Source organism: Lactobacillus sp. RTP31084st1_F9_RTP31084_210423, assembly GCF_040919545.1.
Taxonomy (GTDB): domain Bacteria; phylum Bacillota; class Bacilli; order Lactobacillales; family Lactobacillaceae; genus Lactobacillus; species Lactobacillus paragasseri.
In genome coordinates, this window is sequence record NZ_JBCOVH010000002.1 from 1 (window position 1) to 57,671 (window position 57,671).

At 34.9% G+C, this 57,671-nt stretch carries 54 protein-coding genes, 2 tRNA genes and 1 riboswitch (1 of these 57 running past the window's edge); of the genes, 32 read left to right on the forward strand and 24 right to left on the reverse strand.

Going from position 1 to position 57,671, the window contains the following annotated elements:
- From AB5359_RS05330 to AB5359_RS05340, 3 genes are all read left to right on the forward strand, one after another.
- Nucleotides 1-906, forward strand: a 906-nt coding sequence (locus tag AB5359_RS05330; RefSeq protein WP_368287199.1) for an aldo/keto reductase family oxidoreductase, incomplete at its 5' end; no start/stop codon positions are given.
- A 55-nt stretch (nucleotides 907-961) separates the two neighbouring features.
- Nucleotides 962-1,034: transfer RNA gene (locus AB5359_RS05335), tRNA-Thr, on the forward strand.
- 115 nt (nucleotides 1,035-1,149) lie between these two features.
- On the forward strand, nucleotides 1,150-2,313 hold the full coding sequence (locus tag AB5359_RS05340; RefSeq protein ID WP_048685837.1) for an enhanced intracellular survival protein Eis: 1,164 nt from the start codon (nucleotides 1,150-1,152) through the stop codon (nucleotides 2,311-2,313).
- 37 nt (nucleotides 2,314-2,350) lie between these two features.
- On the opposite strand, the gene AB5359_RS05345 is transcribed toward AB5359_RS05340, so the two are convergent.
- The gene (locus AB5359_RS05345) at nucleotides 2,351-3,208 is read right to left on the reverse strand and encodes a 1-acyl-sn-glycerol-3-phosphate acyltransferase (RefSeq protein ID WP_048685835.1); all 858 of its coding nucleotides are present in this window, start codon (nucleotides 3,206-3,208) and stop codon (nucleotides 2,351-2,353) included.
- A 138-nt stretch (nucleotides 3,209-3,346) separates the two neighbouring features.
- Between AB5359_RS05345 and AB5359_RS05350 the strand changes: the two genes are divergently transcribed.
- The gene (locus tag AB5359_RS05350; RefSeq protein WP_003649715.1) at nucleotides 3,347-3,994 is read left to right on the forward strand and encodes an NAD(P)-dependent oxidoreductase; all 648 of its coding nucleotides are present in this window, start codon (nucleotides 3,347-3,349) and stop codon (nucleotides 3,992-3,994) included.
- A gap of 52 nt (nucleotides 3,995-4,046) precedes the next feature.
- Here AB5359_RS05350 and AB5359_RS05355 read toward each other — a convergent pair whose 3' ends face one another.
- Entirely contained in the window at nucleotides 4,047-4,736 is a 690-nt protein-coding gene (locus AB5359_RS05355; RefSeq protein ID WP_048685833.1) for a DUF975 family protein, read from the reverse strand.
- A 139-nt stretch (nucleotides 4,737-4,875) separates the two neighbouring features.
- On the opposite strand from AB5359_RS05355, the gene AB5359_RS05360 reads away from it, so the two are divergent.
- Nucleotides 4,876-5,583 (forward strand): YjjG family noncanonical pyrimidine nucleotidase, encoded by a 708-nt coding sequence (locus tag AB5359_RS05360; protein WP_003649713.1) that lies wholly within the window; start codon nucleotides 4,876-4,878, stop codon nucleotides 5,581-5,583.
- A 34-nt stretch (nucleotides 5,584-5,617) separates the two neighbouring features.
- On the opposite strand, the gene AB5359_RS05365 is transcribed toward AB5359_RS05360, so the two are convergent.
- Nucleotides 5,618-6,457 carry a DegV family protein gene (locus AB5359_RS05365; RefSeq protein ID WP_048685831.1) on the reverse strand — a complete coding sequence of 280 codons (840 nt, stop codon included), beginning with the start codon at nucleotides 6,455-6,457 and terminating at the stop codon, nucleotides 5,618-5,620.
- Nucleotides 6,458-6,568: 111 nt separating this feature from the next.
- A complete protein-coding gene (locus tag AB5359_RS05370) occupies nucleotides 6,569-6,754 on the reverse strand; it encodes a hypothetical protein (RefSeq protein ID WP_003649711.1) in 186 nt (61 codons plus the stop codon).
- A gap of 358 nt (nucleotides 6,755-7,112) precedes the next feature.
- On the opposite strand from AB5359_RS05370, the gene AB5359_RS05375 reads away from it, so the two are divergent.
- On the forward strand, nucleotides 7,113-9,035 hold the full coding sequence (locus AB5359_RS05375; protein WP_048685829.1) for a translation factor GTPase family protein: 1,923 nt from the start codon (nucleotides 7,113-7,115) through the stop codon (nucleotides 9,033-9,035).
- A 34-nt stretch (nucleotides 9,036-9,069) separates the two neighbouring features.
- Here the strand turns inward: AB5359_RS05375 and AB5359_RS05380 are convergent, their stop codons facing one another.
- On the reverse strand, nucleotides 9,070-9,996 hold the full coding sequence (locus AB5359_RS05380) for a magnesium transporter CorA family protein (RefSeq protein WP_003656855.1): 927 nt from the start codon (nucleotides 9,994-9,996) through the stop codon (nucleotides 9,070-9,072).
- 294 nt (nucleotides 9,997-10,290) lie between these two features.
- Here AB5359_RS05380 and AB5359_RS05385 point away from each other — a divergent pair, with 294 nt between their 5' ends.
- The 5 genes from AB5359_RS05385 (at nucleotide 10,291) to AB5359_RS05405 (ending at nucleotide 15,606) form a co-directional block, all read left to right on the forward strand.
- A complete protein-coding gene (locus tag AB5359_RS05385) occupies nucleotides 10,291-10,452 on the forward strand; it encodes a CsbD family protein (RefSeq protein WP_172620139.1) in 162 nt (53 codons plus the stop codon).
- Nucleotides 10,453-10,486: 34 nt separating this feature from the next.
- Nucleotides 10,487-10,753 (forward strand): GlsB/YeaQ/YmgE family stress response membrane protein, encoded by a 267-nt coding sequence (locus tag AB5359_RS05390; protein WP_003648116.1) that lies wholly within the window; start codon nucleotides 10,487-10,489, stop codon nucleotides 10,751-10,753.
- A gap of 136 nt (nucleotides 10,754-10,889) precedes the next feature.
- Entirely contained in the window at nucleotides 10,890-11,717 is an 828-nt protein-coding gene (locus AB5359_RS05395; RefSeq protein WP_048685827.1) for an exodeoxyribonuclease III, read from the forward strand.
- Nucleotides 11,718-11,750: 33 nt separating this feature from the next.
- Nucleotides 11,751-14,624: a DUF3427 domain-containing protein gene (locus tag AB5359_RS05400; RefSeq protein ID WP_080979654.1), complete on the forward strand. Its 2,874-nt coding sequence runs from the start codon at nucleotides 11,751-11,753 to the stop codon at nucleotides 14,622-14,624.
- A 94-nt stretch (nucleotides 14,625-14,718) separates the two neighbouring features.
- Nucleotides 14,719-15,606 carry an alpha/beta hydrolase gene (locus AB5359_RS05405; protein WP_048685825.1) on the forward strand — a complete coding sequence of 296 codons (888 nt, stop codon included), beginning with the start codon at nucleotides 14,719-14,721 and terminating at the stop codon, nucleotides 15,604-15,606.
- A gap of 43 nt (nucleotides 15,607-15,649) precedes the next feature.
- Here the strand turns inward: AB5359_RS05405 and AB5359_RS05410 are convergent, their stop codons facing one another.
- Entirely contained in the window at nucleotides 15,650-15,883 is a 234-nt protein-coding gene (locus AB5359_RS05410) for a DUF3923 family protein (RefSeq protein WP_035422968.1), read from the reverse strand.
- A 133-nt stretch (nucleotides 15,884-16,016) separates the two neighbouring features.
- On the opposite strand from AB5359_RS05410, the gene AB5359_RS05415 reads away from it, so the two are divergent.
- Together AB5359_RS05415 and AB5359_RS05420 are read left to right on the forward strand one after the other, a co-directional pair.
- Complete coding sequence (locus AB5359_RS05415; protein WP_003649703.1) at nucleotides 16,017-17,066, forward strand: AI-2E family transporter; 1,050 nt, start codon at nucleotides 16,017-16,019, stop codon at nucleotides 17,064-17,066.
- Nucleotides 17,067-17,307: 241 nt separating this feature from the next.
- Nucleotides 17,308-18,639: an NAD(P)/FAD-dependent oxidoreductase gene (locus AB5359_RS05420; protein WP_368279807.1), complete on the forward strand. Its 1,332-nt coding sequence runs from the start codon at nucleotides 17,308-17,310 to the stop codon at nucleotides 18,637-18,639.
- 45 nt (nucleotides 18,640-18,684) lie between these two features.
- Here the strand turns inward: AB5359_RS05420 and AB5359_RS05425 are convergent, their stop codons facing one another.
- From AB5359_RS05425 to AB5359_RS05435, 3 genes are all read right to left on the reverse strand, one after another.
- Entirely contained in the window at nucleotides 18,685-19,839 is a 1,155-nt protein-coding gene (locus AB5359_RS05425) for an IMP dehydrogenase (RefSeq protein ID WP_003656847.1), read from the reverse strand.
- Between the two features lie 73 nt (nucleotides 19,840-19,912).
- Nucleotides 19,913-20,488 carry an SGNH/GDSL hydrolase family protein gene (locus AB5359_RS05430; protein ID WP_048685819.1) on the reverse strand — a complete coding sequence of 192 codons (576 nt, stop codon included), beginning with the start codon at nucleotides 20,486-20,488 and terminating at the stop codon, nucleotides 19,913-19,915.
- A 75-nt stretch (nucleotides 20,489-20,563) separates the two neighbouring features.
- Nucleotides 20,564-21,577 carry a D-2-hydroxyacid dehydrogenase gene (locus tag AB5359_RS05435; RefSeq protein ID WP_048685817.1) on the reverse strand — a complete coding sequence of 338 codons (1,014 nt, stop codon included), beginning with the start codon at nucleotides 21,575-21,577 and terminating at the stop codon, nucleotides 20,564-20,566.
- A 257-nt stretch (nucleotides 21,578-21,834) separates the two neighbouring features.
- On the opposite strand from AB5359_RS05435, the gene AB5359_RS05440 reads away from it, so the two are divergent.
- From AB5359_RS05440 to AB5359_RS05475, 8 genes are all read left to right on the forward strand, one after another.
- Entirely contained in the window at nucleotides 21,835-24,453 is a 2,619-nt protein-coding gene (locus AB5359_RS05440; RefSeq protein WP_048685815.1) for a glutamine amidotransferase, read from the forward strand.
- Between the two features lie 68 nt (nucleotides 24,454-24,521).
- A complete protein-coding gene (locus tag AB5359_RS05445) occupies nucleotides 24,522-26,006 on the forward strand; it encodes an APC family permease (RefSeq protein WP_048685813.1) in 1,485 nt (494 codons plus the stop codon).
- A gap of 184 nt (nucleotides 26,007-26,190) precedes the next feature.
- The gene (locus AB5359_RS05450) at nucleotides 26,191-27,117 is read left to right on the forward strand and encodes a LysR family transcriptional regulator (protein ID WP_048685811.1); all 927 of its coding nucleotides are present in this window, start codon (nucleotides 26,191-26,193) and stop codon (nucleotides 27,115-27,117) included.
- 127 nt (nucleotides 27,118-27,244) lie between these two features.
- Nucleotides 27,245-29,095 (forward strand): flavocytochrome c, encoded by a 1,851-nt coding sequence (locus tag AB5359_RS05455; RefSeq protein WP_048685809.1) that lies wholly within the window; start codon nucleotides 27,245-27,247, stop codon nucleotides 29,093-29,095.
- A 91-nt stretch (nucleotides 29,096-29,186) separates the two neighbouring features.
- Complete coding sequence (brnQ, locus tag AB5359_RS05460) at nucleotides 29,187-30,551, forward strand: branched-chain amino acid transport system II carrier protein (protein WP_048685807.1); 1,365 nt, start codon at nucleotides 29,187-29,189, stop codon at nucleotides 30,549-30,551.
- A 65-nt stretch (nucleotides 30,552-30,616) separates the two neighbouring features.
- Complete coding sequence (gene ubiE, locus AB5359_RS05465) at nucleotides 30,617-31,330, forward strand: bifunctional demethylmenaquinone methyltransferase/2-methoxy-6-polyprenyl-1,4-benzoquinol methylase UbiE (RefSeq protein WP_256323134.1); 714 nt, start codon at nucleotides 30,617-30,619, stop codon at nucleotides 31,328-31,330.
- A 42-nt stretch (nucleotides 31,331-31,372) separates the two neighbouring features.
- The gene (locus tag AB5359_RS05470) at nucleotides 31,373-32,287 is read left to right on the forward strand and encodes a prolyl aminopeptidase (RefSeq protein ID WP_003649691.1); all 915 of its coding nucleotides are present in this window, start codon (nucleotides 31,373-31,375) and stop codon (nucleotides 32,285-32,287) included.
- A 134-nt stretch (nucleotides 32,288-32,421) separates the two neighbouring features.
- On the forward strand, nucleotides 32,422-33,024 hold the full coding sequence (locus tag AB5359_RS05475) for a PepSY domain-containing protein (RefSeq protein ID WP_368279810.1): 603 nt from the start codon (nucleotides 32,422-32,424) through the stop codon (nucleotides 33,022-33,024).
- 61 nt (nucleotides 33,025-33,085) lie between these two features.
- Here AB5359_RS05475 and bsh read toward each other — a convergent pair whose 3' ends face one another.
- From bsh to AB5359_RS05520, 9 genes are all read right to left on the reverse strand, one after another.
- The gene (gene bsh, locus AB5359_RS05480; protein WP_368155132.1) at nucleotides 33,086-34,036 is read right to left on the reverse strand and encodes a choloylglycine hydrolase; all 951 of its coding nucleotides are present in this window, start codon (nucleotides 34,034-34,036) and stop codon (nucleotides 33,086-33,088) included.
- A 17-nt stretch (nucleotides 34,037-34,053) separates the two neighbouring features.
- Nucleotides 34,054-35,409, reverse strand: coding sequence for a conjugated bile salt MFS transporter (locus AB5359_RS05485; protein ID WP_048685799.1), 1,356 nt, complete (start codon nucleotides 35,407-35,409; stop codon nucleotides 34,054-34,056).
- A gap of 24 nt (nucleotides 35,410-35,433) precedes the next feature.
- Nucleotides 35,434-36,780, reverse strand: coding sequence for a conjugated bile salt MFS transporter (locus tag AB5359_RS05490; RefSeq protein ID WP_048685798.1), 1,347 nt, complete (start codon nucleotides 36,778-36,780; stop codon nucleotides 35,434-35,436).
- Between the two features lie 187 nt (nucleotides 36,781-36,967).
- The gene (locus tag AB5359_RS05495) at nucleotides 36,968-37,828 is read right to left on the reverse strand and encodes a lysophospholipid acyltransferase family protein (RefSeq protein WP_048685796.1); all 861 of its coding nucleotides are present in this window, start codon (nucleotides 37,826-37,828) and stop codon (nucleotides 36,968-36,970) included.
- Nucleotides 37,825-38,775: a glycosyltransferase family 8 protein gene (locus tag AB5359_RS05500; protein ID WP_048685794.1), complete on the reverse strand. Its 951-nt coding sequence runs from the start codon at nucleotides 38,773-38,775 to the stop codon at nucleotides 37,825-37,827. The genes AB5359_RS05495 and AB5359_RS05500 overlap by 4 nt, the downstream gene beginning before the upstream one ends.
- 12 nt (nucleotides 38,776-38,787) lie before the next feature.
- Nucleotides 38,788-39,738 (reverse strand): glycosyltransferase family 8 protein, encoded by a 951-nt coding sequence (locus AB5359_RS05505; protein ID WP_174705291.1) that lies wholly within the window; start codon nucleotides 39,736-39,738, stop codon nucleotides 38,788-38,790.
- A 31-nt stretch (nucleotides 39,739-39,769) separates the two neighbouring features.
- Nucleotides 39,770-40,594, reverse strand: a complete 825-nt coding sequence (locus AB5359_RS05510; RefSeq protein WP_003649683.1) for a glycosyltransferase family 8 protein — start codon at nucleotides 40,592-40,594, stop codon at nucleotides 39,770-39,772.
- A gap of 2 nt (nucleotides 40,595-40,596) precedes the next feature.
- Complete coding sequence (locus AB5359_RS05515) at nucleotides 40,597-41,373, reverse strand: acyl-phosphate glycerol 3-phosphate acyltransferase (protein WP_048685790.1); 777 nt, start codon at nucleotides 41,371-41,373, stop codon at nucleotides 40,597-40,599.
- A 65-nt stretch (nucleotides 41,374-41,438) separates the two neighbouring features.
- Nucleotides 41,439-41,511, reverse strand: a tRNA-Lys gene (locus tag AB5359_RS05520).
- Between the two features lie 126 nt (nucleotides 41,512-41,637).
- On the opposite strand from AB5359_RS05520, the gene yycF reads away from it, so the two are divergent.
- The 7 genes from yycF to rlmH all read left to right on the forward strand — a co-directional run bounded on the left by yycF (nucleotide 41,638) and on the right by rlmH (nucleotide 49,475).
- Entirely contained in the window at nucleotides 41,638-42,345 is a 708-nt protein-coding gene (gene yycF / locus AB5359_RS05525; protein WP_048685788.1) for a response regulator YycF, read from the forward strand.
- A gap of 46 nt (nucleotides 42,346-42,391) precedes the next feature.
- Complete coding sequence (gene walK / locus AB5359_RS05530; protein ID WP_048685918.1) at nucleotides 42,392-44,242, forward strand: cell wall metabolism sensor histidine kinase WalK; 1,851 nt, start codon at nucleotides 42,392-42,394, stop codon at nucleotides 44,240-44,242.
- A complete protein-coding gene (locus AB5359_RS05535; protein ID WP_368279811.1) occupies nucleotides 44,232-45,560 on the forward strand; it encodes a YycH family regulatory protein in 1,329 nt (442 codons plus the stop codon). The genes walK and AB5359_RS05535 overlap by 11 nt, the downstream gene beginning before the upstream one ends.
- Complete coding sequence (locus AB5359_RS05540; RefSeq protein ID WP_020806674.1) at nucleotides 45,550-46,371, forward strand: two-component system regulatory protein YycI; 822 nt, start codon at nucleotides 45,550-45,552, stop codon at nucleotides 46,369-46,371. The genes AB5359_RS05535 and AB5359_RS05540 overlap by 11 nt, the downstream gene beginning before the upstream one ends.
- A gap of 6 nt (nucleotides 46,372-46,377) precedes the next feature.
- On the forward strand, nucleotides 46,378-47,175 hold the full coding sequence (locus AB5359_RS05545; protein WP_003657166.1) for an MBL fold metallo-hydrolase: 798 nt from the start codon (nucleotides 46,378-46,380) through the stop codon (nucleotides 47,173-47,175).
- A gap of 86 nt (nucleotides 47,176-47,261) precedes the next feature.
- Nucleotides 47,262-48,482, forward strand: coding sequence for a S1C family serine protease (locus AB5359_RS05550; protein ID WP_048685786.1), 1,221 nt, complete (start codon nucleotides 47,262-47,264; stop codon nucleotides 48,480-48,482).
- Between the two features lie 513 nt (nucleotides 48,483-48,995).
- Nucleotides 48,996-49,475, forward strand: coding sequence for a 23S rRNA (pseudouridine(1915)-N(3))-methyltransferase RlmH (gene rlmH / locus AB5359_RS05555; RefSeq protein WP_003649675.1), 480 nt, complete (start codon nucleotides 48,996-48,998; stop codon nucleotides 49,473-49,475).
- Here rlmH and AB5359_RS05560 read toward each other — a convergent pair whose 3' ends face one another.
- Genes AB5359_RS05560 through AB5359_RS05570 form a run of 3 tightly spaced genes read right to left on the reverse strand, consistent with a single transcriptional unit; the run spans nucleotide 49,476 to nucleotide 52,035 of the window.
- On the reverse strand, nucleotides 49,476-50,129 hold the full coding sequence (locus AB5359_RS05560; RefSeq protein ID WP_020806670.1) for an energy-coupling factor transporter transmembrane protein EcfT: 654 nt from the start codon (nucleotides 50,127-50,129) through the stop codon (nucleotides 49,476-49,478).
- Nucleotides 50,130-50,144: 15 nt separating this feature from the next.
- Entirely contained in the window at nucleotides 50,145-51,497 is a 1,353-nt protein-coding gene (locus AB5359_RS05565; RefSeq protein WP_048685784.1) for an ABC transporter ATP-binding protein, read from the reverse strand.
- Nucleotides 51,478-52,035: an ECF transporter S component gene (locus AB5359_RS05570; protein WP_020806668.1), complete on the reverse strand. Its 558-nt coding sequence runs from the start codon at nucleotides 52,033-52,035 to the stop codon at nucleotides 51,478-51,480. The genes AB5359_RS05565 and AB5359_RS05570 overlap by 20 nt, the downstream gene beginning before the upstream one ends.
- Before the next feature lie 52 nt (nucleotides 52,036-52,087).
- Nucleotides 52,088-52,177: riboswitch (TPP riboswitch) on the reverse strand.
- A 95-nt stretch (nucleotides 52,178-52,272) separates the two neighbouring features.
- Between AB5359_RS05570 and AB5359_RS05575 the strand changes: the two genes are divergently transcribed.
- Nucleotides 52,273-53,202, forward strand: coding sequence for an AraC family transcriptional regulator (locus tag AB5359_RS05575; RefSeq protein ID WP_048685783.1), 930 nt, complete (start codon nucleotides 52,273-52,275; stop codon nucleotides 53,200-53,202).
- A gap of 37 nt (nucleotides 53,203-53,239) precedes the next feature.
- Here AB5359_RS05575 and htpX read toward each other — a convergent pair whose 3' ends face one another.
- From htpX to AB5359_RS05590, 3 genes are all read right to left on the reverse strand, one after another.
- Nucleotides 53,240-54,130, reverse strand: coding sequence for a zinc metalloprotease HtpX (gene htpX, locus AB5359_RS05580; protein WP_003649670.1), 891 nt, complete (start codon nucleotides 54,128-54,130; stop codon nucleotides 53,240-53,242).
- Between the two features lie 8 nt (nucleotides 54,131-54,138).
- Nucleotides 54,139-54,693, reverse strand: a complete 555-nt coding sequence (locus AB5359_RS05585) for a LemA family protein (protein WP_048685782.1) — start codon at nucleotides 54,691-54,693, stop codon at nucleotides 54,139-54,141.
- Between the two features lie 115 nt (nucleotides 54,694-54,808).
- Nucleotides 54,809-55,915 (reverse strand): SLC13 family permease, encoded by a 1,107-nt coding sequence (locus AB5359_RS05590; RefSeq protein WP_003657158.1) that lies wholly within the window; start codon nucleotides 55,913-55,915, stop codon nucleotides 54,809-54,811.
- A 176-nt stretch (nucleotides 55,916-56,091) separates the two neighbouring features.
- On the opposite strand from AB5359_RS05590, the gene AB5359_RS05595 reads away from it, so the two are divergent.
- The 3 genes from AB5359_RS05595 to AB5359_RS05605 form a co-directional block, all read left to right on the forward strand.
- The gene (locus AB5359_RS05595; protein ID WP_003649667.1) at nucleotides 56,092-56,502 is read left to right on the forward strand and encodes an iron-sulfur cluster biosynthesis family protein; all 411 of its coding nucleotides are present in this window, start codon (nucleotides 56,092-56,094) and stop codon (nucleotides 56,500-56,502) included.
- A gap of 78 nt (nucleotides 56,503-56,580) precedes the next feature.
- Nucleotides 56,581-56,721 (forward strand): hypothetical protein, encoded by a 141-nt coding sequence (locus AB5359_RS05600; RefSeq protein WP_003649666.1) that lies wholly within the window; start codon nucleotides 56,581-56,583, stop codon nucleotides 56,719-56,721.
- A 173-nt stretch (nucleotides 56,722-56,894) separates the two neighbouring features.
- On the forward strand, nucleotides 56,895-57,671 hold the 5' portion of the coding sequence (locus AB5359_RS05605) for a hypothetical protein (RefSeq protein WP_048685780.1). It continues 84 nt past the right edge of the window; 777 of the gene's 861 nt are visible here — the first part of the coding sequence; it begins with the start codon at nucleotides 56,895-56,897; the stop codon falls past the right edge of the window.

Genomic DNA, 57,671 nt, shown 5'->3' on the forward strand with positions numbered 1-57,671 from the left:
GCTTTAGGCGTTATGCGGATGGGGACTAGAACTCCAGAAGAAGGAGCTGCTGCAATTAACGCAGCTTATAAAGCTGGTGTAAATTTTATTGATTCTGCGGATATTTATGGACGCGGAAATTCAGAAAAAGTTTTTGGTAAGGCGTTAAAATTAGCCGATGTTAACCGTGAAGATTTATTTATTCAATCAAAGACTGGAATTGTTGTAGGACCAAATGGAAGCCATGGATCATTAGCTTATGGCTCACGCTATGAATTTACTAAAGAGCACATTTTGGATGCTGTTGATGGTATTTTGAAGAGAATGGATATTAATTACTTAGACTGCCTAGTCTTACACAGACCAGATATTTTGATGAATCTAGAGGGAATTAAACAAGCCTTTGATATTTTACAAGCTACCGGTAAAGTTAGATTCTTTGGTGTATCTAACTTTAATCCTGCTCAATTTAAGATGCTTCAAAATGCAGTAAGTCAGCCTTTAATGTTTGATCAAGTGCAATTCGGATTAATGCACACAGGAATGGTTGACTTTGGCTTGCATACTAATATGACTGATGATGCTTCTATTAACCACGATGGTAGCTTACTGGAGTTTTTACGGATGAATCATATTACTTTGCAAGCGTGGTCACCATTTCAATATGGAACTTTTGCTGGTACATTTATCAATAATCCAGCCTTTCCTGAATTAAATAAGAAATTGCAGGAAATTGGAGATAAATATAGCGTTGGTAAAAATGCAGTTGCGGCAGCTTGGATTCTTAAATGGCCTGGTGAGGTTCAGGTTATTATGGGAACTATGACTCCGGCTCATATTGTCGATTCTGCTAAGGGTGCAGATATTGAGCTGACTAATCAAGAATGGTATGATTTATATTTTGCTGCGGGACACGATTTACCGTAAAAAAGTTTTGCTTTTTATAAAATCATCTGATATACTAGTAGACGTTGTGAGAAATGCTGACTTAGCTCAGTTGGCAGAGCACGTCATTAGTAATGATGAGGTCGAAGGTTCGAATCCTTTAGTCAGCACATGTGAAAAGTCCTAACCTGTCGGTTAGGACTTTTTTTATTGCCTTTTTTAACTTGATATAATAAAAGGTAGAAATATATTACGAAAGATAAATGCTAGAAAAGGTAAAAGCAGATGAAATTAAGTCAAAATAAAGAAACTTTAGATCAAATAGCACCATTAGTGGAATATGCTTTTTTAAAAAATAATGATATACGTGAGGATCCCAACTTTTTAAGTCGTTATAACCATAGTATGGGTTTTGGTGAATATAAGGATAACCATCTTGCTAGCTATATTATGGTAAATGAATTTAAAAGTAGAATTTTTGCTAAAAAAGTTAAAATGGGCGGAGTTGGTTATGTTGCTTCTTATCCCGAAAACCGTGGTCAGGGCGATATTAATCGCTTGATGAAGGAGATTATTTTAGAATTACACGATCAAAATTACGCAATTTCTGACTTAGCTCCATTTTCAGAAACTTTTTATCGTCGTTATGGCTATGAAAATACTATTTATGAAAAAATGTATCAAATTCGGCCTGAATATCTACGTTTCTTTAAGCCTATCAAAGAGGGAAAAGTAGTTCGTGGAAGATGGAGTGATTCATCCCTAAAAGAAGCAGTAATCAAGTTATATCAGGCTAAACTCAATCAAGGTGAACAAAGAAATACAGTTGACCGTGCAGACTGGTGGTGGGATAGATTAGATACGTATTATCCCGGTAGATCAATTTGTGTTTATTTTGATAAATTCCAACAACCACAGGGGTATATGTTTTACCGAATTGTTGAGCGTAACTTCCGAGTAGAAGAGATGTATTATCCAACTCCGCAAGCAGCTCAAGCCCTGTTAAGCATTATTGCAAGCCACAGTTCAAGCGACTTGAAATACTATGTGAAAATGCCTGAGGAAAGTTTGTTAGGAGAATTCTTCCCGGAACAAGAAGGAATCACTATAAAGACAATACCTTACATGATGACTAGAATCATTGATATGAAACAAGTGTTAGAAGCATTGCCTTTAGTTAATAATAAAAAACTGACTATTGAGGTCACTGACGATGATATTATTGCTGAGAATAATGGTATCTGGTTAGTTAACGATGCAGCTGAAGAAACTAGGGTAAGAAAAGTCGAAACAGATCCAGACTATACAGCTTCTCTAACTAACTGGACCCAAGTTTTATTAGGCCACTTAACTTTAAAACAGGCAGTTCAATTAGGTTTTGTTAAAGAAAATCATCCAGTTAATACTGATTTTGTTAAAGGCGAAGTCTCATTTTATGATTACTTTTAATTAAAAATAGTTTTTCTGACTTAAAATAACAGAAAAACTATTTTTTGTTATAGCCAGCAATATCCCAGTCTGTAAATTTGTAGTTTAATTTTTTATGATAGGCTTTTTCATAAGCTTGTTTCTTTTGCTGGTAGTCAATTTCTCGCATTTTTTGTGCATTTTTTGCGATTGAAAGCTTGGGATTAGGATAGATAGTTGGTAAGACATGAAGAATCCAGCGAGTTTTATTAAATTCAGGATGCAATATCTCTCGCTTTTTTGTGTCTTTAATTTCAACAAAACAAGAAATAATAGGAATATTCATTCTAGCTGCATAATAATAGGCACCCTTTTGCAAGGGTCGAGGTTTGCGATAATTTTGCCATAATTCTTGCTCTGGATAAATTACAATCCAATTATTTCTAATCAGAATTCGCTCTAAGTGTCTTGGAAAATCCCGTCCTAAATACTCTATGCTAGCAGTAACGGGAATGCTGTCGATGTTTCTCATTAGGAATCCAATCCAGCTAGGAAGTTTGAGGTTAGTATCTTCAATAACAAAGTACAGTCTTTTATGGTATTTCATTGCTAGGCGTTTGAGTGGTAAGCAATCGAACTGATTGTAGTGGTTACAAGTGACAATAGCTGAAGAAAGATTCTTAAGCGAAGTAGGATTATCAATTTTGGTATTGAAAGTTAATATGGGAGTTCCAACATTGAGAATTCCCCGGGCAATTAAATTAATTATTCTAGAAAACAATTTATCATGATTAGCCCAAAAGTTTTTGACCAAATTCAAGCGTTCTTTTTTACTTAAAATTGGATCATTTGGCTCAACTTTTGCATTAAAATTTTTCTCTTTGACACTTTTTTTGATATTTAAAATAACTTGTCGCCGATTTTTTCCAATAATCATCTGTATTCTCCAAGATTTTATGTGGTAGTTATAAGTTCTATTTTATTTATTTTGCTTTTTAAAACCAAATATTATCCCACCCATTGTTTTTCATGCTAAGCTAAGGTAACAGATAAAACACAGAGAGGAGAAATTATAATGAAAGTAGGTATTATTGGAGCTTCAGGCATGGCAGGAAGTGCAATTTATAAGTTGGCTAGTCAAAATAAAGACTTAGAAGTAACAGGTATTGTTAGAGATAAAGATAAAGCTAAAAGAGTCTTAGGTAAGGATGCTAAGCTTTTAATTGGTGACGTCCTAACAATGGATGATAGTTTGCTTCAAGAATTTAATGTGATTGTTGATGCCTTTGGTACCACACCAGAGAGGGCAAGAGATCAAGTAAAACTTGCTACCAAGTTGTGCGGCTTAGCTAAGAATAAAGATATTAGAGTAATCTTCATTCTAGGAGCTGGTAGTCTTAGAACTGGAATTGATAACCACTTAGTTGTTGAAGATATTAAGAAATTAACTGGCTCTGAAAACTGGATTAATACGCCAAAAGAACAGTTAAATGAGTTGAACTACTTAAAGCAAGTTGAAGATGTAGATTGGCTCGGAATTTCACCAGCCTTAACCTTTGAAGCAGGTCCAGAAGCAGCAGGTTATATGTTAGGTAACGATACGCTGCTCTACAACGATAAAAATGAATCTAAAGTAACTTCGGGTACAATGGCACGCTTAGTTGTAAATGAAATTGTTCATCCAGAGCACCATAAGGAAAGAATTACTTTAGTTGATGAATAAAAAATAACCGCTACAACGCTCAGGCGCTATAGCGGTTATTTTCATGTAATATTTAATTATTAGCAATTAATGAACGATAAAAGTTAGCTTTAGTTTGACGGTAGTAAGGCGTAATCCAAATGAATCCAATACCGCAAGTGATTAAACCAAGTAAGCCCCAACCAATGAAACTTAGGTCTAGAACGAATAAGTCCATCTTATGTCCATCCATTAACTTACGACTTTCGGTAATAGCTTCAGTTGCTCCGATATCAGTTTGACCAGCTGAAAACTTATCTTTCAAAATATATGGAGTCATTGCATAGGAGTAACCCTTAATGAAGCCAGGAATAATGAATAAAATGGTCCATAAACTAACAAATAAGTTAGTCATAAACAGAGTAAACAAACTGTTTTTAAAACGGCCATTGCTATAAGCGCTAAAAATACCAGAGTACCAAGTCTCCATCTTGCCTGTTTCAACAAAGTCTAAGATTGTGTAGGCAACTCCCCATAAAATTAAGCCGGTAATCAAGCCTACAATAATTTCTGAAAGGTTATAGGCTGGCTTATATCCTTGAATTAAGTTGTCTTTATTAAAGCGTAGAACAGTATAAGTAAAATCTTTTCCAGTCCAGATCCAGCGGTTAAGATCCATAATAACGGCGTTAACTAACCAAGCAAAGATAGTTAGGCAAATAGCCCAGCCCCAGTTGCCGCGTAGTTGATCTTTTGCAGCTTGTTTCAATTGTGCACGTGTCATAGTATTACTTCCTCTAACAATATATTAATTTCTGACCATTATAATCTTACCACTAATCTTTAAGTAATTTGAAAAACTAAATTCTACTATCTTCTGGTATAATCAAAATTACTAACTTAAATAGAAGAAGGGTTGCTACTTGAAATATAAACAATTAATTTTTGACGTTGATGATACTCTGATCGACTTCGCGGCTACGGAAGATTCATCTTTGCATGCGCTATTTAAATCACATAAGCTGCCTCTTTCTTCTGATTTGCAGAAGCAATATCATACCTATAATCAAGGACTTTGGCGTAGACTTGAGCTTGGTGAGATTACGTATGATGAGCTAAGTGAGATGACTTTTCATGATTTCATTAAAGAGAATTTTAATTTAGATGTAGATGGTAATGAATGGATGAATGAATATCGCTCTTACTTTGGCGAAGCGCACCAGCTATTGCCTGGTGTGGAAGACACGCTTAAGTTTGCGAAGAAGCAGGGATATAAGTTAACTGTATTAAGTAACGGCGAAAAGTTTATGCAGCGTCATCGCTTAGAGTTAGCAGGAATTAAGGATTATTTTGATTTGATTGTAACGTCTGAAGAAGCTCATTATTCTAAGCCAAATCCACATGCTTTTGATTATTTCTTTAGTAGAACTGAAATTGGTCCAAATGAAACCTTATTCTTCGGGGATGGTTTACAGTCAGATATTTTAGGTGCTGAAAAGTACGGCTTTGACAGCATTTGGTATAACCATCGTCATAGAAAGGATACAATTGGTCTTCATCCCTTATTTGAAGTCGAAACATATCCTGAATTTGTTAAAATAATGCAGAACGATTTTCAAAAAGCATATTAAAAGGAGTGCCTGGAGCACTCCTTTGTGTTATACACTATTCTTTTTCAAAGCCAACCATTAAACCGCCATCTTCAGCGTAGAAACTGCAGAGGGCACCACATTCGCCGATCGTTACTTTAGCATCTGGGAAGTTATCTAAGATAATCTCTTTCATGCTTAGGGCAGAGCCTTCATTTTGAACGTGATCAATTTGAACACGGCCACCTTTATAGCCGGCTTTGACCATTTCATCTAAGAGTTTTCTTCTAGCTTTCTTAGCACCGCGTGCCTTACCCAAAAGTTCAAATTCACCTTTATTGTTGGCAGTTCCGATAACGAAAAGCTTCAATAAACCAGCAATCTTAGCGACTGCTGGTGGGATACGACCATTATTGCCTAGATTAGTTAAGTCTTGCAAGGCAAACATTAAATCAAGCTGGTGTTGGTACTCTTCAGTGGCCTTGACAATTTCTTCAAATGACTTACCCGCATTTGCTAGACTAGCAATTTTCTCAGCCAGTAATCTCAATTGAGGACCAGCTGAGCGAGAATCAAATACTAAGATCTTAGCTTTTGGATTCTTTTCATGATAAATCTTAGCTGCTTGAGTAGCTGAATTATAACTACCGGAAAGGGCGCTAGTTAAAGTAATTACAAAGATCTCGTCGCTACCTTCAAAAGATTTAAGCCAGTCGTTTACATTGGGACAAGCAGAAGTAGACTTGCTCTTAGTGTGTTTTAGCGTATGAAGAAACTTGTCTAAATCAATATCAGGCGTATCCATCCAAAGCTTGCCATCAACGTGAAGCGATAAAGGAACTGTAACGTGATCAATTCCATCAATTTGATCAGCTGTGATATTCGCAGTTGAATCTGTGATAATTTTTATTGGCATATAGATTACCTCGAATTAAATATATTAACCTATTTTCTTTCAGTCTAGAGAAGATAGATAGTAAAGTCAAAGAAAATGCTAGCAAAAAAGACAGCACTGAAGCTGTCTTGATTAACGTGAAAATACTAGGCCCAGAAGACCGCCAAGTGCAATTAATGCTAAAAGCGGTAGTACTAGATAAGAAACGAAGGCAAATAGCAAGCCAACGATGATTAGGAAACCAACGATTTTTAGCATGCCAATTCCTAGTTTCCAGAAAAGCCAAATGATTAATAAGGCTAATAAAATTGAAAACATATTCTAAACCTTCTTATAAAAAATTAAACTATATTTTGATATTAATCATATTACGAAATTGAGAGAAAGTGTAGATAGGTTTTTATTAAGAATATGCTAAAGAAATAAAATAAACCGCTTTCATATTTTGCAAAAACGTGATATATTAATGGTGTGAAATAGCTCAAGTAGAAGTCACGATTAAGATTGTTAGAAGTTATATTTTTTATTAATTAAGTCGACGATACTCTAGCTATTGCAATTCATAAATATAATTCATAAGTAAAAGGAAGTTCTATTTTGAACTTCCTTTTTTTGCTGTATTGCTTGCTATAATAATACTAAAAAATACTATCTATAATTTTTGGAAAATAAACTAATGAAAAAATTAACAATAGGAATTCTAGCTCACGTTGATGCAGGCAAGACTACTTTATCAGAGGGCTTGCTTTATCAAAGTGGTACGTTAAGAAAATTAGGTGCAGTTGATAAAGGAACTGCATATTTAGACAGCGATAATTTAGAAAAGAAACGCGGAATTACGATCTTTTCTCATATGGCTCGCATTCAAACTGAAAATAGCGAATTACTCCTCTTAGATACTCCCGGCCACATTGACTTTGCCCAGGAAATGGAAGAGACGCTTAGCGTATTAGACTATGCAATTTTAGTTGTGTCGGCTAGTGAAGGCGTAACTGCTTATACGCAGACGCTTTGGAACTTATTAAAAAATCACAAGATCCCAACTTTTATTTTTGTTAATAAGATGGATACATTAAAGGCTGATAAAGAGAGGGTTCTTCAGGATTTAAGGACACTCGATGACAACTGTGTTGAGTTTGGGGATGAAGGTTCTGATTTTTATGAAAAAATTGCTACAGCAGATGAGGCAATTTTAGAAGAATATTTAGAATCGGGTCAGATAAAAGATGAAGAAATCAAAGATTTGGTCTTTCAAAGAAAGATCTTTCCAGTATACTTTGGCGCAGCTTTAAAACTAAACGGAGTAGCTGAATTTTTACAGGGACTAGATAAGTGGACTAAGAAAATAGAGTATCCTGAGAAATTTGCTAGCCGTATTTTTAAGATTTCTCACGATGAGAAAGGCGAACGCTTAACTTGGCTTAAAGTTACTGGTGGTGAATTAAGAGCCAAGACTGAGCTAATGCCTGATGAAAAGGTTAATGAAATTCGTCTCTATAACGGTACTAAATATCAAGTAGTTCCTAGTACTCAAGCTAGCGAAATTGTTGCTGTTAGCGGATTGAAAACCACTTATCCTGGTCAGGGTATAGGCTTTGAAAAGGATCAAACGAACTTTACAATGCAGCCAGTTCTAACCTATGCAGTGCAGACTGCACCGGATAAGATGCATGCGACGCTAACAGCTCTAAGACAGCTAGAAGATGAAAATCCGCAATTGCATGTTAAGTGGGACAAGCAAGCAGAAGAGATTAGCATTGATGTGATGGGAAAGATTCAGTTAGAAATTCTCCAACAGATTTTGCACGATCGCTTTGGCTTAAAAGCTGAATTTGCTCAAGGCAAAATTCTTTATCAAGAAAGCATTAAAGATTCAGTTGAAGGAGTAGGACATTTTGAACCTTTAAGACACTATGCGGAAGTTCACTTATTGTTAAAACCGGGTAAGTTAGGCAGCGGCTTAGTTTTCAAAAATGAGTGTAGTCTAGAAGTTCTCCCTAAGAAGTGGCAAGACCAGGTAATGGAAAGTCTAGCAAATAAAGAGCATCTAGGTGTTTTAACCGGTTCTCCTCTAACTGATATGGAAATTACACTAGTTGGCGGTCGCGGTAGCAATGTACACACAGTGGGTGGTGACTTTAGAGAGGCAACCTATCGTGCGCTGCGACAAGGTTTAATGGAATTAAAAGCACAAAATCAAGTATCTTTACTTGAGCCTTGGTATCAATTTACTTTAAGGATCAATCGGGAACAGGTTGGTCGTGCAATTAATGATATCGAGAAAATGGGCGGAAAATTTGAAATCGGAGAAAGCGATCATGATGTCGTGACGATTACTGGTCAAGCCCCAGTAGCACAGATGCAAGATTATGCAACTGAAGTTAGGAACTACACGCACGGCAGTGGTCAACTTGAGTGCTTATTTGCAGGCTATCGGAAATGTAAAAATAGTGCTGAAGTACTTGAGTCAATTAATTATGATCCTGTTTCTGACATTTACAACACCCCTAATTCTGTTTTTTGCTCTCATGGCGCAGGTCATACTGTTGCTTGGAATGAAGTGCCAGATTATGCTCAATATCCGTATTTACAATCTTAAGATTGCTTAGGATCGACTAAAAAGATAGACAAAATTATTTCAAGTAATTCTTTTTTCGCAAAAGCAAAGCTGAAATAATGGCTAAGGCAGCTCCAAATAAGATTACCCATAAAAATCCAAATTCATTATCCTTACCTGGCAATCCGCCAACATTCATCCCCCAGATGCCACTAATTAAAGCCGGAATTGAGATAATTAGAGCAATTGAATCAAGATATTTCATCAAATTGTTTAAATGATTATCCATCATTGCCGAGAAAAGTCCATTAATTGATTCTAAAAGATCGCGGTAAACTTTTATTTTTTTAGTAATCCGGCGCTGAGAAAGTAGTAGATCAATGATAAAAATTGAGTTGGCCGAATGCTGCTTTTTAAGAAAGTCAGTTAGAGCTTCAATAGAAGAAGCTTGGTCATCCATTGTGTGATTAAAATAGACCAAAGTTCTGGTTAAGTCCGTTGCTTCTTTCAAAGACTTAGTTTTGGTAGTAGTTCTTGCTGCATGATCTAACTGATCAAGTTGTTGCTTTATTTTAGTTAATTCTTCATTAAAGCAATGGTTTTGATAGAGTAGTTGCTTAATTAAAAGATCTTCAACTGATAGTTTAGCAATTGCCTTTTGATTTTCTAAAATAGGTGCTGGCTTTTTTTGTAAAACTAAGATTAGTTGCTGAGAATTGAAGATCGCAATTGTGGGATAAATCGCATCTTCAACTTGAGTTTGACCAGCGTCGAAATTAAAGGATACGAAAATTCTGGCATTTTCAATTTTACATTTGGGCAAGACGTTAAAATGTGATACTTCAGTAGCGGACGTTTGTTTAGTAAAGACGTGCGCGTCACAGCCGATTGTTTTTTCTATATTGGTTAATTCTTCAGAAGTAGGATTAACTAAAATAACAAGTTTAGCTGATAATAGATTGTCTGATGTTATGTAGCCATTTTTATCATAAACAGTAAGCATAAGAAAACCTCCTGACTATTGTTTTTTTAGGGTAAATATATCATAGAAGGCACTATAAGTTAGATTTAACGCCTTACAGTTGTTAAAAATGAAAACGATATACGTACAGAAAAATTAATTTATAATTAATGTACATAGCAAGTTATTAAGGAAATATTAAGCTTCTCGTTTTGGAGATGCCATAATATCTTTATCGACTAGTGCATGATATGATTAAGTTAATCAGTCATGAGGATTGAAGATAGCTAGCTAAAACAATCTTTTATGTGTTTTAGGAAAGGATACCTAATTATGATGAAAGATAAACATGGAATTAAAGACAAAGTAGCAGGTAAATTTAAAGAAGTAGAAGGAAAAGTCACTGGCGATAAGGCCCGTGAATTAGAAGGAAAGGCTCAACAAGCTAAAGGAAAGGTAAAATCTAAGGCTACTAAAGTAAAAGAAGACTTAGAATAAATTACTACTAAATTAGAAATAGGAGGCGATCCCCATGCTTCACTGGATTTGGGTTTTGATTGTCGGAGGCGTAATCGGGTTAATTGCAGGTGCCATTACTCATAAGGGTGGCTCAATGAACTGGATTGCAAATATTATTGCTGGGCTAGTAGGCTCATCTCTAGGCGAGGCCTTGCTTGGTGCCTGGGGTCCGCAAGTAGCGGGAATGGCAATTGTTCCATCACTCTTAGGTGCTATTATTCTAGTTATCTTGGTATCATGGATTATGACTATGCTATTTGGCCCTAGGGCTAGCGAATAAATCATATTTAACACAATTAAATAATCTCTCTCAAAAGAGCAGTCCTTAGCAGGCTGCTCTTTTCTATGGTCGGCGTTTTGAGTTTTCATAGTATAATAGATGTGATATAAAAATCTAGGTAAGAAAAGAGATAATAATGCGTTTAATTTCATGGAATATTGATTCGCTAAATGCTGCTTTAACTAGTGATTCAGCACGTGCCAAGCTTACACGTGGCGTTTTAAATACAATTAAAGAAAAAGATCCTGATATTATTGCCATTCAAGAAACTAAATTACGGGCAACTGGCCCGACTAAGAAGCATCAAGAAATTTTAGCTGAGATGTTTCCTGATTATGATTATGTTTGGCGCTCTTCTGAAGAACCTGCACGAAAAGGTTATGCTGGGACAATGTTTTTATATAAAAATACTTTGACTCCAGAAGTAACTAAGCCAGTAATTGGGGCGCCAGAACCAATGGATCATGAAGGCCGCATTTTAACTTTAGAGTTTGATAACTATTATGTTACCCAAGTTTATACGCCAAATTCTGGAAATGAATTGAAGCGATTAGATGATCGTCAGGTTTGGGATGAAAAGTATACAGAGTATTTACAAAAATTAGATCAAGTAAAGCCGGTAATTGCTAGCGGTGACTATAACGTGGCTCATACACCAATTGATTTGAAGCATCCAGAAAATAATCATCATAACGCTGGTTTTACCGATGAGGAACGGCAAGACTTTGATAAGTTGCTCAAGCTTGGCTTTACTGATACATTTAGAAAAATTCATGGCAATGTCGAAGGAGTTTATTCTTGGTGGGCTCAAAGAGTGAGAACCAGCAAGGCTAATAACTCGGGCTGGAGAATTGACTATTACATCGTGTCTAATAGAATTGCTAATCAGGTAACTAAGTCAGAAATGATCGATACTGGTGAGCGAAAAGATCATTGTCCAATTATGTTAGAAATTAATCTGTAATTATCCACTTGTGGATAAATCAAGAAGATCCAAATGATCTTCTTTTTTAGTTTAGGAATGGAAGTGAAAGCTGTGGATAACGTTTTAAAAGATGCAATTTTGAATGGCTTGTATAACAAGAATGAAAATAAGGGGAATGAGTTTATCAGTCCTCAGTTAGTAAATAATGATGATCAAAGTAAAATTTGGCTTACTTTGCGGCAGGAATTAATGTCATGTACCTCTTTTACCTGGGCCGTTGCTTTTATTTCAGAGAATATGCTTGTTCCTTTTAAGTTAGTAATGTCTGAACTAGCTAAAAAAGGAGTTAACGGTACCTTAATTACAGGAACTTATCTTGGCTTTAATAGTCCTAAAGTTTTTAAAGAGTTAATGAAGATTCCTAATCTAACGGTACGCTTAAGTGAGGAAGCTGGTTTTCATGCAAAAGGCTACATTTTTAATCATGAAGATTATCAGACGATTTTAATTGGAAGTGCAAATTTTACTAGAAGTGCCTTATTAAAAAATTGCGAGTGGGGATTAAAAGTAACTTCGCATGAAAATGGGCAATTGGTCGAAGAAGTTAACGATCAAATTAAAAATAATTTAAGTAATAGCTTGATACTTACTAGTTCTTGGATTAAGGAATACGAGCAAAATTGGCAACCGATTAAAGATAATCCGCATCTTCTATTAAGAAAATCCAAGAAAATATCACCTAACCAAATGCAAAAAGAAGCTTTAGCGAATTTAGATGCTTTAGTAAAAGAACAGGCAAAACGTGCCCTTGTTGTTTCAGCGACAGGAACTGGAAAAACATATTTGGGTGCTTTTGCAGTTAAAGAATATAAGCCAAAAAAGTTTCTTTATTTAGTTCACCGAGAACAAATAGCTAAAAAAGCTTTAGAGAGTTTTTATCAAGTAATTGGTGGCAAGAAAAGCGACTATGGCTTATTAACTGGAAATAAACATGATTTTGATAAAAAATATCTTTTTGGAACGGTTCAAACTGTAAGTCAGGAACAAATACTCGGACAATTAAATCCAGAAGAATTTGACTATATTTTAATTGATGAAGCTCATCGAGTGGCAGCACCAACTTATCAGAAGATTTTGAATCATTTTACACCAAAATTTTTATTGGGAATGACGGCAACACCCGAACGAATGGATAAGCAAAATATTTATGAAATATTTGATTATCACTTAGCTTACGAAATTAGACTGAAAGATGCTTTAAATGAGCAGATGCTCACGCCTTTTCATTATGTGGGCGTCGAAGATTATACAGTGGGAAACCAGATTATTACTGAAACTAGTAAATTAAAAGACTTAGTTGCTGAAAAACGAGTAGAGTATGTGCTTAAACAGCTTAATTACTACGGCTATTGCGGAGAAAAGGCAAAGGGCTTAGTATTTTGCAGTCGGCAAGAAGAAGCAAGAGAGCTGGCAAAATTATTTAGTCAAGCTGGTCATCCGTCTCGTGCGCTTACTAATGAGGATAGTCAAAAAAGGCGTGCTGAAGTAACGCAGCAGTTAGAAAATGGTGAATTAGAGTATATTTTTACCGTTGATCTATTTAATGAGGGAATCGATATTCCGTCGCTCAATCAAATTGTTATGTTACGAAATACTCAATCAAGTATTATTTTTATTCAGCAATTAGGTCGAGGCCTGCGTAAATTTCCGGGAAAAGATTATGTCACAGTTATTGATTTCCTGGGAAATTATAAAAATAATTATCTAATTCCAATTGCTTTAAATGGTGATAAAAGTCGTGACAAAGATCAAGCAATTAGAGAAAGTAAATTACCACAGGTAATTGATGTTTCAACAATTACCTTTACCGAGATTGCTTCTCAGAGAATTTTAGCTTCGCTTGAAAAGATAAAACTAGACAGTATGCATGAACTAAGGCAGTCGTATGAAGATTTGAAAGAAAAGATTGATAAAGTGCCACTCTTATGCGATTTTTATCAATATGGTACGACTGCGCCAACGGTTTTTGCTAAAAATCATGCTCTAGCACATTATGGTGCTTTTTTAAAGAAGATGGGAGAAGAGGTAAATTTAGATGATTATCAGAATGCAGTTCTATCTTTTGTAACCAAGGAGTTGCTATTCGGAAAGAGACCGCATGAGTTGCTACTCTTAGAAAGCTGCTTAAATAAAAACATCAGTAAAGCTGATTTTATTAAATTACTTAAGAACAAAAATTGTTATGTCAGTAAAGATGTACTTGAGTCGGTTGAGAAAATTCTGTCGCTTGAATTTTTTGATGTTAAGCAGGGAAAAGCTACCAAGAAAGAGCAATATGGAATTTATCCTTTAATTGAAAAAGAAAATGGAGAATATCATTTATCCAATCAATTATTTCAGGCATTAAATGATAATCAGCAATTTAAAATACTATTTAAAGATGTGCTAAAGACAGGTTTAGAACTGTCAAAAGAATATGATTCACAGTCTCAATTTACTCTGTATAAGCAATATGATCGTAAAGATGTCTGCCGTTTATTAAATTGGCCTAAGGATGTTTCGGCTCCAATGTATGGGTATCGTGTGGGAGAAAAAGAGACACCAATTTTTATCACTTATCAAAAAGACTCTAAGAAAAAGCGTAATGCTTGCTATCAAAATACTTTAGAAAATGGTCATAGTTTACGTTGGTATACCCGCACACCGCGTCATTTAGATTCAGATGAAGTGCAGCGCTTGTTGCATACTGGTGAGATGAAATTACACCTATTTGTGAAGCGAAGTGATGCAGCAGGAAAAGAATTTTATTATTTAGGAACAGCAGATATCCAAAAAGACTCAGTCAAAGAAGAAAAAATTGGACTTAAGCAAAAGAGTGCAGTTGGTATGAACTTAGTTCTCAATCATCCTTTAAAGCAATCAATTTACAATTTGCTTTTTAGTTAGGAAATTAAACATAGTTTAGGATAAATTATAAAAATACATAATAATTATTTGATAAATTTTAAATTGCAAAACTGGAGGAAGAGAGAAAATAAGATTGAAAAATAAACTAGTTTTTGTACTGGCTTTATTAGTGATTGTTTTGACTGGTTGTACTACTCAAGACAAACCAAATCAGGCAGATGCGGCACCTAAGTACTATGTTGAAAAGCGTCAAACACCTAAGACAAACTTGAATGTGATACCAACTCTATTTTTCCATGGTGGCTTAAGCAATTACAAGGGCGAAGAAAACATGGTAAAAGCAGCTCAAAAAGCAGGAGTTACCAATTCAATAATTAGAGCTAATGTAGATGCAAATGGTAAAGTGAAATTAATTGGCACTATTTCTAAGAATGCTATAAACCCAATTGTAGAGGTAAATTATCGCAATAATGTTCAGCTGGATTTTAAAGAGCATGGTCGATATGCTAGAAATGTTGTGCAGACTTTACAAAATGAGTACGGAATAAAAAAGGTAAATATGGTTGGACATTCCCTGGGAAATATTTCGATTATGTATTATTTGTTGCAAACTGCGCATGATCCTGAAATGCCCAAACTAAATAAGCAAGTTTCAATCGGAGGACATTTTGATGGACTTGCTTTTAAACAATTACCAATTGCAATTCGCCAGCCATCGAATTTACATGTTGATGCAGAAGGAAAGCCAAATAAGACCAACTCTACTTATCGTGAGATGATGAAGTTAAGAACTCTTTATCCAAACAAGCAGACTAGTGTTTTAAATATTATTGGTAATATTGGAGGTAATTCAGATGGAATTGTGAAGAATGCTTCGTCACTTTCGCTTGAATATTTGGTTGAACCAATGGCTAAAAGTTACCGAGTAGTTAAAATTGTCGGTAAGAACGCAGAGCACGGACAGCTAACTTACAATAAACAAGTTGAAAAAGAAATTATTAAGTTTTTATGGCTCCAGTAAATTTGAATAATCAAAAAAAAGATGCTTTGATGCATCTTCTTTTTTAAATTTTATTTTCATGTTGATTACTTTTATCAAAATTATGGAGCCACATGCCCCAAGCGGCTTGAAATTCAATAATTAATACACTGGCAGAAATAAGTACCATGATAATTAAGGCATAACTAGCCGTTTCACCTAATTCAGATGTATCGAAATTGTAAGTAAAGAGCTTAATTCCTCCATAGATAAGTAGAATAACCCAATATATATTTGCTCCCCACCATAACTTTTTCATTGCAGATACCGCTTTCATTTACTGTATAAAGCTATTATACCATTCTTATGGTTAATTAAAAGTTTGGTGCATAGCTAAAGCGCCCTTAAGAAGTTGTATAATAAAGAGAAAATAGAGAGGTGAGGTGAATTAGATGGGACAAGCTTGGGAAAAATTTAAAAAGAATACAAACGTGCATCGCCTTGCCACGTTATGCTTAATTATTTTGGTATTATATGCGGCACGTTCAATGATGAATACAATTTTATTAACGTTTATTTTCACATATTTAATTGTGCACTTAATTCGTTTTACGCAAAAGAAATTACCAAACTTGCCCTCGCAAGTAATTGTTGTGTTAGCTTATCTATTAGTAATTGCGATTATTTACTTTGCAATTACCATATATGTGCCAATATTAATTAAACAAATTGTTAAAATGAGTCATTCTTTAATGAAGTTTTATCAATCTGATAATATGGACTGGTTAACGCAATATTTGAATCATTACATTAGCGATAGTGAAATTACAACGCAGGCAAAACATGGTGTAACTATCTTAGTTCATGCCTTGACTAATGTGGGCACATTAACGATTGCGTTCTTTATGTCACTAATTATGAGCTTTTTCTATACTATTGAGCTTGATTCTATGAACGAATTTTCTTATACTTTTTTGAATAGTCGCCATTTATCCTGGTTATTTAAAGATATTGCCTACTTTGGCAACAAGTTTGTTAATACTTTTGGTGTGGTTTTAGAAGCTCAATTCTTCATTGCCTTATGTAATACAGCAATGACAATGATTTGCCTAATTATTATGAAAATGCCGCAGATTATTGCTCTTGGATTAATGGTCTTTATTCTAAGTTTGATCCCAGTTGCTGGTGTAATTATTTCCTTGATTCCGTTAAGTTTTGTGGCTTATTCGGTAGGCGGAATTAGGTATGTAATCTATATCTTCATTGTTATTATGATAATTCATGCAATTGAAGCCTACATTTTGAACCCTAAGTTCATGTCAAGTAAAACAGAATTACCAATTTTCTATACCTTTGTAGTTTTGCTTGCAGGTGAGCATTTTCTTGGAACCTGGGGACTAATTGTTGGGGTACCAATCTTCACCTTCTTGTTGGATATCTTAGGAGTAAAATCAGTTAAAACGAAAAAGCCAAAAATCTTGAAAATTGAAAACAAAAAATAAAAGCAGCTGTCAAAGCTGCTTTTTGCGTATTGTAAATAGGATTGTAGGTCCCAAATGAGAATATATGAAAAATACGAGATATGAATGGAGTTTTTAATTTTGCTATTCACAATACAATATTAATTACGCAAAAAAATCAGATTTTTTGTTATTTCTTATAAAAATTTTCAAGTACTAATAATAGCGGTTTCATATCTTCCTTTGTTAAACTAAAAATGAAAGAAAGATGTGAGGCAATGTTATGAAAAAATATGATTATATAATTTTAGGAACAGGTCCTGCAGCATATCAATTTATTAAGCTCTTAGCTACGCAACATAAATCAATTTTAGTTATTGAAGGTGGCTTATTTGGTGGAACCTGTCCCAATGTCGGTTGTGAACCAAAAATCTATTTAGATGGTGCTGTTCAAGCTGCACTTCTTAGCAAACAACTAGAAGGACATGGTATTGAACAGGCTGCAGCGATGAATTGGTCACAATTAATGAAAGAGAAAAAGGAACGATTTACTAGTTGGCCGGATGAAACGAAAGAAATCATTGGTAAGACTTGCGATGTAATTAGTGGAAGTGCGCATTTTATTAATCGACAAACAATTGCAGTAAATCAAAAATATTTCCAGGGAAATAAGATTATTATCGCAACTGGGAGAAGACCGCATGAATTATCAATTCCAGGAGCAAAGTTTTTGCATGATAGTTCAGATGTATTATCTTTAAATAAAGTCCCAGAACACGCTACTTTTATTGGCGCGGGTTATGTAGCGATGGAGTTGGCTACGTTTTTAGCTGCGGCAGGCAGTCAGGTAACCATTTTGGTTAGAGGAGAGCAAGTATTAAGACATTTTTATCAAAAGTATAGTTCTGACCTAGTTAATCGAATGATGCAGCGCGGGATTCAATTTAGGTTTGCTACTGAGGCGACTCGCATTACTCAATTAAGTGATAAATATGTTGTTGAGTTAAATCAAGATAGTTCCCTTGTAACTGATTATGTTGTAAATGCTAGTGGTCGGACGCCAAATATTGAAAAACTCGACTTATCTGCTGCACAGATTGACTATTCATCTAAGGGAATTGATGTAGATCGCCACTTACAGACAAATGTTAAGAATATTTATGCAATTGGTGATGTTACAAGTCAGGATGTACCTAACTTAACTACGGTGGCAGAATTTCAGGCACGCTATCTTTTCAATTCTCTTGAAAAAGGTTTAAGTCAGCCAATCGACTATCCTGCAATCGGAACCGGTGTATTCGCCTTTCCGCAATTAGCCCAAGCTGGGGTTAATCCTGATAGCGTTTCTGAAGATAGAGATAATTTTGAAATTGTAGAATATGAACTAAGTCAGAGTAGTTTATATGCTGGTCAAAGAGAAAAGGGGCTGCTAACGGTAGTTTATGATAAAGCTAATTATATTGTTGGAGTTAGCGAAATCAGCACAAGTGCAGTTAATGATGTGAATTATTTTGTCCCAATTATTGGACTAAGAATCAGGAGAAATGAATGGCATCGAAATGTATTGCCAATTTATCCAGCCTTAGCTGATAAGATTGAAGGAATTTTGAGATAGAAAAAATGGCACCATTAAGGTGCCATTTAATTATGAATCTAATTTTTACAAGTCGCTTCCACCATAGTTAGGAGCTTCTTTAGCCATTTGAACATCATGTGGGTGAGATTCGCGAAGGCCAGCGTTAGTAATTTGAACAAATTGACTGCTTTCAATCAATTCTTCGATTGTACCAGCACCAACGTAGCCCATACCAGCACGTAAACCACCGTCAATTTGGTAGATAATATTTGAAACGTCACCTTTATAAGGAACTAAAGCTTCAACACCTTCAGGAACTAACTTGTTTGCTTCGTTAACTCCGCCTTGGAAGTAGCGGTCAGAAGAGCCATGTTGTTGTGACATTGCTCCTACTGAACCCATACCGCGGTAAGACTTAAATTTTTTACCTTCATTTGTGAAAATTGTACCAGGTGCTTCAGTAGTACCTGAGAACATTGAACCTAGCATTACTGCATTTCCACCAGCAGCTAAAGCTTTAACCACGTCACCAGAGTACTTAATTCCGCCGTCGGCAATGATCTTCTTGCCGTATTTTTGAGCAACATTAGCAGCATCATAAATAGCAGTAATTTGAGGAACACCGACACCAGCAACAATACGAGTAGTACAAATTGAACCAGGTCCAATTCCGACCTTAACAACATCAACGCCAGCGTCAAATAAGGCAGCAGTTCCTTCGCCAGTAGCAACATTTCCTGCAATCAGAGTAGCTTTAGGGAAGTGATCGCGAATTTCTTTGATCTTACGCAGAACACCAGCAGAGTGACCGTGTGCAGTATCAATAACAATTGCGTCAGCGCCTGCCTCAAGTAAGGCTTCAGCACGTTCAAAAGTATCACTTGTAACGCCAACAGCTGCGGCAGCTAAAAGACGACCTTGATCATCAACTGCAGGGTGAGATAAGTTAGGATCAACAGCTTTAGTTTTAGCCTTTTTAACCTCTTCAACCTGGGCTTCGATTGAAAGGTTTTTGTGAATAACGCCTAAACCACCATTTTCAGCCATGGCAATTGCCATATCACCTTCAGTAACAGTGTCCATTCCAGCAGAAATAAGTGGAATGTGAAGTTGAAGATTAGGCGCTAATTTTGTATCAAGTTTAACTTCATTAGGCAGCACATGACTTTCAGCTGGAATTAAAAGTACATCATCAAAAGTTAATCCTTTTTTGGCAAATTTTGTTTCCCACAAACTCATTGTAAAGTCCTTTCTATAGAAGCAACGTTTTAATATTAAATTAGCTAAACTTTACTCGAATCTGAGCCAGAAGTCAATTGGAAATTTGATTTATTTTTTTAACAATTAGATTGGCTAGTAACTTATAACCATTGACGCCGAAGTGAAGACCATCATTCTTTTTTCCGTTGAAAATTTCGGGAAAGCTTATATTTTCTTGCATTTTACTGGCAAGATCAATAACCGGAAATTTATATTCGCTAGCTACTTTTTTTACTATATTGCTGTATTCCATAACTAAACGGTTGCTTCTTACTCTTTGTTTATTTTCATCAACTGCTGGTGGTGTGATAAAGATAACTTTTTCTGGATAATAAAGCCAAATAATGCTTGAAGCAATTAAATCTAAATTTTTTTCAAATTGACGAAGAGGGACTTGCTTATGCGTTGCTAAGTCATTAGTGCCAACTAAAATAATTAGATAATTACACTTAGGCTGATTAAAGACCAGGTTAGGTAGGGAAAGGGCAAGACCGCCAGAATTAATTCCTGAAATTGCAGTGTTGTAAATATCACAAGAAAGAATTTTTTGTAGCTGAAAATTGAGTTCTGGAATTGAGTGGTTTTCAGAGCGGGCAATAATGCTGTCCCCAGTTAGAAGTAATTTCATATCAGAATCCTTTGGGTAGAAAAAAGACCTTGAGAAAAATCTCAAGATCTTTTTTAATTATCAATAATTTGATCTTTAGAACTTGTTCTTGTCTAAAGCAACTGGTGAATCAGGCTTTTCACCGTTGATTAACTTCAAGTTGTTGTTAAATGCCTTAACAACCATGTTACGTACTGCGTGAGTAGTGTAGAAAGCAGTATGTGGAGTTACTAAAACATTTGGACGATCAATTAAGTCAGCTAAACGAGCATCTGGGAATTCTTTGCCTTCCCAATCCTTGTTAAATACGCCAACTTCGCCTTCGTAAGTGTCCATTACGAAACCAAAGATCTTACCTGAGTCTAAACCACGGATAACAGCATCAGTGTCAACAAGTGGACCACGTGAGCAGTTTACGATTACAACGCCATCTTTCATTTCAGCGATTGACTTATCGTTGATCATGTGAACGTTAGCTGGAACATCTGGTACGTGAAGTGAAATTACATCAGCTTGCTTGTATAAGTCATCAAGTGAGTCAACGTAGTAACCCTTCTTTTCAAGTTCTGGGTTCTTGAAGATATCGTAAGCAATAACCTTTGCGCCGAAACCTTCCATAATTCTCATAAATACTTGACCAATGTGACCAGTACCAACAACACCAACAACTTGGTCACGAACTTCACGACCAATAGTAGGTGCCCAGCGTAAGTCGCGCTTAGCCATCTTTTCATCCATACGCTTGTCTTGACGTAGTACACGAGCAGCTTGGATTGCAGCATGTTCAGCAATTGCGTCAGGAGAGTATACAGGAACGTTAGTGATTTCAAAGCCTAATTCCTTAGCTTTGTCCATGTCAATGTTGTCAACACCAACGTTACGTAATGACATCTTAGTTACGCCAGCATCAGCTAAAGCTTGAAGAGTTTCAGGAGTGTAGTCTAATTGTTGGTAAACAACAACACCGTCAGCACCCTTAGCTAACTTAGCAGTTTCAGGAGTCAAAAGCTTGTCAGTGTATTCAACTTCAACATCCTTGTGAGCATCTTTCCATTCGTTTAAGAAAGGTTCTTCATCTTTACGAATAGCGTAAGCAAAAATCTTTGTCATAAATTCAACCTCCGTCAAAATTAATAGTATGACCGTCTTTTATTATACACTTGACTTTGTTAATAAAAACACAAAATCGAATTTTTTTGAAACTTATTTTAAAGATGTTTCATGTGAAACGATAATTGCAGTTAAAAATAGATTTTCTTTTGCGTATCATTATAGGGTGCCTTATGATAATGGTTAGAAAAAAGAATTGGAAGTAAAGCTGCTAAAATGTTATTAAAAATCAGTCAAAACAGATGAGGGAATAAGTAATGTCAGTTGTTGTGAAATATATAGATTTAGATAATAATTCAGCTGAATTGGCAAGTTCAGAAGAATTGAATGGAAAAGCAGGAGAAAGAATTAACTATCATACAGCAGAAGAAGTCCAAAAGCTAACAGCTGCTGGTTATGTATTGATTAATAATTCGTTTGATCCAAATAATGAAATACATTTTTTTGATGAAACTTCTCAAGAATACAAGCTCACTTTTAAACATGGTCAAGAAGAAGTAACTGCTAAGAATCTAAAATATGATTGTCAATTAAATGATGTACAACTTAAAGGAAAGCAAGTAGTTCATTATACAGGCCTTGAAAAAGATATTCCTGACAATGTAGTTGAAGTCACTTTTAATAGGAAAATTATTTACGACAAAGTTACTAAGCAGAAAGTTTCACTTAGTGCCTGGCAACCAGAAAAGTATTATTTGCCTTTAGTTGCTACTCCTGCCGTTTTAGATTACACGCCAGATAAAGCGGTAATTGGCGGAGAAGCTGTTACAGTTCAAAAACCTAAGCATGAGTATGTCGTTACTTATTTGCCTAATAAGAAAAATGCTAGAAGGCAGAAGGCTGAAATCAAGTTTATTGATATTGATGATAGTAATCAAGAATTAGCTAGCTCTGGCGAATTAAAAGGTAAACCCGGCAAAGAAATTTCTTACAGTACGACAGAAATTTTGAAAGAACTGACAGATAAAGGATATGAAGTCGTTACTAATGACTTTGATTCTAATGACCAGAAGCCTGTCTTTGGAAATAGTAGAGATTACATTCAAACCTTTATTATTGCTTTAAGACATAAAAAGCAAGCCGTTAATTCTGATCATCTTTCTTCCGAAATTGACCATCGTCTTTATGAAAAAGAAGTACATCGCCGAATTACCTTTTCAGGTTTAAACGGTCAACAGTTAGATGATATAGTTCAAACTGCTGTCTTAAAACGTAGTCTAACAATGGACATGGTTACTAAAAAAATTATCCCAGGCGAATACACTAGTCAGTGGCAAAGCACAGAAACATATCCTTCAGTGGCTGTTCCTGTTGTTGCAGGATATCATACTAAAACTAAAGTAGTAGTAGCTTGTCCCGTAATAGAAAAAGACATAAGTGAAGAAGTTAAGTATTATGCAAATGGTTATTTGATTCCAGTTGATGCAAATCATAATAAGCTTTCTGAAATAGATAAGAAGCAATTAATTACTAATTCTATTGATCCAACGAAAGCAATTTTCCCTAAATTAGAGCTTGAAAATGTCGTCTTAAAGCCAATTAAAGAGGTAAAAATTGAAGATCCGGGGCGAGATTATGAGGTTCCATACTTATTAGTTCATAAATATATTGCCGTTGATGAGAAGCATCCTAAAAAGGAAATAAGTCCAGCATATTATAGAAGAATTGTGACAGCTCGCGTTCATTATCAAGGTGCTGGCGATTTGACTCCTGCTGACGCAGAACAGACAGTTACCTGGACAAGAACAGTAACCTATGACGAAGTAAGTAGAGAAATCATTGATAATGGAATGTACACGACAAAATGGTTAGCTGATAAAGATATCTTTGAAGCAACCCCTACGCCAGTTATTAAGGGCTTTTGCGCTGATATTGGCTTAATTGGCGAACATCCAGTTACAGAAACAGACTTGATGGCGACTGTTACTTATGCGCCAGTTGGAAAAATGATCCCAATTGATGAACATGGAAATGAAATAAAAAATGCCATGCGATCACCATATATTAATGATCCATATGATCCAGTACGGGTACTTTTTACCGAGGAAGTTCCAGAAGTACAAGGATATGCTCCGGTTAACAATACAATTTCGGTTAATGATCCATTTTCCGATACCAAGGTAACTTATACCTTGAAGCCCCGTTATATTCCAGTGAATAGTGAACACCCATATCGCCCGATCAAGCCAACGATGTATAGTGTGCCAGTTAAGGAAACAGTCAAATATCAGGGAGCAGGAGAGCAAACACCAACGGCTCGTTTGCAAGCTGCACGATGGACTAGAACATTAACAGCCGATGAAAATACCAGTGAATTAATAGACAATGGTAAATATACAACAGCTTGGAAAGTTGATAAGAATCACTATGCTGCAGTAAAAACGCCGGTAATTGATGGCTATCATGCTGATAAGAATATTATTGAAGCAAAAGAAGTTAAAAAAGCTGATCTTAATTTTTCTGTAGTTTATCAAGCTAATGGACGTATAGTACCAGTGGATGCAAAAGACAATTCGTTAGTCGGTGTTGAGCAACCATCATATGTAACTGATCCAGAAGATGCAACAAAGGTATTACCAAAACAAGGTGTACCTAGAATTTTGAATTATGTACCAGAACAAGAAGTGATTACGGTAGGAGATGCAGGAGAAGATACACGAGTTAAATATTACACATTTAACGAATGGAGTGAATTAAAAGCTAAGAAAAAGGCTGAACAAAAACATAAAAATTTAAAAACAAAGAAACCGATTGAAAATAAAGATGAGCAAGAAAAGAAGGAAAAAGTAGAAGAAAGGCCAAAAGCAGCTAATTCTGATCAAAAAAAGAAGCAAGATCATAAGGTTTTGAAGCATATATTTCCGTGGATGAAATAGAAGATAGAAGGCTAGATTTGTTTAAGCAAATCTAGTTTTTTTATTGCAAAATTTTTAGACCAATTTTTATGAAGAAGTGTATAATTAATTTTCGAAAAAACTTTTTCGGAGGAAATATTGTGTCTGATAAAAGCGAATCACTGACTAAATTAGAAGAGGATGAAAAGTATAACCGACTAACAGCATTGAAGTTATTTGCGATGACTTCATCGATGGTTATTTCAGTTAATGAACTAGCTCCTTTTGGAAAAACTGGACCAACCGCAGTCTTTTATTTACTATTAGCTGGGTTAATATGGTTTGTACCAATTACGCAGATGGCAGGAGAAATGGCTTCTGTTGATGGCTGGGATAAGGGTGGAATTTTCACCTGGGTAAAGGGATCGCTGGGAGATCGTGCTGGCTGGACCGCAATGTTTTATCAGTGGATTCATATTACAGTTGGGATGAACACGATGATGTACGTTATTATTGGTGCATTGTCGATTACCTTTAATACTCCTTGGTTTAATACAACACCAAGTATTAGATTTTTACTGATGATGGTAATTATCTGGTCAATTACTATTGTTGAAATGGTTGGAGTTAAAAAGATTGGTCATATTGCAGAATGGTTATTTGCATTAGGAATTGCGTTACCAGTCATTTTACTAATCGTTACGTTCTTTATATATTTAATTCAAGGCCGTCCCTTATATATGCATTTAAACTGGGATAATATTATTCCACATCATTTAACTGGGACTACCTTAGTAGCTTTTGTGCCATTTGTACTTGCCTTTTGTGGTGGTGAAGCATCTGCACCACATGCTAAATACTTAGAAAATCCAAAGAAGTATTCTACAGTTATGCTTGCTCTAGCGATCACTGCTATTTCTTTTGATTTATTAGGTAGTACGGCAATTGGAATGTCAGTTCCTAAAGATCAAATTCAAAATTCAACTGGCTTTGTTTATACTTTCGGAAAAATTTTAGATTCAATTGGTTTACCTGGCGACTTAATTAAAAAATTTATCGGTGTGTTATTGGCAACGGGTATTATTGGGGAATTAGGCAATTGGCTTGCTGGTCCTAGTCAGGGAATGTTTGAAGCAGCTAAAGAAGGTTATATGCCTAAATTTTTTGCAAAATCTACTAATCGTGATGTTCCGATGAGATTAATTGTTTTACAGACTTTGATTGTAACGGCATCGGCTGTTTTAATTACTTTTACCAGTGGAAAGAACTCAGATTTTGCCTTTAATGTTTCTTTAGCAGCAACTACTGCGCAATATTTAATGGTTTATATTTTGATGTTAATTTCTTATATTGTTTTGAAAATAAAGCATGGAAACTTAAAGCGTAGTTATTATATGACTAAAAATAAAGCGTTAGGCATTACGATTGCGATTATTGCCCTGGTAATAACTGTAGTTGCTTTCTTTATTTCATTTATTCCTGCTCAAGGTACGCCAGCATACTTAAGGGGGGTTTATGTTTGGACGATGATTGGGCTTTGCATGATTGTTACGATTCTGCCACTGGTGATATATCATTATCATCACCACTTTTAAGTAGAATAAATGAAAGTTTGAAAAATATTAATAAAATAAACTTTTTACTTGTAAAAAGTTATTAATAAGATTACATTTAAGATGTATTCAAGTAAGAAGTGTAAAGCAAAAGAGCTATGGTAAATTTGAGGTATCCATAGCTCTTTTGTTTTATTAAATTTAATGACTTAAGGAATAAAAAAGAATGAATAATCCTGAAGAAATACAGCACTTCATTGACGTTTTAATTAAAGAAGATAGCTTTGTCAAAGCTGCTAAAAAATTATATATTTCGCAACCATATTTAACTCAACTGATCAAAAGAATTGAAAGTCATTTAGGTACTCCAATTATTAATCGAGATAAAAAGCCATATTCACTAACGCAAGCAGGGCTACTTTATTACCAATATTTAGAAAATGTTTCTTACGATAAACAGCAATTAAATAAAAAGATTGCTAAATATACACACCCTAATAAGGAAATTATCAAAATTGGTATTCTAGAAAGTTTAGGAACGTATTTACTACCAGAAATATTGCCAGATTTTTTAAAGCAAAATCCGCAAGTAGAGATTCAGCTTTTCGAAAATTTCCCTAGGGAAAATGAAAAGAACTTGCTAAGTGGAAATATTGATTGCTACATTGGACAAACTCCTGAAGCAATTGATTCAAGCCTAGATATTGTTAGTAATGGTGGGGAAAAGTATTATATCGTAATTTCACCAGCTTCTCCTTATTATCAAGCTGGAAAGTTTATACTTGATCCACATGAATTAGATCTAAAAGAGTTACTACAAGAGCCGTTCGTTTTAAGCGTTCCGGGTTCTGCAATTCGCCATCAAGTGAATGGCGTGTTTCAAAGATTTCACTTAGAGCCCAAAGTGATTTTAGAGTCTAAAAGTATTATTACGGCTACTAGTTTGGCAATTCATGGGATGGGGCTCACAATTTCCACTGCTAGTATTATTAAACGAATTGGTGAGACACCCATTAATTTGTTTCCTATTAGCCATGACCTAATTAATGTCGTTTTCTTTATTGCATCTAGGCGGGAAAAAACTAAATCAAAGGCTCTAAAAAATCTAATTAGAGAATTTAAGAATAAAAACCTGCAAGCAATTATCAGGTAATATTCTCTACTGTAAATTAGCTATAACAAATTTGTTATTGGTAAGTTACAAAAAAGATATTTAAGCAGTGCGTTTCAATTACCTATAATTTAGTTATGAAAAAGGTTTAAGAAAGGGCATTAGAATTATGAAATCAGGAAAGTATGAAGTAAGAGCTAAGGGCCATGGCGCAAGTTTCATGCCTATGGAAGTAACCCTCTCTGAAGATAAAATTGAAGATATTAAGGTAGACGCTAAGGGCGAAACTAAAGGTGTGGCAGACGAAGTCTTTAGACGTTTGCCAGAGGAAATTGTTAAAAATCAGACTTTAAATGTTGATACCGTCAGTGGTGCCACTATTTCTAGTCATGGTGTGATTGACGGAGTAGCCACTGCAATTAGTGAAGCTGGTGGTGATCCTGATGAGTGGAAGAAACGTGCTAAGCCTGCAGAACAAAGAGAAAAAGATGAAACGTATACTACTGATGTTACAATTGTAGGTGCTGGTGGTGCCGGTTTAGCTGCAGCAGCAAGAAGCATCCAACATAATAAAAAGGTTATTGTGCTTGAAAAATTCCCACAAATTGGTGGTAATACCAGTCGTGCAGGTGGTCCAATGAATGCGGCTGAACCTGATTGGCAAAAGCAATTTAAAGCTTTAGCTGGTGAAAAGGAAACTCTTGAAGAATTGGCAGCAACTCCAGTTGAAAAAATTGATCCAGAATATCAAACGGATTTTAAGGAGTTGCAAAAGCAGATAAAAAAATATGTTGCTTCTGGAGCTAATTACTTATTCGATTCAAAATTACTTCACGAAATTCAAACTTATTTAGGTGGTAAACGTACAGATTTAAAGGGTAATGAAATTCATGGAAATTATGCCTTAGTTAAAGAATTGGTTGATAATGCTTTAGATTCAGTTCACTGGCTGGCAGATTTAGGAATAGATTTTGATCGTAGCCAAGTGACAATGCCGGTTGGTGCTTTATGGAGAAGAGGACACAAGCCAGTTGAGCCAATGGGTTATGCTTTTATTCATGTTTTAGGTGACTGGGTAAAAGAACATGGTGGCACAATTTTAACCGATACTCGTGCTAAGCATTTAATTATTGAAGATGGCAAAGTTTGCGGTGTAATTGCAAAAAGACCCGATGGCAGTAAAATTACTATTCATGCCAAGGCAGTAATTTTAACTGCTGGAGGATTTGGTGCAAATACGCCAATGGTTCAAAAATACAATACTTACTGGAAACATATTGATGATAATATTGCGACTACTAATTCTCCAGCTATTACTGGTGACGGGATTGGCCTTGGTAAGGAAGCAGGCGCAGATTTGGTTGGAATGGGCTTTATTCAAATGATGCCTGTTTCTGATCCTAAGACTGGTGAATTATTTACTGGTCTTCAAACTCCTCCAGAAAACTATATTATGGTCAATCAAAAGGGAAAGCGTTTCGTAAATGAGTTTGCAGAACGTGATGTTTTAACTAAGGCAGCGATTGATAATGGCGGTTTATTCTACTTAATTGCCGATGACAAGATCAAAGATACTGCTTATAACACAACGCAAGAATCAATTGATGCGCAAGTTAAAGCAGGTACCTTATTTAGAGCAGATAGTTTAGAAGAGTTAGCTAAACAAATCGGTATGGATCCAGATACTTTAGTCGATACAATTAGGAAATATAATTCATATGTCGATGCAGGAAAAGATCCTGATTTTGAAAAGTCCGCCTTTAACTTAAAATGCGAGGTAGCACCATTTTATGCTACGCCAAGAAAGCCAGCCATTCACCATACAATGGGTGGTTTAAAGATTGATACTGGCGCGCATGTTTTAGATAAAACTGGTAAGCAAATTTCTGGTTTGTATGCGGCTGGTGAAGTAGCTGGTGGTATTCATGCCGGCAACCGCCTAGGTGGAAATTCTCTTGCTGATATTTTTACTTTTGGTAGAATTGCCGCAAACAGTGCTATTGATGAATTAGAAAAATAGTATAGATAGATTAAAACGTTGTAAACACTGGAGTTTGCAACGTTTTTTTGCTAAAATACTAAAAATACTTAATTTTTTTGGAGGACTTGAATTGAGAGAAGCGCAGGAAAAAAAGCTAACTACAAAACAGTACTTAATTGTAGCATCAATGATCTTTGCACTGTTCTTTGGTGCAGGAAACTTAATTTTCCCACTTCATTTAGGTCAGCTTGCTGGTAAAAATTGGGGACCAGCAGCAATTGGCTTCTCAATTACAGGGGTAGTCTTACCTTTACTTTCACTTCTTGCAGTTGCAATTACTCGTAGTAATGGTGTTTATCAAATTGGATTACCAGTAGGAAAGATCTTTGCTCTTTCTTTCATGACCTTAATGCAGCTAGCAATCGGTCCATTATTTGCAGCACCAAGAAATGCCACTGTATCTTATACTGTGGGGATTGCACCGCTTTTGCCTAAGCAATTTCATGGAATTGGTTTGATTGTCTTTACGATTATCTTTTTTGCCATAGTTTATGTGATTGCCTATAACGAGAGTGATATTCTTTCTTCTTTAGGTAAGGTTTTGAATCCGATTTTTTTAATTTTGCTTTTTATTGTCTTTGTAATTGCGTTTGCTCGCCCGCTTGGTAATCCTGATATGGCTACAACTACTAAAGAATATATGAACGGTGCGATAGTTAAAGGCTTTTTAGAGGGCTATAATACTATGGATGTTTTAGCTGGTTTAGCCTTTGGGGTTACTGTAGTAACAGCGATTAAAGAGCTAGTTAATAATGATGAAAAGAAAACTGCTCAAATGACTGCTAAGTCTGGGTTAATTGCAGTTATTGCAATTGGTGTAATCTATACTTTATTAATCGTTATTGGTGCGATGTCATTGGGGCATTTTAAAATAGCGAGTGATGGCGGTATTTTATTTTCAGAGATCGTTAAATATTATGCTGGTATTTTTGGGCAGGCGTTGTTAGCTGTTTTAATCTTTTTAGCCTGTTTAACTACCGCAGTTGGGGTCTTGGCGGCTTTTGCCTTGGATTTCAGTGCCCATTATTCAAAGATTAGTTATAAGGGGTGGCTAACAATCGGATGTCTAGGTTCGTTAGCTACAGCAAATTTGGGCTTGGAAAAAATCATTCATTGGTCGCTTCCTGTTTTAATGTTTTTATATCCCTTGGCTATTGTATTAATTATTCTATCTGTATGTTCACCGCTATTTAAAGACGACATGGTAGTATACAAAATTACGATGCTTTTAACTCTAGTTCCAGCGATTTTTGATTTAATTACTAACTTGCCTGCACCAATTTCTGGAACACAGTTTTATAAAGCAGTAAGTCAGATTCGCTTGCAATATTTACCTTTAGCCAATATTGGCTTATCTTGGGTTGTACCAACAATTTTAGGATTAGTTATCAGTGTCTTGATTCATTTTTGGCGCCGTAAAGCTAATAAAATATAGTAATTCAGCTATGGTTCATTTGAATCATAGCTTTTTTGTTGGGATAATGAAGCTAGGTGATAAAAATGAGTTTAACCAATAAAGTGCCCGAAAAAGATGTGCATGATTTATTTACTCGGGTAGCTCCGCATTATGATCAGATGAATAATTTAATTAGCTTAGGTACGCAAAATGGTTGGCGCAAGAAATTTCTAAAAGAATTAAAAGTAGCACCGGGTGAATTTGTCCTAGATTTATGTTGTGGTACTGGCGATATCACGATTGCTTTGGCAAAACAAGTTGGTCCGTCAGGAAATGTAATTGGACTTGATTTTAACCAAGAAATGCTTGATTTAGCTGAGCAGAAAATACGCCAGCAAGATTTACAAAAAGAAATTCAATTAAAGCAAGGGGATGCAATGGAATTGCCATACCCAGATCAGAGCTTTGATATAGTAACGATTGGTTTTGGCTTACGGAATGTTCCTGATGCAAATCAAGTCCTGAAAGAAATCTATCGAGTATTAAAGCCAACTGGTAAAGTGGGAGTGTTAGAAACATCGCAGCCAACCAACCCGCTTATTAAGTTAGGATGGAAGAGCTATTTTAAGTTATTTCCTAGCTTTGCAAAATTATTAGGTGCTAATGTATCTGATTATCAATATTTGTCTCATACTACCGCCAAATTTGTTTCTGCGGAGCATTTAAAAGCAATGCTTATAAAAAATGGATTTAAAAATGTGCATGTAGATAAATTAAATTTAGGTGCGGGTGCAATTCATATCGGAATTAAGAAGTAAATGAGCTAAAATATAAAATAAAAACTAAAAAAGGAGAATTTTATGAAAACTGGTACTAAAATTATTACTTTAGACAACGGTTATCACTTGTGGACTAATACTCAAGGTGAAGGCGATATTCACTTATTAGCGCTTCATGGTGGACCTGGTGGCAACCATGAGTATTGGGAAGATGCTGCAGACCAATTAAAGAAACAAGGATTGAATGTACAAGTTACTATGTATGATCAATTAGGTTCATTATATTCAGATCAACCAGATTACTCTGATCCAGAAATTGCCCAAAAATATTTAACTTATGAATATTTCTTAGATGAAGTTGATGAAGTTCGTGAAAAACTTGGCTTAGATAATTTTTACTTAATTGGTCAAAGTTGGGGCGGTCTTTTAGTTCAAGAATACGCTGTTAAATATGGTAAGCACTTAAAGGGTGCAATTATTTCATCAATGGTTGATGAGATTGATGAATATGTTGATTCAGTTAACAGAAGAAGACAAGAAGTTCTTCCACAAACAGAAATTGACTTCATGCATGAATGCGAAAAGAATAATGATTATGATAATCAACGCTACCAAGAAGATGTGCAAATTTTAAATATTAATTTTGTGGATCGAAAGCAACCATCAAAGCTTTATCACTTAAAAGACTTAGGTGGCAGCGCAGTTTATAATGTCTTCCAAGGTGATAATGAATTTGTTATTACTGGTAAGCTTAAAGACTGGCATTTTAGAGATCAACTTAAGAATATTAAGGTACCAACATTAATTACTTTTGGTGAAAATGAGACAATGCCAATTTCTACTGCTAAAATTATGCAAAAAGAAATACCAAATTCACGTCTTGTTACTACGCCTAATGGTGGGCACCATCATATGGTTGATAACCCTGACGTTTATTATAGGCACTTAGCTGACTTCATTCGTGAAGTTGAAAATGGCAATTTTAAGGGTGAATAACGATAAAAAGTCCATGCGATAGCTTCTATATTGAAGCTCTAGCATGGACTTTTTAAGCATATAAATCGCTTTCAAGGTATGTATCCTATATAATTAATAGTAAATATAGTTTTATTAATTTAAGGAGAAAAGCCATGAAGAGAAAAATAAGTAAACTGCTAGCAGCAACTGCTTTAATAGGGACATTAGGAATTTCAGTAGTGGCTTGCAACAATAATGATTCAACTAGTAAAACTAAGCAATCAAGTGTAAAGAAGACCGTTAAAGATAAGGCAAGTAATACAAGAAATACAGCAAGAAAAAGTAAGATTAAACTTAGTCAAACTGAAGCAATAAATAAATTTGATAAAAAGTATTCTGATAAAAAATTAAAAGAAATAGATCTAAAATTAGATGGTAATAAGTACTTTTATGAAATTACAGGATTTGATAAAGATAAAGAATATGAAATGACCATCAATGCTACAAGTGGAAAAGAAGTTAAATCTAGTTCTGAAAAATTAGACTTAGATGAACGTCTGCAAAAAGGACTTGATTTAGATAAGGTAATTTCTCGTGATCAAGCAAGTGAAATAGCAGAAAAAGAAGTTAAAAATAGCACTGCTAAAGAATGGACTCTAAAAATGGATCAGGACAAAGCTATTTGGGATGTAACTGTTGAATCAGTTTCAAGCAAACATGAAGTAGAAATTGATGCTATTTCTAAGAAAGTTATTAAATCAGAAAAAGATGATTAAACAAAAAATTCAGAGTTTTTAAGCTCTGAATTTTTTTATTAGTATTTTTGTAGAAATTAATTTAATAAGTAATTAGCTTATCGGCGTTCATTGTTTCATCGTCTAACTTGTAAGTCTTTAATTCAAAATCATTTTCAAAGTTGCAGTAATAAGTCTTAGTAGCAGCAGAATAGCAAGCAGTATAGACAGTGTATTCATTCCTACCTTGTTTGTTAACTACGCTGCCTTTAATCATCGCAACAGACTTTAAGATGTTAAAGAACTTGGCAACGTTAGCTTTTTCACCTTTAACAGTTGGATAATTAACATTTAAGTAAGCTGCTTTAACAAAGCGATCTGCTGGAATGCTATCACCTGGTAAACCTAAGCTGCCAGTGCCAACGCCCCATGGAGCAACTTTTTGACCGTTCCAGCTTTGAGCTGTAGCGTCATGTGGATCTAAGCCAGTATAGTTGCCGAGATTAGTAAGGTGCCAATTAAAGTCTGGGCTGTTAGTTAGAACGCCAAGCTTATCATCAAAGACTTTCATACCGTATTGCTTTGAAACCTCGACAATAATAGCTTCATCTTTGTCACTAATAATCCAGTGAAGAGGAGCAACTGCAAACGATGAATTAATAGCTTCATTAACTAAGTTAACGTTTTTTAAAGCTTCTTTTACGTCGCTGACTTTAGTAAAGTTTTGGGTGACCCAGAGCATAATTTCGTAAGAAGCTAAATTAATTTTTCCATCAATTGGACCGTCACTGAATTTGGCAAAATGCGGGAAGTTTAGACCAGCAATTCCCAAACCATCTTCATTGAAACAGTCAAAGTAAGAAGGATAGCCATCGACTACAATTCCCATGCCGATAACAGCCTTTTTAGTAGTTGTATTATCTAAAAATTTATATGGAAGAGGATAGTTGCGAGGTGTAATAATTACACCTTCACCATAATCTTGTCCAATGTCTAAGTTACGTCCAAAGTATAGATTTCCTTGATCATCAGTAAATCTTAAACCAGTACACATTTTAAAATCCTCCTTAATTATTCAGTAGTAGTTTTAGTTTCTTGCTGAATGATGTATTTCTTTTGACTTCTCTTAATTTGAATAACAGCAAATACTAAGGTGATAAAACCAATTGCTACAAAGGCAATCATGAAGTACCAAGCGACTGTAAAGCTGCCTTTTCCTTTAATAATTCCGAATAATGGAGCACCAATAGCATATCCAATCGCATAAGCCAAACCAACGTATCCTAACATTACACCCTGATCTCTTGAACCAAAGAGGTCCTTAGCCATAAATGCAGGACCAGACATGTAGCTAAATACGGCTAAACCACAGAAGATAGCGTAAGCAATTCCTGCAATTTTACTTACGTGAGCGCCGTAAGGTTGAAAACTGATCAGAACCATCATTAAGATGGATAAAACATACATGCAGCCAGCATAGGTCATTGATTTAGCAGTACCAAATTTATCAAATAAGAAGCCACCGGAAACATTTCCAATTAAACAACCAACACCGTACATTGATCCAATGAGACCAACATCTGTTAGTGAAAGTTTAGTATCAAGAAAGGCTGCATAATCTTCATTTAAGGAAGCTAAGCCTAAGCCAATAATTAGAAAACCAAGACTGAAAATCCAGAACCATTTCATTTGTAAAACTTGTTTACTAGTCCAGCCTTTAAATTCCTTAGCTTTAGCCAATTCTGCTTCTTTCTTGCTTTCAGCTAACTCAGCATCAGAAATAACGATTTCATCTTTCTTAGGAGTTCTAATAAAGCAGGCAATAATTATACCAATTACTAATAGAGCAACTGCGAAGATGAAAAATGGTGCCATTGAAGTCAAGTGACCGGTCTTAGTATTACCAGTCATAAAGTGCTTTAAAATAGCTTGCGTTGCAGGTTGTAAGAAAATATTACCAATTGAGCCACCACAGAAAGCAATTCCTAGAGCAGCTCCACGTCCTTTTGCAGGGAACCAGTGGTTAATAACCCAAGGCACACCTTGACCGGAATAAAAAGTTGAGCCAATCATACAAATGATAGCGGCAATATAGAATCCTGGTAGTTTTGTACTAATTCCAAAGATTACATAGGCAATAGCGGAAAGACCAATACCGATTAAATACATAAGTCTGAAATTAACTTTCTCTAATGCTTTACCAATAAATGGCGAAGCAACTGAAGCAAAAACTGCCCCAAACGTAAAGATTAATGTATATGATGCTAAGGTAAAGTGAAAAGTATTAACTAAAGGGTGGATAAACAAAGGTTGAATATTTTGAGCAATCCCGTAAGGAATGGCTTGGGTTAACATACAAAGGAAAACCATAAAATATTTATAGCCTTTGCTGACGACCTTATCTTTAGTAGCGACATCAGTAGACATGTAATTACCTTCTTTCTAAACTAATTACTTATCTAAAATAATATTTGGTTTGCTGACGACAATATTTTTTTGCATTTGCTTAATTTTAATAGCTGCAAAAATTAATAATATAAAACCAATTGCTACAAAGAAAGTAGTGCAGCACCAAGCAGTTGTAAAACTGGTAGCGCCTTTTATGACGCCAAATAATGGGGCGCCAATTGCAAAACCAACAGCATATGCCAGGCTAATGTAACCTAAGTTAACGCCTTGGGCTTTTGCACCAAATAAGCTTTTTGACATAAATGCGGGACCAGGCATATAGCTAAAGACAGATAGACCACTTGTAAAGGCCCAACCCATACCAGCGTAGAAATTAACGCGATCGCCATAAGGATGGAGGCTAATAAAGATCATCATTAGGATAGCTATAATTAACATTATTCCTGCATATGCCATTGATTTGGCTGTGCCGAACTTATCAAATAAATAACCTCCAGAAATATTTCCGATGATACCAGCGAGTCCAAATACCGAGCCAATCATTCCGACTTCAGTTAAGGATAATTTAGTATCAAGGAAGGCCGCATAGTCTTCGTTTAACGAGGCCAAGCCTAAGCCGATAATTAAAAATCCAATACTAAAAATCCAGAACCATTTCATATGTAGAACTTGTTTACCGCTCCAGCCTTGAAATTCATGTGCTTGCTTTTGAGCAGCTTCGTGCCGGTTTTGCTCAACTTCTTGAGCAGAAGCTAAGATTTCATCTTTCTTTGGTACTCTAATAAAAGCCGTAATAATCAATCCAACTATTAGCAAAGCAATAGCAAAGATAAAGAAAGGTGCCATGGAAGTTAAGTGACCAGTTTTAGTATTACCGGTCATGAAATGCTTTAAAATTTCCTGGGTAATAGGTTGGAGGAAAATATCACCAATCGAGCCACCGCAGAATGCTAAACCTAAAGCAACGCCGCGTCCTTTAAACGGAAACCAGTGGTTGATAATCCATGGAACACCTTGACCAGAATAAAAGGTTGAACCAACCATACAAATAATTCCAGCTAAATAAAAGCCAGGTAACTTTGTGCTAATTCCAAAAATTACATATGCTCCAGCTGAAAGACAAATACCAATCAGATATAAAATTTTAAAGTTTACTTTTTGTAAAGCCTTACCAACTAATGGTGAAACTAAAGACCCTACGACAGCCCCAAAAGTAAAAATTAATGTGTAAGAAGCTAATGTAAAATGAAAAGTATTAACTAGAGGGTGAACAAATAAAGGTTGAATTAATTGAGCGATTCCATATGGAACAGCTTGAGTTAACATGCAGAGAAATACCATAAAGTATTTGTAGCCTTTACTGACCACCTTTTGTCTATCGTTTGACATCGTATCTCTCTTCTTTCTGACAAAATACTATTAGCTTGATAAGTTATATATTATTAAGCGCGTGAGCTTTGACTATAGCCACCTATATTGTGGCTCACTGAATCGAGTAAATCAAAAATAACGGCTTATAATGTTATTTAATAGGTATAATAAAAAGCCTATCTTTTTTTAGATAGACTTAAGAAAATTATTTTTTTACATATCCTGCGATGTCACCATCGTCAAAACTATAGCTTAATTTCTTGCCATATGCCTTTTCATAGGCTTTTTTCTTTTGTAGATAATCAATATCACGCATTCTTTTGGCATTTTGATCAACTGTTAGACGGTCAATTGGATAGATTGTTGGCAAAACGTGAAGAATGTAGCGAGTTTTATGGAACTCGCTACTATTTTTCTCCATTTCAGGAAGATCCTGAATCTCTACAAAACAGGAAATAATTGGAACGTTGGCTTTAGCTGCGTAGTAGTAGGCACCTTTTTGAAGAGGACGCGGCTTTCGATAGTTATACCACATTTCTTGTTCTGGATAGATCAAGACCCAGCCCTTTTTGTCAAAAACTTGCTGCAAATGTTTAGGAAATTCACGCCCCAAATATTGGTAGCTTTGAACAATTGGAATTGCATTAATGTTGTTCATTAAGAAACCAAAGAAACCGGGTAATTTTAAATTAGAATCTTCAATCACAATATAAAGCTTTTTGTGACATTTGTTGGCTAATTTTTTGATTGGAAGACTATCAGTTTGTTTGAAGTGATTACTAGTAACAATTGCGCCATATTTAGGCCCTTGAGCACGATGTTTATTCTTGATTTGCGTGTGGGCCATCAAAATTAAAGTATCAATATTAATAATGCCTTGGGCAATAATATTCTTTAGTTTATGACTAAACTTTTTTTGTTGTTCCCAATAATCATTAACCAGCTTGATTCTTTCGCTTTTAGTTAGGATAGGATCGCCTAATTCGACTTTGGCATGCATTTTTCCTTTTTTAACAGCTGCTTTGATGTTTTCGATAACTTTTGCGCGATTTTCTCCAATAATCATAATTTAACCCTTTCGCCTTTTCTTTTAACTTGAGCCCAATTATTTGGATCAAGTGCTGTGCTAGCTTCTTTTTCAAGCATATGATCTAATTTTGCTCGGTCTTCGGCTCGCTCTTGGTCAGTATAGTTGTCTAATTCTCCCTTTAACTCCTCATAAAAAGGTGTGCTAGAGGCATATTTCCAGAAATAATCATTATATTGGACATCTTTAAAGTGCCAAGGTTTGAAAAACAAATTATAGTGAATTAGCCCAGGTTTAGAAATGGGTTCGGTATTTTCATTAGGCATTGCATCCCAGCGTGGATCAAGATGCAAAATTCTTCCATCACCAATCTCATTTAGGTAGTCTTGATCAGGAGCAATACAATCAAAGTGATATTGTTCAAGTAAATGCATAAAGTGATCGATAAAGTGTTCATCCCTAAAAGCCTTAGAATTTAAGACTAACATCCCCGAATTGATATATTTCTTTGGATCGAGAGATAGAACCTCTTTAATATATTTCACCATTTTATCTACATATTGAATCGATGAGTCTGTACAAGCGGCGAATAGCTTATTATCTAAGTCGTTATTATACAGCTTAGCAATGTCATCAACGACGACGGTGTCACTATCGATGTAAATTGCTTTATCATATTGTGGAAATAGGTCCGGAATAAAGAGACGATAAAAAATAGACATTGTGAAAAAGTCTGCTCGAAGGTAGTTTTCTTTACGATTCTGGATCGGTTTTACTAATTTTTCATCGATATGGAAAAATTTAACATGTACATAGTCATTAGCAAAAGCTGCAAGTTGCTTTTGGTGTTTCTCAGACAGGTCTTGGTTTAAAAAAGTAACTGTGTAATCATTTTGCGGACTAGCATTCTTAACTAAGGAGTTAAGCGAAACAGCCGCATACTTGGTAAAATCATCACTAATACTATAAAAAACAGGGATAGTCATTTTTAGTCCTCTTTATATCTTTACAGATGTTGTTTTCTTAACTTTTGCCCAAGTTACATCTTCATCTTTGATTTCATCAACTTTTTTAATCATCCAATCAAGGTCAGTACGTGCTTTTTTACGGTCCTCATCGGTAAAGCTAGCTAATTGTGCTTTTAGTTCTTCATAATATGGAGACTTCTTAGCAACATCCCAGAAGTATTTGCCATATTGAACATCTGCAAAATGCCAGGGCTTGAAGAAAAGATTATAATGAACAATTTTAGGATTTTTAATTTCATCCATGTGTTCATTAGGCATTGCATCCCATTCAAGTGGTAAATGATAAATTTTATCTTCGCAAATCTCATTCATATAAGCTTGATCAGGATCGATATTATCGAAATGATACTTTTCAATTAATGAATAGAATTTATCGACAAATTTCTTATCTCTAAAGGCTTTCATATTGAAGAGAATAACGCCGTTATTAATATATTTTTCTGGTGGAAAAATACCTTGACATTCCTTGATATAAACTTGAAGTGGTTTAATAAATCTGATTGACATATCTGGTACGCTGGCAAACATGTTATCACCAATTTCGGTGTTGTAAAGCTCAGCGATGTCAGTACAAATAATAGTATCAGCATCTAAATAAACAGCCTTGTCATATTGAGGAAAAAGGTTAGGAATAAATAGACGGTAAAAAATAGACATCGTGAAAAATTGTGCCCGTAAGTAATTCTCTTCACTGTTGTGAATCGGAGCTACCATTTCGTCATCAATATGAAAAATATTAACATGGACATTTTTGGTTGAAAGATCTTCCAAATCTTTCTTATGCATATCACTAATGTTTTGAACTAAGAGAGTAATGGTATAGTCCTTGTTTGGATCAACATGGTCAATTAGTGACTGAATTGAAACAGCTGCGTAAGGTGTGTAGTTGTCGCTAATTGTATAAAAAACAGGTATAGTCATCAAAAATAGACTCCTTATATATTAAAAGTTCCTAGGCCCGCTTTAATTGTGACCTAAGCTCTGTATACTGCTTAAGTAAATCATCATATTCATGTAATTTCAAGACACTGTGCACACGCTCTATATCCCATGGTTTAACAGTTAAAGTATGGAAGTATGGCTTAAAGCGAAAGCTAGTTGTAAAATGTTGAATTTTAGTATCGGGTCGTAAACGATATTGTTCATTGTAGCAGCGCGGAGCAATTTTCTTCTCAGTAGCAAGTTTATTTAGAGCAGACTGATCTGGGAGAAGCATTTTTTTATCACTCATTTTTTCTCTAACTTTGGCAAATAATTGTGTTTTTTTAATTTCAGACATATTAAGAAGCAAGACGCCTGAGTTTAAGTAATCAAATGGCTTATGAGTATGGATATTATGAAAGAAGAAACGACCCCAGAAGTCTAAAACACCAACTAGTTCGATATTAGTTAGATCTTGATTATAAAAGTCGCTAATATCTTTACGCACAATAATATCATCATCTAAATATAAGATACGATCAGGAATTTGTGGTAGTTGATCCGCAAAAAGGCGCAGCATTGCATATGGAGTAAAGCGTGTTTCCATATTTGCTCGTGGAGGTTCTTTTTTAAATAATTCAGTACAATCGATTAATTCAGCAGTATTGTTAGGATCTTTTTCCTTCAGCAGTTTTTTAATTAGTCTAAATGCTTGCTGATTAAAAGCTGTGTATCCCTCTGCGTGCATCGTTAAAATGTAAAAGTGTAGGGGAGTTGATGTGTTTTTTAGTAAAGATAGTGTTGTAATTAAAATACCATCTTCGGCATGAGAATCGCCGCAAAACATAATGTTCATTTTTATCCTCCGATTTTTCGCTGCTGGTAGCGATAATACTCATAGTTGCTTAATTTTGAACGGTCCTTTAATTGAGTAAATACTTGATCATGTAGCTTTTTTTGCTGTATTTTTTTAGGCAGAGAAGTATCTGGGAAAAAAGGCCCATCAATATAGACAGTAATCCTAGGTCGCTTGCTGAATTTTCTTTTCTGGTAGGTTGTCGTCATGACAAAGCTTGGCTTATTCGTTTGAACTGGAAAATTAAAACTAGTTGCTGGAAATGGGCGAATATCAGTATAGTAAGGCCAGACATGTGCTTCTGGGTAAATAATAATATGGGCATCTTCCTTAGTTAGAGTATTAACTGCCTTAAGCAAATGAATTGCTTGTTTAATATTTTTGCCAACTGGTAGTCCTCCATAAGGTAAGAGAATTTTTCCAATTATTGGAATTCCCCAGTTTGCTTGATTAGCAATTGCATAATAATCTTTCCAGCCAAAGAGGGTTAAAGGCATAAAGGCATCATTAACCATTTGAGTGTGATTTCCATAGACAAAATAGCTTTGATGTTTATATTTAAATAACTTATCTCTCCCTATTACTTTGACATGCATTACGCCATAAGTAAAAAGATAAGCAAAACCAGTAGCTAAAAAACGCATTAAATAGTTAAGAGGAGTACGTTTAATGATTTGATAATTGCTAGGTAGGGTGAAATCTTGTTGCTTACTTTTGACAATGTCATCAGTTAAAGAATTATAGTAAATAACATTACGTTGAGATGTTTTAGTATTCATGATATTAATTATAAAAGAAGTTTAAAAACAAAAAAAGACATCGCCACAGCGATGCCTTATAAATATGGGTGGTCAGGGGATCGAACCCTGGACCCACGGATTAAGAGTCCGTTGCTCTGCCAGCTGAGCTAACCACCCAATTGGATAACCAACAAATAGTATTATGCCAGGAAAAGAACTAAAGTGCAAGCTTTTTTTGCATAAGTTTAAAAAAAGTGTGGAAAACAGTATAATATAGTTATTAATATTGAGGAGGCATCATTTATGCCAAAAAAGATTTTAGTCGTTGACGATGAAAAACCAATTTCTGACATTATTAAATTTAACTTGACTAAGGAAGGCTTTGATGTCGACACTGCTTATGACGGCGAAGAAGCGGTAAAAAAAGTTGATGAATATGATCCAGACTTGATGATCCTAGATTTAATGTTGCCTAAAAAAGATGGCTTAGAAGTTGCACGGGAAGTACGTCAAACTCATGATATGCCAATTATTATGGTAACTGCTAAAGATACTGAAATTGATAAGGTATTAGGGCTTGAGATGGGGGCAGATGACTATGTTACTAAGCCTTTCTCCAATCGAGAGCTAGTTGCTAGAGTAAAGGCAAACCTACGTAGACGTGATTTAACCCAAAAAGCTACTGAAGATGATGAAGATAAGAATATTACTATTAGTAATTTAGTAATTATGCCTGAGGCCTATATGGTCGAAAAAAATGGCGAAAGAATTGAATTAACGCATCGTGAATTTGAATTACTTCATTATTTAGCTCAGCATATGGGTCAAGTGATGACTAGAGAACATTTGCTGCAAACCGTTTGGGGCTATGATTACTTCGGGGATGTTAGAACTGTTGACGTAACTGTGAGACGTTTACGTGAAAAAATCGAAGACAATCCGAGTTCGCCAACAATTTTAGTTACACGGCGTGGAGTAGGATATTACGTTAAAAACCCATCAGATGAATAAGGATCAAAGTCACTAGTAATAGTGGCTTTTTTTGCAATTAGGACAAATGAAGAAAATAAAAAGTGTATTAAATTCTATCAATTTTAAAATCGCAGTAATTTTTATGCTGCTCTTATTAGCAACGATTGAAGTGGTTGGTGCGTCTTTTACAAGGCAACTCGAACAAAATTCAATTCAAAATTTTGAATCATCAATTCAAGTTCCCAATATTATTACTAACCAAATTTCTAGTCAATTAAGTAGGGCTAATTCTAAAAAGGCTAATCAACAGTTAAGCCAGATTATTTCAAACTATAATTTAGGCGATATTAGCCAGTTAATGGTAGTTGATAATAAGGGAGTAATTAGAGCTGTTTCAAATGTGAATGATCAAAACCGGATTGGACAGCGAACTAGTAATGTAGATATCAAGAGTGTACTCTCCAATGGCAAGCAAGTTTCAAAAGTTATTAATGACAACGGAAATTATATGGTACAAATTTCACCTTTAACTTCTGCTAATGGAACTAATACTCCTGTAGGAGCAATTTATGTCCGCGCTAGCTTACAAGGTGTCTTTAATAACTTAAGACAGGTATCAATTTACTTTCTGATTGCTTCACTGATTGCAGCTGTTTTGGGAGCAATTGTAGCCTTAGTCATTTCCCGGGCAATAACTAGACCTATTGAGGAGATGCGTAAACAAGCATTAAGAGTTGCAAATGGAGATTATTCTGGACATGTTCGAGTTTATGCGCAAGATGAATTAGGTCAACTAGCTGAGGCCTTCAATACTTTATCAGTAAGAATTGAAAGAACTCAAGAAATTTCAGATAGTGAGCGAAGACGGCTAGATAATGTCTTAACACACATGACAGATGGCGTTATTGCAACAGACAGACATGGAAATATCACGATTATTAATGAAACGGCACTTGATTTTTTAGGAAAAACTGAAAAAGACGTTATTGGAAAGCCAATTACTAATTTACTTGGACTAAAAGATGTCACTATCCAAGATTTATTAAGTACTCAACAAGAATTAATTGTTCGAGTTAATGATAATACGCGCGATGAAATGATTTTGCATGCTAACTTTTCTTTGATTCAGCGTGTAACAGGATTTGTTTCTGGCCTAGTTTGCGTGCTTCATGATATTACCCAACAACAAAAAAATGAACGTGAGCAGCAACAATTCGTTTCAAATGTTTCACATGAGCTTAGAACACCGTTAACAAGCTTAAGGGCATATGTTGAAGCATTGAATGATGGAGCATGGAAAGATCCAAATATTGCACCGCAATTTCTCCATGTTATTCAAGATGAAACTGAGCGAATGATTCGAATGATCAATGATTTGCTTAGCTTATCAAGAATGGATCGAGGAGTAGCAAGGATGGATTTAGAATGGGTTAACTTAAATGACTTTGTTAACCACGTTTTAAATCGGTTTGATATGATGCTCAAGTCTGATTCTGATAAGATGCACAAAAAGAAATATACGATTAAGCGTGAATTTCCTCATCAAGCCTTATGGGTTGAGATTGATACGGACAAGATGATGCAAGTAATTGACAACATTATGAACAATGCTATCAAGTATTCACCTGACGGTGGCGTTATCACAGTTCGCTTATTGCAGGCTCAAAAGCACGTTATCTTAAGTATTTCTGATCAAGGATTAGGAATTCCAAGAAAAGATTTAAACAAAATCTTTGATAGATTTTATCGTGTTGATAAGGCACGTTCTCGTAAACAAGGTGGAACTGGTCTAGGACTGGCTATTTCTAAAGAAATAGTAGAAGCACACCATGGTCGAATTTGGGCAGATAGTGCTGAAGGAGCTGGCTCAACTTTCTACATTTCTTTGCCATATGAAGCAATTAGCGAGGAGGGAGAAAACTGGGATGAGGTTTAAAGATAAGTTTTCTAGAATTACATTACGAATTAGTTTAATTGTAATGGTTGTCTTATCAATTATCTTATCAGCTATTATTTGGGGTTCTGATGCACGATTTTCAAGAATTGAAGAGACGTCTAATCAAACTCAAACTAAAGATTTGGGTCAACGTTCTTTAAGAGATATTTATTTGCCTACTCAAACTTTTTATTTTAAAGATAAGCAAATGTATCAGGTTTACGATACTAAAAATAATCTTCCGCTAGAGTTTTCAAAATTAACTCAATCAGTTAAGCCATTATTGCCAATTAGAGTTTGGTCTAGTCAAAGTAAATATGAAAAGTTATTAAAAAATCCTAACTATGTTCAGTTGACATATCCAGATCAGATAACTATCTCCTTATTCTTAACTAATGTAAGAAAGGCTGATAGTCGGGAATTTAATCGCTTTTTTGTACCCGCTCAATCCAGTAAGTATATCTATTTAGGTAATGACGAAAACTATACTATTTATCGAGTTCGTCTAAGTGATGTATCATTTGACAATTTGGTAGAACATATTCAAAGTGCTAAAACACAGATGCCAGTTACACTTCAAAAAGTTCATGATGATTACTTGCCCTTCTATGACAAGAATTTAAGTTTACCAACGTATAGCTATTTAACTAAGGAAGAGTCAGATTCATACTTTGTGTATCGCTTGCTAGGCTCTAATAATCCTACCCAGCATAGTTCTGGAGAAAGCATTACATATTCTAATGGAGTATATGAGCGGTTGATTGCTGCAAAGCATACCCATAATTATGAATATATTGATTATCAACAAGATCAGGTTCCCAAGACTATTAGTCGAAAATTAAATGATAGTTTATATTTTGTTCGTAAAATTGGATTATCCGAGCCAGATTTAAGGTTCTTTGATGCTGATAATAATACAGTTATTTATCAAAATTATGTTGAAGAATATCCGATCTTTTTGCCAGGAAAATATAAGATGCGGGCGCAAGTTAAGTTTGCTTCTAATGGAATGACAATTAACTTTAATAGCTTAGACTTGCAGATTCCAATTCCAACTAGTGGAGAAAAGAAGACGCTTATTCCGACTAATGAAGCGATGGATGAATTATATCAAAAGGGATACCACCAAAAAGATATTGAGCGCATTGTTATTGGTTATACGGCTAAATCTGATAATAGTAAAAATAAAAAATTAGTAGATCTAGAACCAACTTATTATGTAAAAATTAATAAGCAGTGGAAGACTCTAGATGAATGGCTGAATATTAATAATCAAGTTGTGAATTCTGGAAAGGAGGGGCTAGTAGATGGACTTTAAGAGAATTGAATGGATTTTTTTAGTCGTATTTATTGGAATCAATATCTTTTTGGGTATTGAACTTTGGCAAACGCCGACGCTTTTGTCTGCTGGCTCTACTCCGGCTCAAACTGATATTAAAAGTGAAACAAGCGCAGATCAGATTACTATCCCTAAAGTTAATGATAAGCAAGAGGATGGGTATTATTTAGCTGCCAAAGTGGACAATTCTTGGACAAAAAAAGCAGCAGCACAGGTAAATCAACAAGTAGAAACTAATGCAAGTGAAAATAGTATTTCAGTTAATTTGAGCAAACCAATTGCTCTATCGAAAGATTCCAAAAAAGCCCTGAAAGAAATTATTCACTTTAAAAACAATAGTCAAAACGTGTATGAGGGTAAAGATTATGTCTATCTTTCAGAACTATCTGAAGGGGATGATTATGTCTTTAATCAGAAAACAAAGTATGGAGAAGTTTTTGCTGCAACTGCACGATTGCACATTATTGTTAAAAATAATCAAATTGTATCTTATTCGCAACGCTATGTTAGCAATTTGAACCCGGTACGCGAAAGACAAAATACAATTAGTTCAAAAGCTGCTGTAAATTCCTTATATACTTATAGTGAATTACCAAATAATTCCAAGATTATCTGGTTAAAGCAAGTTTATACCAAGTTGATCACTGTTCGAGGAAGCGAAATTTATATTCCTACTTGGGTGGCAGCGATTGAAAATAATAATTCGCATACGATGACCCTTAAACGCGTAAATGCATTTACAGGGACAATTATCCAAAATAATATTGCTGCTGATGATTCAAAGGAGTAGAGAAATTTGAAAGTATCGGTTTTATCAAGTGGTTCAGCAGGTAATTCTACGTTGATTGAGACTCCGCAGCATAAAATCTTAATGGATGCAGGTTTATCTGGAAAAAAGACTAAAGATTTACTGGCACAAGTAGGCGTTGATATTAAAGATATTGATATGGTATTTATCAGCCACGATCATACTGACCATTCCGGTGGATTAGGCGTATTAATGAGAAGATATCCTAAAATTTCGGCTTATGCGAATTCAGGTACTTGGAATTATTTAATTGAAAGTAATAAGATAGGAAAATTACCTGTTGAACAAATTAATACGTTTGAATCTGGTATAACTAAGACTTTTGGTGATTTAGACGTGACGAGTTTTGCGACGAGCCATGATGCAGCGCAGCCACAATATTATGTCTTTACAAGTGGTGGTAAAAGATTTGCGTGTTTAACAGATACTGGTTATGTTTCAAGTACTGTTAAAGGTGAAATAAAAGATGCAGATGGTTATTTGATGGAATTTAACTATGACGATATGATGCTTAGAAATGGTCCGTATTCTTGGTCATTAAAGCAACGAATTATGTCTGATGTTGGACACCTTTCAAATGATCAAGCAGCAGACACCTTACTTGATGTGGTTTCTCCAAAAACTAAACATATATTTTTAGCGCATCGCAGCCAACATAATAATACCCAGTATTTGGCGCATGAGACGGCTGAAGACTTATTAGTAGCTGGGGATGCAAATTTACCAGCTGATGTTAAGATTATTGATACTAATCCAATGCAAGCTGGCTCTTTAACGAAAATATAAATTTTTAGCAAATAATTTGACTTGAATTCATAAAAAATTCAAAATTTGTGATTAGGCTAGAAATGAAGAGAAAAGGAGAAATTTTTATGGCAGAAAATAATACTAAGCACCCTACTAAACATAACGCTTTAATCAAAACTGGTATTGTTGGAGTGGTTGCCGGACTTCTTGGAGGTGGAGTTGCTTATGCAGGTTTATCTCAAGTTAATGGACAAAATGCACCACAAACAAGTATCGTTCCAACGACAAAAGTTGAAAAGTCTAGCAGAAAAAATAGTAGTCAGATGACTAATGCCTTTAATACTGTAAAAAAATCAGTTGTTTCTGTGGTTAACTTAAAGAGACAAAGTTCATCTTCAAGTAGTGATCCGTTTGGTATTTTTGGCTCTGATAGTTCTAGTTCTTCAAAGAAAAACTCTAAATCTGACTTGGAAACTTATAGTGAAGGCTCAGGTGTTATTTACATGAAGTCTAATGGTAAAGGCTACATTGTAACTAATAACCACGTTGTATCTGGAAGTGATGAGATTCAAGTCATCTTAAGCAATGGTAAAAAAGTAACTGCTAAAAAAGTAGGAACTGATTCAGAAACAGACTTAGCTGTTTTAACCATTGACGGAAAATATGTTACTCAAACTGCGCAATTTGGCTCATCTAAGAATTTAGAGCCAGGTCAGCAAGTTATTGCTGTAGGTTCACCTTTAGGTAGTGAATATGCTACAAGTGTAACTCAAGGTATTATTTCAGCTAAGAATAGAACTGTTGATGTAACTAATTCTGCAGGCCAGGTTACTAATCAGGCAACAGTTATCCAGACTGATGCTGCTATTAATCCGGGTAACTCAGGTGGTCCACTTGTGAATATGTCTGGGCAAGTAATTGGGATTAACTCAATGAAATTGTCCTCTTCTAGTGACGGTACAGCTGTTGAGGGTATGGGATTTGCAATTCCAAGTGATGAAGTTGTTTCTATTATTAATCAATTAGTTAAAAATGGAAAAATTACTCGTCCAAAATTAGGTGTAAGAATTGTATCAGTTGATGAATTAACAGAGTATGGTCGTAAGAAGCTGGGTTTACCTGATAGCGTTAAATCTGGTGTCTATGTAGCTAGCGTTACTAAGAATGGTAGTGCAGATAAAGTAGGAATTAAGTCACATGATGTAATCACCAAGATTGATGGCAAAGCTGTTGATAGTGTTGTTTCACTACATACTGCTCTTTATACACATAAAGTTGGCGATACAGTAACACTTCAGGTTGTTAGAGACGGTAAGTCACAAGATATCAAGGTTACTTTAAGTTAAGTGAATATTATTAAATAGAGATAAAAAAGCTATGATTATGCGTTTTGTAAGCGGTAATCATAGCTTTTTCTTAATATTTAAAGTGTGAAACGTAATAAAGTTCGACTTTTAATGCTGTCAAGAACTGAAAGTTATCCATAAGATTGTGGGAAAATGTGGGAAACTCTGTGGATTGTGCATAACTCGGTTAAAATAAAAATAAATTGTGTGGAAAACCTGTGAATTGTGTGTAAATAAAATTTTAAATTTATCTGTTCTGAACGGCTGTTCAAGTTGACTATGTAGGGAATAGACTAAAAAGTTTGGAAAAATAGTAGTGTTTATAAAAATGTGGAATAAATTCAGTAAAAAAGTTATCCACTTTTTTATAAACCACAATTTATTGATAATCAATTAGTCTGACCACTAAATATAGTTTTTAATAATCCACAGTTAGGGGAAAACTGATGTGGACGCTATGTCAATTAGGGGATAAAATTAAAAACTAGATGCGTGAAAGGTTAGATAGTTATAATGAATATCAAAATTGTTTGTGTAGGTAAACTAAAAGAAAAGTATTTTAAAGATGGAATTGCTGAATACGTCAAAAGAATGGGTCGTTTTGCGAAGATCAAAATAGTTCAAGTACCCGACGAAAAAGCCCCCGAAAAACTAAGTCCTGCTGAAATGGAACAGGTCAAAGAAATCGAGGGGAAAAGAATTCTAGATAAAATAAAAGATAAAGAATATGTGTATGTGACGGCAATTAAGGGCAAAGAAAGAACTAGCGAAGACTTTGCCAAGGAGCTAGCTGACTTGACTACCTATGGACATTCAGATATTACCTTTGTGATTGGGGGAAGTTTAGGAACAAGCGATGCAGTAAATAAACGAGCTGATGATTTAATTAGTTTTGGTAAATTTACAATGCCGCACCAATTAATGCGCTTAGTTTTAGTTGAACAAATTTACCGTGCGTTTATGATTAATAGCGGAAGCCCTTATCATAAATAATTATTTTATAAAGAATAAGATTGGTTGAAGTAGGATTAAAATACTACTAAAAATAAGCCAGTCTTTTTTTGTTAGAGTAATTGGCACGATGATGCTTCGTGCTTTATCTTCACGATATCCATGTGAAATCATCCCTTCAGCTAGGCTATTTGACCAAGAGATAGCTGCTAAAATTGCTTTAAAATATAATATTGGCGAATAAAAGGAGAGATGATAATGGCGCATGTCCCCAACTAAGCGAATACGATTAACTTCAGCATGGATTTTAGGAATTACGTTGAATGCGGCTAAAGTTCCATAGGTAAATTTACTTGGTAGTTTGAAATTTTGTTCTAATGAGCGAGCGAGCGCAAGGACACTGGTGGTTTCAGTAAATGTAGCTCCTAAAAATATATAAGCGTAAATTCGCGTAAATAAGACGCTGGCTTGGTAGAGGCTATGGCCGGGAGTAAAATAATAGATTGTAATAAAGACCACTAAAGCTGCAAATAATGGGATTAAAAAAATCAAGAGTAGTTTTTTAAGACTCAGATGCTTAAATGCGAGGTAGCTAAGACTAGCTACAATAATTATTATATTGGCGATCAAATTAGGAATAAGCGATATTTCAAGCGAAATAATTAAAATCAAAAATAGTTTCAATCCGGGATTCATGTTATTTACCTTTTTTTATTTAGTGTAGAAAAGTTTCTGATCTTTGATAGTTAAGTGATAGTCACAGAGATGCTGAACTTGCTCAAGTTGGTGGCTAATGACAAGTAAGGTGTGGTTAGAATCTAGAAAGTACTTTTTAAGCAAATAAATGACCGCTGAGACGCTTTCTTGATCTAAACCACTAAATGGTTCATCTAGAAGTAAAACCTCAGGATAGGCCATTAACATCACGAGAATTTGCAGCTTTCTTTTTTGTCCTCCAGATAGAGAATAAACAACTTGTTCGTCTAAATTCTGCAAGTTGAGTTTAGTTAGTAGGTGTTCTAGCTTAATTTTATTTAAGGAAAGATTTCGATTGTACTTTAGGCTAAAGTCTAATTCTTCCTTTACTGTAACATTTAAGAATTGGTCATCTGGATTTTGAAAAATTTGTCCTACTTTTGCTAGATAGGGCCTCCGATGCCATTTCTTGATGTCTTTACTTTCAAATATTAATTGTCCTTGATACGGAATAATTTTGGTTAGAGCCTTAAATAAGGATGTCTTACCGCTTCCGTTTTCTCCAGTTAATAAAGTGGCTCTTCCGGGATAGATTTTTAGATTAGTTGGAGAAATTAGATTTTTTTTTGGAAAAGATAGTGAGAATGATTTAAGGAAATAGACTGGATTTTGTTTTAAGTCAGGAAGAGAGAAAGATAATGCTTGATTTTTTAGCGTGTTGTCAGGCAAAGTAATAGTCTTAATATTTTTGTCTTTAATAGCCAAGACCATAGAAGCTAGCTTTTCATAGCCAGAAAAATTATGGTCACTAATTGAAATCGTTTTTCCTTCTTTGTGAAGTGTAGCTAAGCAAGTTAGTAGAAACTGTCGATTGTGAGAGTCGCAATTAGCAAAAGGCTCATCTAATAAGAGTAAGTCGCTTTTCATGGCAATCAGGACGGCTAAGGCAACACGTTGCTTTTCACCACCCGAAAGCTGAAGAAAAGGTTGGTCTAATAAAGATGAAATATTAGTTTTAGTACTTGCGTAATTAATACGCTTTAAAGCAGAAGTACGATCAACTAGTTTGTTTTCTAAGGCAAAAATTAGCTCTTCTCGAGGAGTCGCCATCGTGAATTGTCGACTAGGATCTTGAAACACCATGCCCCAATTAGTGAATGGCTGTTTTAAAGAACCGGCAGTTATTTTGCCATTGAAAGTCGGGTCAAGACCAGAGATAAGCTTTAATAGAGTTGATTTGCCACTACCAGTTGGACCAGTTAATAGAACAAAATCGCCTTGATTTATAATCAAATTTAAATCTTTAAAAATTGGCTGATTTTGATATTGAAAAGATAGCTGATTAAGTTTAATTTGTTTGGACGACATGAGCTTTTACCAAGAGATTAATGATTAATTTAACTAAAACGCAGGTAAATAAAAGCATTGAAAGCCAACGAACTACAAAGTAGAAAATCATGTTAAAAGTTGAGAAGTAGCTGTAGCCGTTCTTAATGAAGTCGTACAGGTAAGTAACAATTGTTGTCGTTGTAGCAGATAAGAAAAGCGTGAACCAATTGTAGCGGTGGTAGCTAGTAAAGGTAAAGCCTAATTCACACCCTAGGCCTTGAACAGCTCCAGAGATTAGATTTACTGCGCCCCATTGTTCTCCAGCAAGTAGTTCAACGCAAGAACCTAAAAATTCTCCTAGAAAAGCAGCCCCAGGAAGTCGAACTAAGAATCCTGCTAAAGGACCTGCCATACACCAGATTCCCATCATAATATCATTGGCTAACATTCCATAGCCAACTGGTGTAAGGAGGGCAGTCAAGACGTTATAAAGACCGTCACTAGCTAAATAAATTAAGCCAAAAATAATAGCAATTAAAGCAATTAGGATAATATCTCGAACATGTAATTTCTTCATTTTTTCCTCCCAAAATAAAAAAAGCCACCTCAAAGAGGTGACTAAATAAAAGTCTAAAAATAAATCATTTTCCCTACGCTGATGTTAATCAAACAGGTTCAATGGGTATATTCTCAGCCATCTGGCACCCCAGTTATATTTCTAGGTTTAGCTTACGCTTAATAAGCCGAAATGACAATTAAAAATAGTAAAAAGGTTATAATTAAAATAGAGTAAAAGCAAAGGGGACCGGTTGAGATGGCAACAGCGACATTAAAAAGTTATTTATCAAGTTTAATGCAAAATACTCAAGGTACTGAAATAGAAATCCGTACTGAAAACCTTCTTTTGCCGTATAGTCTTTATTTAGAAAAAGTGCATTATGATTTTACTGAATATCAATCTAATACTAGTCAATTAATTTACTGCTTAGCGGGTAAGTGTGAGGTTGAAATTAATAATAAAACTTTTTATTTGAAGGCAGGAAATATCTTGCTAATTGAAAAAGACACTGACTATACAATCAAAGTTAGCGATAAAAATGCAATTATTGTTAAATTTAAACTGGATAACGATTTTTCATGGCAAAAACAATTAGAGCAGGTAGATGCCAATACACCTAATGAACAAAGATTGAGTACATTATTTTTAGAAAAGTTAAATCAAGATCGTGCCTTTTTATTTACAACTACTTCTGTGATGTGGGGGAGTCAAAACTTGAAAGGTATAATTCAAGACTATCTTAATAATGTCGCTTTTAACGGAACAATTGGCTTAGAGCTGCTTAAAATTATAATCTTGCGCAATTTGCGTGAACAAAACTTTAAATCTAACGAAGTAAAAGAAAGCACATTTAAGGATGAAGCGTTAGATCAGTACATTGACCAACACTATAATGATATTAGTTTAACGCAAGCTGCCAAATACTTTGGTTTTAATCGAAATTATTTTTCTACAATGGTAAAAGAAAAAACGGGAAAAAGCTTTGTTGAGCATGTTGATGAAAGACGGATGAAAGAAGCTAGAAGGTTATTGGCCAAGCCAAATGTTTCATTAAAAGAAATAATCGAAACTATTGGATATTCAAGCAAATCGTTTTTCTATAAGAAATTTAAACATTATTATGGCATGACTCCAGCAGAAATGAGGAAGAGACTATTTAGAGAGGCTCATATCAATTTGAAATAATAGATACGTAAAAAGGGATGCATGTGCATCCCTTTTATTACATGTTTTCTAATCTCTTAATTCTGTCAGCTGTAGGCGGATGAGTATCAAATAGTGAACTCAACCCCCGCTTATGCAGCGGATTTTCGATGTATAAGCCAGCACTTGACGGATCTGGATCTTTCATCGGTTCACTATTTGAAATCTTTTCTAAAGCTGAAATCAAACCTTGGGGATTTCTAGTAAGCTCAACCGAACTTGCATCAGCTAAATATTCACGATTACGAGAGAGAGCCATCTGAGCTAGTGCGGCAGCAAGAGGTCCTAAAATTAGTGTGAAAACAATGGCCACTATTTTAAAGATTATTTCTAGAGGACTAGAGTCATCGTCATCACGGTCAGAATTGCCGCCCCACCACCAAATACGGGAGGCAAAACTAGAGATAAATGAAATTACAGCAGCTAAAGCAACTCCAATTGTAGATACTAAAATGTCATAATTTCGAATATGAGAAATCTCATGGCCAAGAACGCCCTCTAATTCACTTCGATTAAGTCGCTTTCTTAATCCAGTAGTAACAGCTACGAAGCTGTGTTTAGGATCACGTCCAGTCGCAAAGGCATTGGGACTTTCATCGTTGATAATAAAGACTCTTGGCATTGGAACCTGACCAGCGAGTGCCATATCTTCTACAATATGCCACAGTTCTGGGTCATCTTCTTCATGAATCTCTCGGCCATGATTCATACTCATGACTAAATTTCCCGGATTTTGAAGAACAATAAAAAGATAAATTAGGCTACCAATTAAGGCAATTACAATTCCTGATAGCGGTTCACCGTTAATCAAATATCCTAGCCCACCACCAACAAGAGCTAGAATAATAACGAATATAACAAGCAAAAATGCTGTTTTACGCTTATTGCGTGCTATTTGTTGATAGAGCATTGATAAACCTAAAATTTAACTTTAGGAACAGCCTTTTCTTCAGTTGGTGTTTGAAGGTAATCCATATTCTTAAATCCGTGAATCTTAGCGACTAAGTTAGATGGGAAAGTTAATAGTTTCTCATTAAACATAGCAACAGTTGAGTTGTATAACTGACGTGAATAAGCGATCTTATTTTCGGTGTTTGTAAGTTCTTCTTGAAGTGACATGAAGTTTTGATTTGCTTTTAGGTCTGGGTAATTTTCAGCTAGGGCAAAAATACTCTTCAATGAATCAGTAATTTGGTTAGAAAGCTTAATAGCTTCTTCGTGATCAGAAGTAGGAATATTTACTAATTGATTCCTTAGGGCAACTACTTTTTCTAAAGTGCCACTTTCATGCTTGGCATAACCCTTAACTGTTTCAACTAAGTTAGGAATTAGGTCGTTACGACGTTTTAATTGGACATCAATTTGACTCCATGCTTCATCGGCATGAACTTTAGCTTTTTGTAAGCCATTGTAGATTCCGATATAAACGGCCACCAGTAAAATTAAAATGATAATAATCCATGTTAAAGTCATAGAAGTAAATCCTTTCTATTATCATAAAAATATGGTTAAAATGTTAGGAATATTGTACCAAATAAAGAAAGTTTAGAATATAAAAAAAGCGCAATTTTGCGCTTTTTTATGATATTTAAATAACAAAGTCCAAAACTATCCAACCTAGAATTGTCAGAATAATTAAACCTGCAAATTCTAGTACTGAAAATACCCAGAAAAATTTTCTCTTTGAAACAGTCCCGTTTTCAACAAAACTCTTGAAAACAAGCATATTGGCCATTGAACCAACGATTGAACCAAATCCTCCAATATTTGAGCCAAGGAATAAGGCTTCCGCAAAGTTGGTAAATTTACCAATTAAAATTGTTGAAGGAACGTTAGAAATGAATTGACTTGAAATAATAGAAGTCAAGAATACAGAATGTTCAGAAAACATTGTCTTAGAAATTAAAGTAACAATAAATGGAATTTGCTGGATATCGCTAATAAAAATGAAAAAGCATGTGAAAGTTAGAAGTAGAGCATAATCCACATGTAACATAATAGAGGGATTAATAATAAGAGCAAGGATCACTGCAACAATTGCAGGGACGTATGCGGGTACAATATTGAAAACACCAAAGAAGAAGAAAATTGAAACAGCAATCGTTAAAAGCATTGGTCGAATGCTGATTCTAATGTCTTCTAAAGGCACAGTAGGGATTGGCTTATCTTTAACAAAAAAGATAAACACTAAAACAATAATTAAACTAACTAGTAATAATGGAATTGACCAACTAAAAAACTTAATCGGTGAAACATTATAACGGTTAACAACAAATATATTATGAGGATTTCCCCATGGTGTAAAAGCAGCACCAATGTTTGCGCCCATCCCAATTAAGGTGACAGGCAAGATCTCAGGTAAATGATGGCGTCTAGCAATCGTTAAATATAACGGTATAAGAGTTAAAACAGTTATATCATTAGTTAAAAACATCGCAGAGATAATTGACAAAATTGTGAAGATTGCAGTTAATCTTCGGGTACTCCTAGCGCTTGCAGTTAGTTTGTAGGCTAAGACATCCAAAACGTGTAAGTAGGAAAAAATTTGGATGATTGTAAGCATTGCTAGAATTGAGTAAAGTGTATGAAAGTTAATATCTTCAATACGCGGTCTTGCGAAGAATAAGCTTATGATCGTTATGACAACCGTAATTTGTAAAATACGGTCTTTAGCAATATTTTTGATGACGGTCATTAAGGTCCCCTCTTAAAATTAATTCAACACTACTATTTTGAACTCTTTACGGCAAGTTCGCAACGCTTTTTTCGCATTAGTCCTTCCTATTAGTAAGATTTTGAGCATTTTATTAGGGAAAAAGGTAATTAACCTGCTATATTCAAGTTAGTAAAAGAGGACGGAGGAAAATAAATATGGTTGATTCTAAGAATCTCGAATTAAAAATCAAAGATAGTGCTAAAGACGTTTTAGAAAAGAAAATTAAGCCAGGACAAGTTGTTTTGCTGGCTTTAAATGATGGTTCAAATGGTTATTCTAAATTAGGGGGAACTTGTACTATCGGTGCTAATTTTCAACTGGTGTTATTAGATCATCCGGATTCAGAGTTTTCAATTAAGGTTAAAAACAACATGGGTTTAGATATGTATACATCTGATAAAGAATTAGCATTTCTAGACGATGGCTTAGTTCTTAATGCGCGCAATGCTACTCTATCCTTATCTTCTAATGAAGGAATCATCGATGGTGGAGTTACTATTTCTGAATTCAAAGGCGAAAAACTTTCTGCTGATGAGATGAAAAAATTAGGTGGAAAGATCTGCTAGGTATTGAAGTGACGTGCTTCTTCGTGGTATGATAATAAAAGATTTTCGAAAATTTTATTTGAGAGGAAGTATAGATCTATGCGTAAAGGTGAAAACTACAACACTGGTGTTACACCAAACTTAAGACCTAAGAACAAGAAAAACTCTAAGGCTCGTGTTAAGAGAGCTGCTGAAGTAGTTGCTTTCTTAAACAAAGCTGCTAAAGATGAAAACAAGTAATTAAATTTACTGCATAAGATAAAGAGAGACGCTAGTTAGCGTCTCTCTTTTTTTGCATGTAAAAGTTATATAAATCCTAGTTTATTTAATAACATTTTGTTGTAAATGAAATTATATTACTATATAAAAAGACTTATAAAATGTGACAAATTAAGCATAGGATAGAATTTTAAATGAATAACATTTCAAGAAAAGGGGTAGAAGTAAAAGCAATTTTTGCCCTTGTTTTGCCGTCTATTTTTTTAGGACTGGCAAGTAACTTTTCTCGCAATATTTTTTTAGGGGTTATGCTGCTCTTAATTCTAGGAGCAGTTATTGGATTGAGCGCACCAACTATTGTTAGTACCTGGCTTATTTTAATTTTGACTGTGCTAGGAATTAGTGCTCTAACTCTTGGATATGTAGCGATAGATTTTTATGGGAAGGCCTTGCTACTTGTTTCCTTTCCCTTAGAAACATATTTAACTAGTCAAATTAAAGAGTGCATCTTTAGATGGCAAATATTTAAGAAAAATCAGTCTAGCGCCTATCGATATCTCAAGCACTATGATCAAAATGTAAAATTACAAACGACCTATAATGCAGAAAAGTTATATAAAAAGATTAAGAAAATTTTAACAGAGAAAAATTATTTACCACTGTGGTGTGATTTTACAATTATTGATTGGGAACATGATCAGCAATTTGCGCAATTTAATTTAGAAGATCATGACGAGATTTTGCGGCAGATAGCAAGAGTACTTAAAAAGAGCAGGTTAGTTGATGAGAATTTATATTACCTGGGAAATGGTCAATTTCTGATTATCTCTAATACGATCGCACCGGGTACATTAATGGTTTTAAATGATGAACTAAAAGCTGAGTTAAAAAGGCTACAGTACAAGGAATATCAGCCTGCTTTTAAGATGGCAACTCAGCATATTACAGAGAAAGATTTACTTGAGTATCCT

What these genes read in the sequence shown, in the direction of transcription:
- AB5359_RS05340 (WP_048685837.1), top strand. Translation starts at nt 1,150, where the DNA reads ATGAAATTAAGTCAAAATAAAGAAACTTTAGATCAAATAGCACCATTA.
- AB5359_RS05345 (WP_048685835.1), bottom strand. Translation starts at nt 3,208, where the DNA reads ATGATTATTGGAAAAAATCGGCGACAAGTTATTTTAAATATCAAAAAA.
- AB5359_RS05350 (WP_003649715.1), top strand. Translation starts at nt 3,347, where the DNA reads ATGAAAGTAGGTATTATTGGAGCTTCAGGCATGGCAGGAAGTGCAATT.
- AB5359_RS05355 (WP_048685833.1), bottom strand. Translation starts at nt 4,736, where the DNA reads ATGACACGTGCACAATTGAAACAAGCTGCAAAAGATCAACTACGCGGC.
- AB5359_RS05365 (WP_048685831.1), bottom strand. Translation starts at nt 6,457, where the DNA reads ATGCCAATAAAAATTATCACAGATTCAACTGCGAATATCACAGCTGAT.
- AB5359_RS05370 (WP_003649711.1), bottom strand. Translation starts at nt 6,754, where the DNA reads ATGTTTTCAATTTTATTAGCCTTATTAATCATTTGGCTTTTCTGGAAA.
- AB5359_RS05375 (WP_048685829.1), top strand. Translation starts at nt 7,113, where the DNA reads ATGAAAAAATTAACAATAGGAATTCTAGCTCACGTTGATGCAGGCAAG.
- AB5359_RS05380 (WP_003656855.1), bottom strand. Translation starts at nt 9,996, where the DNA reads ATGCTTACTGTTTATGATAAAAATGGCTACATAACATCAGACAATCTA.
- AB5359_RS05385 (WP_172620139.1), top strand. Translation starts at nt 10,291, where the DNA reads ATGAAAGATAAACATGGAATTAAAGACAAAGTAGCAGGTAAATTTAAA.
- AB5359_RS05390 (WP_003648116.1), top strand. Translation starts at nt 10,487, where the DNA reads ATGCTTCACTGGATTTGGGTTTTGATTGTCGGAGGCGTAATCGGGTTA.
- AB5359_RS05395 (WP_048685827.1), top strand. Translation starts at nt 10,890, where the DNA reads ATGCGTTTAATTTCATGGAATATTGATTCGCTAAATGCTGCTTTAACT.
- AB5359_RS05400 (WP_080979654.1), top strand. Translation starts at nt 11,751, where the DNA reads ATGATCTTCTTTTTTAGTTTAGGAATGGAAGTGAAAGCTGTGGATAAC.
- AB5359_RS05410 (WP_035422968.1), bottom strand. Translation starts at nt 15,883, where the DNA reads ATGAAAAAGTTATGGTGGGGAGCAAATATATATTGGGTTATTCTACTT.
- AB5359_RS05415 (WP_003649703.1), top strand. Translation starts at nt 16,017, where the DNA reads ATGGGACAAGCTTGGGAAAAATTTAAAAAGAATACAAACGTGCATCGC.
- AB5359_RS05420 (WP_368279807.1), top strand. Translation starts at nt 17,308, where the DNA reads ATGAAAAAATATGATTATATAATTTTAGGAACAGGTCCTGCAGCATAT.
- AB5359_RS05425 (WP_003656847.1), bottom strand. Translation starts at nt 19,839, where the DNA reads ATGAGTTTGTGGGAAACAAAATTTGCCAAAAAAGGATTAACTTTTGAT.
- AB5359_RS05430 (WP_048685819.1), bottom strand. Translation starts at nt 20,488, where the DNA reads ATGAAATTACTTCTAACTGGGGACAGCATTATTGCCCGCTCTGAAAAC.
- AB5359_RS05435 (WP_048685817.1), bottom strand. Translation starts at nt 21,577, where the DNA reads ATGACAAAGATTTTTGCTTACGCTATTCGTAAAGATGAAGAACCTTTC.
- AB5359_RS05440 (WP_048685815.1), top strand. Translation starts at nt 21,835, where the DNA reads ATGTCAGTTGTTGTGAAATATATAGATTTAGATAATAATTCAGCTGAA.
- AB5359_RS05445 (WP_048685813.1), top strand. Translation starts at nt 24,522, where the DNA reads ATGAAGAAGTGTATAATTAATTTTCGAAAAAACTTTTTCGGAGGAAAT.
- AB5359_RS05450 (WP_048685811.1), top strand. Translation starts at nt 26,191, where the DNA reads ATGAATAATCCTGAAGAAATACAGCACTTCATTGACGTTTTAATTAAA.
- AB5359_RS05455 (WP_048685809.1), top strand. Translation starts at nt 27,245, where the DNA reads ATGAAATCAGGAAAGTATGAAGTAAGAGCTAAGGGCCATGGCGCAAGT.
- ubiE (WP_256323134.1), top strand. Translation starts at nt 30,617, where the DNA reads ATGAGTTTAACCAATAAAGTGCCCGAAAAAGATGTGCATGATTTATTT.
- AB5359_RS05470 (WP_003649691.1), top strand. Translation starts at nt 31,373, where the DNA reads ATGAAAACTGGTACTAAAATTATTACTTTAGACAACGGTTATCACTTG.
- AB5359_RS05475 (WP_368279810.1), top strand. Translation starts at nt 32,422, where the DNA reads ATGAAGAGAAAAATAAGTAAACTGCTAGCAGCAACTGCTTTAATAGGG.
- bsh (WP_368155132.1), bottom strand. Translation starts at nt 34,036, where the DNA reads ATGTGTACTGGTTTAAGATTTACTGATGATCAAGGAAATCTATACTTT.
- AB5359_RS05485 (WP_048685799.1), bottom strand. Translation starts at nt 35,409, where the DNA reads ATGTCTACTGATGTCGCTACTAAAGATAAGGTCGTCAGCAAAGGCTAT.
- AB5359_RS05490 (WP_048685798.1), bottom strand. Translation starts at nt 36,780, where the DNA reads ATGTCAAACGATAGACAAAAGGTGGTCAGTAAAGGCTACAAATACTTT.
- AB5359_RS05495 (WP_048685796.1), bottom strand. Translation starts at nt 37,828, where the DNA reads ATGATTATTGGAGAAAATCGCGCAAAAGTTATCGAAAACATCAAAGCA.
- AB5359_RS05500 (WP_048685794.1), bottom strand. Translation starts at nt 38,775, where the DNA reads ATGACTATCCCTGTTTTTTATAGTATTAGTGATGATTTTACCAAGTAT.
- AB5359_RS05505 (WP_174705291.1), bottom strand. Translation starts at nt 39,738, where the DNA reads ATGACTATACCTGTTTTTTATACAATTAGCGACAACTACACACCTTAC.
- AB5359_RS05510 (WP_003649683.1), bottom strand. Translation starts at nt 40,594, where the DNA reads ATGAACATTATGTTTTGCGGCGATTCTCATGCCGAAGATGGTATTTTA.
- AB5359_RS05515 (WP_048685790.1), bottom strand. Translation starts at nt 41,373, where the DNA reads ATGAATACTAAAACATCTCAACGTAATGTTATTTACTATAATTCTTTA.
- yycF (WP_048685788.1), top strand. Translation starts at nt 41,638, where the DNA reads ATGCCAAAAAAGATTTTAGTCGTTGACGATGAAAAACCAATTTCTGAC.
- walK (WP_048685918.1), top strand. Translation starts at nt 42,392, where the DNA reads ATGAAGAAAATAAAAAGTGTATTAAATTCTATCAATTTTAAAATCGCA.
- AB5359_RS05535 (WP_368279811.1), top strand. Translation starts at nt 44,232, where the DNA reads ATGAGGTTTAAAGATAAGTTTTCTAGAATTACATTACGAATTAGTTTA.
- AB5359_RS05540 (WP_020806674.1), top strand. Translation starts at nt 45,550, where the DNA reads ATGGACTTTAAGAGAATTGAATGGATTTTTTTAGTCGTATTTATTGGA.
- AB5359_RS05550 (WP_048685786.1), top strand. Translation starts at nt 47,262, where the DNA reads ATGGCAGAAAATAATACTAAGCACCCTACTAAACATAACGCTTTAATC.
- rlmH (WP_003649675.1), top strand. Translation starts at nt 48,996, where the DNA reads ATGAATATCAAAATTGTTTGTGTAGGTAAACTAAAAGAAAAGTATTTT.
- AB5359_RS05560 (WP_020806670.1), bottom strand. Translation starts at nt 50,129, where the DNA reads ATGAATCCCGGATTGAAACTATTTTTGATTTTAATTATTTCGCTTGAA.
- AB5359_RS05565 (WP_048685784.1), bottom strand. Translation starts at nt 51,497, where the DNA reads ATGTCGTCCAAACAAATTAAACTTAATCAGCTATCTTTTCAATATCAA.
- AB5359_RS05570 (WP_020806668.1), bottom strand. Translation starts at nt 52,035, where the DNA reads ATGAAGAAATTACATGTTCGAGATATTATCCTAATTGCTTTAATTGCT.
- AB5359_RS05575 (WP_048685783.1), top strand. Translation starts at nt 52,273, where the DNA reads ATGGCAACAGCGACATTAAAAAGTTATTTATCAAGTTTAATGCAAAAT.
- htpX (WP_003649670.1), bottom strand. Translation starts at nt 54,130, where the DNA reads ATGCTCTATCAACAAATAGCACGCAATAAGCGTAAAACAGCATTTTTG.
- AB5359_RS05585 (WP_048685782.1), bottom strand. Translation starts at nt 54,693, where the DNA reads ATGACTTTAACATGGATTATTATCATTTTAATTTTACTGGTGGCCGTT.
- AB5359_RS05590 (WP_003657158.1), bottom strand. Translation starts at nt 55,915, where the DNA reads ATGACCGTCATCAAAAATATTGCTAAAGACCGTATTTTACAAATTACG.
- AB5359_RS05595 (WP_003649667.1), top strand. Translation starts at nt 56,092, where the DNA reads ATGGTTGATTCTAAGAATCTCGAATTAAAAATCAAAGATAGTGCTAAA.
- AB5359_RS05600 (WP_003649666.1), top strand. Translation starts at nt 56,581, where the DNA reads ATGCGTAAAGGTGAAAACTACAACACTGGTGTTACACCAAACTTAAGA.